This window comes from Pararhizobium antarcticum, from assembly GCF_001885585.1.
Taxonomy (GTDB): Bacteria; Pseudomonadota; Alphaproteobacteria; order Rhizobiales; family Rhizobiaceae; genus Pararhizobium; species Pararhizobium antarcticum.
Genome location: NZ_LSRP01000074.1, coordinates 1 through 55,263, shown reverse-complemented (window position 1 = coordinate 55,263; position 55,263 = coordinate 1). Strand labels below are relative to the sequence as shown.

Genomic DNA, 55,263 nt, shown 5'->3' with positions numbered 1-55,263 from the left:
CTGGGCTGAGGTTCGGAATATTCGCTTAGCGACGGGAATATCTGGTTAAAGCGCGATATCCTAGTCTCTGACTGGATAGAAAAGGCACAATCAGGTAAGTTTCTCTTTTGGATTTGTGGGGGCAATAGGAAACGTGAATAGGGGGATAGGAAATATGCCCCCTGTTCACGTTGGGCCGGTTGAGAGTTGAAACATCACTTCATCCCACAGTTCTACCTTCGACCTTGGCTGGGTTCCGACCATAAGCTGGAAGAGTTTGGGCGTGTCCCACCAACGAATCAAATCCGGTCGCGGCGGAGGGGGACCAAGTCAACGGGCTACGAGGAAGACCTATATGTCATCCCTGACGCTACCGAAGAGACAAAACACAACGTCGAAAAAGTATTTATGGGAGTGGTGGACGCATCTGCGGCAAACGCTCGTGACCTTCTCCTCGAAGGTGTCATACCGCAGGATGAGCTACGTGTTGCTTGGGCTCGTTTTCTGCTTTCCCTGATGATGAGAACACCAGAGCAGATCGCTGAATTCAAGCGCCGCATTTCGGAATTTTGGTTCAACCCGGATGCGGATTTGCTAGCAAGGTATGCCGAAGCACGGCAGTCCGGCTGGCCAGAAACACTTCAAGAGTATCTTGATGGAAACAAAAAAGTACCGGAACGAATTGCCGTGATGCTTGCTACGGACATGATGCAGCGGGAAAAGCTGCTCCGCCTTCTCATGGGTGCGATCTGGCGTGTCATGGGAACGGGTACAAAAATCCGGCCACTTATCACCTCTGATCGCCCGCTGGCTATGACCAACGGATTGATGAGACCGGATGGGCATTTCGGGCTGCCCATCGGTCCGCGGCACTTGTTCGTCGGCTTTATGCAGAAGGATTTTGCCGAAGCTTTCTGCTCCCAGCCCGTGGGAAAGATTATTCGGCTGACTAATGACGCTGTGGTAGGTCAAGCTCGGAAGAATGTATATGCTATCGACGCGACCTATATTGCCGATGTCCGTCGGCGGATGTCTCAGCGAGAGTACATACAACTCGTTCCCACCGAAGAAAATGGTCGAAAACCGAAGCCTTAAAAACGAGATGTTGGGGTGGTGGGTCCTAATTCCGCAACTCGCACGCTGTCGGTAAGCGTCCGTTGCGGCAGATGACGGGGGCTTGATGCAAAAACCCGGTCGCAGGGACGACCGGGCTTCGGGAGGTCATTTCGTTTTGGGGGCGGTTCAGTAGCCGTAGTTGATGACAACCTTGGCCTTGTAGTGTTTCTTGTAGCCGTAAGGCTTGTAGCTGTGGCTTTTGTAGCCGTACTGCTTGTGACCGTAGCTCTTCTTGTAGCCGTAGGACTTGTGGCCGTAGCTCTTGGAATAGCCGTGGCTCTGGTAGCCATAGCCACCGGCCTGCGACGGGGCGGCGAAGGAAACCGCAGCGACAGCGGCGACGAGGGCGGAGATGATGAACTTGCGCATGGGGTCAATCCTTTGATCCGGGTTGCGGATGAGGTTGTCTCATCCAGTGACCCGAGAATGCCATGCGACGGAGGACGGCGCTGTTTCGCGGGGAACAGGCTTCCGTTGTCCGAAAAGGCTCCTGGCCGTCACATGGCCAGCTTCGGGTGATCGATGGCAAACGCGGGCGAGCGTTCGGAAAGGCTCGACCTCGTACCTCTGTCTTGCGCTGGTCATGCGTGAAGTTTAGCAATGTCTTCAATGGTCAAACGGAGACACTCTGCCATGAGGACTGCTCTTTCCCGCCTGTTGCGTCGTTCCGCCCTGCTGCTTCTACTTGTCGCGCAGCCGGCCTTGGCCGAGCCCGTCGAACTCACCGTCATGAGCTACAATGTCTGGGGTGGCGGCGGCAATGAAAGCAAGCCGGTCGATGAAACCGTGGCCGCGATCAAGGCGGCCGGCGCCGATATCATCGGCATCCAGGAAACCCGCCTCGAACCCGATCCCTGCACCGCGGAAGACTGCAAGGCGGCAGGCGAGAGCGTGGCTGCGAAGATTGCTGCGGCGCTTGGCTATTTCCATTACGACCAGACCCGGGAAAGCCCGGCGCTCTGGGCCAATGCGGTGATCAGCCGTTTTCCGATCGGCAAGGCAACCGCAAACGATCTGGGCGTGACGATCGACGTCAAGGGCCGCAAGGTCATGGCCTACAACATCCACCTCACGGACTTTCCCTACCAGCCCTACCAGTTGCTGAACATCGAATATGGCACCGCACCTTACCTCAAGACCGAGGCCGAGGCCGTTGCCGCCGCGCAAGCCGCACGCGGCCCGGCGCTCGATCTGTTGATGTCGGACCTGAAGGAGGCCGACGGCGCGGAGGCGGTGTTCCTGTTCGGCGATTTCAACGAGCCCTCCCACCGCGACTGGACGCAGGCTGCGGTGAAGGCCGGCCACCAGCCGCTCAAGGTCGCCTATCCGACCACACGCCGGATCGAAGCCGCCGGTTTCACCGACCTGTTCCGCAAGGCCTTTCCGGATGAGGTCGCCAAGCCGGGCTTCACCTGGACGCCGACCTCGGCTGCGGACGCGACCGACGACCACCACGACCGGATCGACTTCACGTTCGGCCGCGCCGCCGCGCTTGAAGTGCTTAGCGCCGGTATCGTCGGCGAAAAAGCGCCGCAAGCCGATATCGTCGTCACGCCCTGGCCGTCCGATCATCGCGCGACCATGGCGAAGGTGCGCTTCTAGGCACCGAGACGCCGACGAGGCGTCGACGAGGTGGCGCGCAGCATTCCCCTGACCGCCCCTGTTGAACGTTGCATGCTCTTGCGTTTGGGGGAGCTGGCCGTGCGCCTCTCTCGTTGACGGTCGCCGTGAAAGCCTGAGAGATATCCGCAAGACACACGAAAAAACCCGGTCGCAGGGACGACCGGGTTTCAGGGAGGTCAGTTCGTCGTGATGATGCGGCTCAGTAGCCGTAGCCATAACCGTAGTTGATGATGACCTTGGCCTTGTAGTGCTTCTTGTGGCCGTAGGGCTTGTAATGGCTCTTGTAGCCGTACTGCTTATGGCCGTAGCTCGGCTTGTGGCCATAGCTCTTGTGGCCGTAGCTTTTGGAATAGCCATAGCTCTTGTGGCCATAACCGCCGGCCTGCGAAGGAGCGGCGAAAGAGACGGCGGCGACTGCTGCGACGATGGCGGAGATGATGAACTTGCGCATGGAGTCAATCCTTTGATCCGGGTTGCGGATGAGGTTGTCTCATCCAGTGACCCGAGAATGCCATGCGACGGAGGACGGCGCTGTTTCGCGGGGAACAGGGCTCAGGCCGGTCGGGATTTCTTCACGAAGGCGATGCGATCGAGAATGGCTGGATTCTTTTCCGTGTCGAAAAGAGCGACCAGCGCATCGAGATCATCGACATCGTTGCGGTGGCGCACCAGACCCTGTGCAGCAGCCTTGCGCACGGCAACGGTACGGTCGCGCGCCGCGCGCGAGATCAATGCCTCGGCCGCCGCGGCTTGGTCGATCGGCCTTGTTGCTGTGCCCGCCACCGGGCGCTTGATCCCGAGCGTTCTGCTGATCCAGAACTCGCGAAGGACCGGTATGTCCTCGACGGCGCCAGCCAGAAGGATGCGCAATGCCCGGGCACGGATGGCCGTGTTGCGGGCACTGGCGGCAAGTGCCGGCAATTGCGCATCAAACAGATCCGTCGACATCAGGTCGCGGAAGATCCGGACGATTGCCCCGCCTTCACCGTTCATCAGTCGGTCGGCAATCAGGTCGTGGATATCCGGGCGGCTGACGAGCGCGATCAAGGCCGCGCCGCCATCGCCCATGCGGCTCGCGAGCGGCAGGGCCTGCAGGCAATAGGGGAGCGTATCCACGAATACCTCTGGCGCGATCCCCGCTCCGACGCGATCCAGGCAACGTTGTGCCGCGGCCCGCACCTGCGGCACCCAGTCGTTCAGCCGGATCATCAGCAGGGCCAGTCGGATGGCGCTTGGCGGCGGCATGTTGATGCCTTCCAGCGCCCGTTCTCGCACAAATCCATCGGGATCGCACAGGGAAAACCAGGCAAGATCTTCCGGCGTTGGCAGTGTTGGCTCACGCGCCCGCCATGCGGTTTTCAGTTGCTCGACGAGACCGGTTGGCTTGGGTATCGGCGACCATCGCACCGTGTTGAGAGCTCTGCCGATGACGCGGGCGAGTCCCGTCGCATGGCCGGCTGGCTCTGCGTCCACGCGCACAAGCACGGCGCGCAACCGCTCCCCGTCCAGTTGCTGTCGATGGGCGATGCGTGCGAGAGCGCTTATGGCATCGATCAGCGCCGGCGCAATCTTGCCCGTGCCCCGACTTCTCCAGACATGATTGCGATCGTCCACGAGGTTCCTCCGACAGGAAAATGCCCGCAAAATGATTTGCGGGCAAGGTCGTCACAGGATGTCGTTAAAAGCAGCTCAGAGCTGGTCGAGCATCGCGGCTGCAGCCGAAACGGTGGCCTGGCCGGGGCTGTCCTCGATGTTCAGAGACTTGACGACGCCGTCGTCGACCAGCATCGAATAGCGCTTCGAGCGCAGGCCGAGCGTGCCGGCTGACAGATCAATGTCGAGGCCGAGCTTCTTGGTGAAATCCGCGTCCCAGTCGGAGAGGAAGTGGATCTTGCCCATGCCGCCGGACGCGGTCGCCCAGGCGCCCATCACGTGCAGGTCGTTGACGGAGACGACGGCGATGTCATCGACGCCGCGCGACAGGATGGCGTCGCGATTTTCCAGATAGCCGGGCAGGTGGTTCAGCGAGCAGGTCGGCGTAAACGCGCCGGGCACGGCAAAGAGAACGACCTTCTTGCCGGCAAACAGCTGTTCGGTGGTGAGTTCCACCGGGCCGTCGGCGGTCTTTTCCTTGAAGGTGGCGGACGGCAGTTTGTCTCCGACAGCAATGGTCATGATGGCTCTCCTGAAAGGGGATCGTGAAAGGGGTTTGCGAAACGGCGGAACGGGCGCGGTCTTCCCTTCGGAAATTCCGTCCTGTGGACGTCGGTCTGGAATATAGATTCGCCTCACTCAAAGGCAAGCGACGTTTCCATGCTTCGGCGACCCGAGCGCAGCACGAAAAGCGCGGTCCTGCCCTTCAGCTCGCCGCCCTTTGCCGGCGCGCGGTAGGGTATGTCGGCGACAAAGCCGCCATCCGCAGCAGCGTTGATGCTCGGCTTGCCGAAGGAAAATCCGCTCGGGCCGGCCAGGAAGATTTCGGGCGCCGCCCTGTCGTCATCGGGCACGACGAACGCGATCCGGAGCGAATGCGTCGCCGGGTCGATCGTTGTCGCCGTCACCTTCAGGTCCGCAGTCGGTGGCTCCGGCAAGGCCGCCGTCGCATCGTCGATGCGCGCCTGCTCCAGCGGATTGGCCACCGTGCCGCTGGGCAGCGCCAGCGACAATTCGGCCTGGACCGGAATGCAGATGTCCATGCAGATGCCGAGAAACACCGACGCCTTGAGGTCGACGACGCTGCCGGCAACCGTCTGGCGCAACTGCATCGGCAGGGCGACGGACCGATCGTAGCCGACATAACGCACGACCCCGTCATCGAAGGTTTTCGGTGCCGGAAAGCGCAGGCCGGAAAAGCTGATGCCGCTGGTCGGATCGATCGTCACCTGCGGCGGGATGCCGCTTGCCCCGGGCTCCAGCCAGTAGGTCTTCCAGCCGGGTTTCAGCCGGATCTCGAGGATCGCCGGGATCGTGCCGTCGGCAGTGGGCGGCGCGGCGATGATCCGGACATCGCCGCCTTCCGACTGGGCCCAGTCACTGCTGGCGGCCTGCGCCATCGAGAGAGGCGAAAACCAGCTGGCCGTGGCCGCAAGCAAAACAAAAGCAGCGGCGTGGAAAAAAGGATCGTTGCGACGGTCGGTCATGAAGCGAGATCTAGCCTGTTTGGTGCCGGCCCGCCAGAGTGCCGCATCCTGGTGTTGATCATATCCGCTTGATGGCGCGTGATCGGCGATGGCAACGCACGTGCGAAAAAATCCGAAAAGATCGACCGGGGCGCTTTTCATTTGGCCGTGAATTGGTAGGCTATGCCCATGGTGACCATGGCGACGTTCCAGAAGAAACGTGAGCGCGGATTGCTTGACGGTCAGTTCCTGATCGCCATGCCGGGCATGTTCGACAGCAATTTTTCCCGCACCGTGATCTATGTCTGCGCCCATTCCAGCGATGGCGCGATGGGCTTCGTGCTCAACCGTGCGCAGCCGCTCACCTTTCCCGACGTGCTCCTGCATCTGCGCATCATCGACAAGGAGCAGGCGATCCGGCTTCCCTCGCCAACCCGCGATTTCCAGATCCAGACCGGCGGCCCGGTCGAGACCGGGCGTGGCTTCGTGCTGCATTCGGATGACTACCTCTCCGAATCGAGCATTCCGGTCAGCGACGATATCTGCCTGACGGCCACGCTGGATATCATCCGGGCGATTTCGCGCGGCGATGGCCCGAGCAAGGCGATGATGATGCTGGGTTATGCCGGCTGGAGCGCAGGCCAGCTGGAAAACGAGATTGCCAGCAATGGCTGGCTGAACTGCCCGGCCTCCGAGGACCTGATCTTCGATCGCGGGCTCGGCGACAAATATGATCGCGCATTGTCGCTGATGGGGGTCAGCCCGGCCATGCTGTCGATGGATGCCGGGCACGCCTGAGCGTTTCTCCGGATCCGACGATCGGCAAATTCCTGTTTCTCTCCGGAACCTTTTCCGCCTGCGGCCGTTTTCAGGTGGCAAGGACGCGACGATATCAGATCGGGTCCAAACCTCTCAAGGAGTTTGAACATGGGTAGCACATCGGACAAGATTTCGGGCGCCGCAAACCAGGCTACTGGCAAGGTCAAGCAGACTGCAGGCGAAATGACCGGCAATGACAAGCTGCGCGCCGAAGGCAAGGGCCAGGAAGTCAAGGGCAAGGTTCAGTCCGCGACAGGCAAGGCCAAGGACACCGTCAAGGGTGCCGTCGACAGCATCTAATTTTGCGATTGTCCCGAGGAATTGACTTTCCTTGGGGCCACGCAGTGCGCAGCACTTCGGCTCCGACGGGTTCAACGGAGTAGAGGTTCGCGCCGATGCCCGCTGTGTGCTTCGCACCGGCGGGCATTTCTCCGTTATCAACACAGCGCAATCTGTTATGAACACAACACGGTTTCGCTGTGACCATAGCTTGATCCCCCCTTCGATTTTCACCAACGGCGGCCTTTCATGAAACTCTATCAATGCGAAAATTGCGGCCAGTCCGTCCATTTCGACAACCGGGTGTGCATCAGCTGTGGGTCCCAACTGGGTTTCCTGCCTGCGACGGCGGCCGTCCATGCACTGACGCCGGCGGGTGACATGCACTGGCAAACCTCGTCCTGGACGCTCGGCAAGCTGAGGTTCTGCGCCAATGCGGCGCAGGACATCTGCAACTGGCTGATCACCGAAGACGATGAAAACATCCATTGCCAGGCCTGCCGCTATAACCGGATCGTACCGGTGACGGACAATCCTGAGGGTTTGTCGCGCTGGCAGAATATCGGACGGGCGCAGCGATACCTGTTCTATTCGCTGATCCGCTGGAACCTGCCGCGCCCCGGTCGCGACGTCGATCCGCAGGGCGGCCTGGTGTTCGATTTCCTCGCCGATGAAGTCAAGCCGGACGGCGTGATCGTTCCGGCGATGACCGGACATGAGGACGGGCTCATCAGTCTGCGTGCCGCTGAAGCGAACGATGCGACGCGCGAAAGCGTGCGCGTTTCCATGGGCGAGCCATACCGGACCTTGCTGGGCCACTTCCGCCATGAGATCGGCCATTTCTATTTCGACCAGCTCTGCCGCGACGAAGCGACCCTGTTCGAGGCACGATCCTTCTTTGGCGACGAGCGGGAAGACTACGAGGCGGCGCTGAAGCGCAATTACGAGCAGGGCCCGCCGGCCGACTGGCAGAGCCGGTTCATTTCCACCTATGCCAGCTGCCATCCGTCCGAGGATTTTGCCGAATGCTGGGCCCATTATTTCCATATCGTCGACGTGCTTGAAACGGCGCGTGCCTTTGGTCTGTCGACGGCGCCGTGGCGCCACACATCGATGGCGGCGGGGGTCGATTTCGATCCGTACCGGGTCTGGGATACGCAGATTCTGGCCGATGCCTGGATCCCGCTCAGCGTTGCCATCAACAGCATCCAGCGCAGCATGGGCCAGCCCGACAGTTATCCCTTCATCCTCTCGCCGCCGGTGGTGCAAAAACTCGGCTTCATCAACCGGTTGATCCGCCGCGCCGGCGGCAATTGACCGGCGCTTGAAACGCACGGATTGAACACTGCCACCGGACTGGTTAAAGCTGTCCGGTGGCAGTCGTCGTTTGAAGGGTGAGGCGTGACATCAGCAAAACTCCTATGGCCGGCTTTCGCCTGCCTGGCGTTCCTGGCTCATCCGGCGCAGGCCGAATGGCAGCGCACCGAGGTCGTCAAGACCTATGCCGTGCGCGGCAACTCGGGCGCCGAACTCTACCAGTCGATCGGCGAGAACGGCCCTGAGATCGGTGGCCTTGCCCGCGTCATCGCCTACACCAATTTCAAGCTCACCTGGACACGGAAATACGAGCGCCAGGGCGATGCCTGCGTGCTGGTCTCGGCACGCCCGAAGCTGATCGTCACCTATCACCTGCCGCAAGTGGCAGGCAAACTTCCGAAAACCGTCAAAGCCAACTGGGAGACCTTCATCGAAGGCGTGCGCGCCCATGAGCGCGTGCATGGCGATATCATCGAGGACATGGTGCGCGAGATCGAGGCGGCAACGGTGGGGCTGACCGTTCCCGGCGATCCGAAATGCCAGGCCATCCGGACCGAGATGACAAAACGTCTTGGCGCCCTGTCCATGGCCCAGCGCCAAAAGAGCCGCGATTTCGACCAGATCGAACTCAGCGAGGGCGGCAATGTCAACCGCTTGGTGCTGCAACTGGTCAATGGGCAGTAGGAATTAGGAATTAGGAATTAGGAATTAGGAATTAGGAATTAGGAAATAGGAAATACAATCTGGAATTATAGATAGACAGAGGTTTCGAAAAAAAGCATTTCCTACTGCCTACTGCCTACTGCCTACTGCCTACTGCCTACTGCCTACTGCCTACTGCCTACTGCCTACTGCCTACTGCCTACTGCCTACTGCCTACTGCCTACTGCCTACTGCCTACTGCCTACTGCCTACCCTCACGCCCTTTTCATCAACGGAAACCGTTCCTTCAGCAGGCGCTGGATCGATTCGGTGCCGATCGGTGGGCCGAAGAGGAAGCTCTGGCCGAAATCGCAGCCCATCTGGGCAAGCTGGATGGCGTCCTCTTCCGATTCGATGCCTTCCGCCACCACCTCCATGTCGAGGTCGCGGGCCATGGTGATGACCGAGCGCAACAGGATCGAGCGTTTGTCGCTGGGGTCCTTGACCAGTGCCTTGTCGATCTTGATCGTATCGAAGGGGAAGCGCGTCAGGTAGGCGAGCGACGAGTATCCGGTGCCGAAATCGTCAAGCGCCAGCTTCAGCCCGGCTGCCTTGAGCTTTTCCAGGACCAGGCGGGCCTGTTCCGGGTTCTCCATGACCACGGATTCGGTGATCTCGATCCGGATCTTCTGCGGGTCGCAGCGGCTCTTGGTCAGCACCGCGCGGATGTCGTCGTAGAGTTCGTTGTTGAGCAGTTGCGCACTCGACAGGTTGACCGAAACGAAGATCGGCAGCGCGCCGGTCTGGATCTGCCATTCCGTCAGGTCGCTGGTGGCCTTTTCAAAGGCGAACATGCCCAACTGGTTGATCAGTTCGGAGCTTTCGGCGATCGGGATAAACTCGGTCGGCGAGATATTGCCGCGCTTTGGATGGTCCCAGCGCATCAGCGCTTCGAAACCGGCGATCTCGGCATCGTTCAGCCGCACGATCGGCTGATAGACGAGCGACAGTTCCTTGCGCTCGATCGCCCGGCGCAGATCGCTTTCCAGTTGCAGGCGATCGGTGCCCGAGGCGCGGAAGGCCGGGCGGAAGGGCTCGACGCGGTTGCCGCCGGCCTTCTTGGCGCGGAACATGGCAAGCTCGGCATCGCCGAGCAGGCCGATGGCATTCTCCTGCTGGTCGACCCAGGAGACGAGGCCGATCGAGGCCGTCAGGTTGATTTCGTTCTTGCCGAAATTCAGCGGCACCATGATCGCCTTGGATACGGCATCGGCAAAGTCGGCGACCTTGGCGGGATCCCGCTCTGACATCAGCACCAGCCCGAAATGGTCGCCCCCAAGGCGCGCGAGCGTATCCTGCGGCTTCATCAGCCGGCGCAGGCGACGCGTCAGCGCGATCAGGATGTTGTCGCCGGCAGCGATGCCGAATTTTTCGTTCACCTGCCTGTAGCGGTCGATATCGATGGCGATGACGGTCGGGCGCACGGAGTTGGAGCCCGGGGCCAGCGACAGGATGGATTGCAGCCTGTCGAGGAAGATCTGCCGGTTCGGCAGGCCGGTCAGATTGTCGTGCAGCGCATCGTGCAGCAGCCGGTCGATGGAATTCTTCTGTTCGGTGATGTCGACGATCGTTCCGACGCAGCGGATGATTTCGCCGTTCGAGCCAAGCACCGGGCGGGCGCGAATGGCCAGCCAGTGATAATGCCCGTCTTCGGCGCGAACCCGGAATTCATGGTTGAGCCGCCCGCGGCGATGTTCGAGCAAGACGTCAAGCGTTGCGCGAAACCGGTCGCGGTCATCCGGATGCAGGCGCGGCAACCAGTTGCGCGCAGCGCCGTGCATGGTGCCCGGCGACAGGCCAAGCTGGGCCGAGATGTCGGGAATGGTCACCACCCGGTCGCGCGCCACGTCCCAGTCCCAGACGGTATCGCCGGAGCCGGTCAGCGCCAGCGACTGGCGCTCGAGATCGGAAAACAGGCCCTGGCTATAGGCGCCGCCGGAAAACGCGTGCTGCATCACCGTGAAGCCGATCAGAAGCACGATCAACACGAGGCCGCCACCCAGCGCCGGCTGGACGATGTCGTTGGCGAGTTGGCCGGTGACCGTCAGCCAGGCGCCGAACAGCCAGACGAGAATGAGCAGCCAGGCAGGCACGAGCAGGATGGCGCGGTCATAGCGGTTGAAGCCGAGATAGGCGATGAGCACGATGCCGGCCGTGCCGGTCAGCGCAAAGGACAGGCGCGCAATGCCGGCGGCGATCGCCGGATCGTAGATCGCCACGCCGAACAGGAGCCCGAGCCCAAGAATCCAGGCGAGCGTCGCATAGGACAAATGCTGGTGCCAGCGGTTGAGGTTGAGATAGGTGAACAGGAAGATGACGAGGCCGGCCGCCAGAAACACCTCGGTTCCCGCGCGCCATATGCGCTCGTCGCCGGCGGTGATCGCGATCAGCTTCGACAGAAAGCCGAAATCGACGCAGATATAGGCAAGCACGGCCCAGGCAAGCGCTGCCGTCGCCGGCAGCATCGAGGTGCCCTTGACGACGAAGAGGATGGTCAGGAACACGGCAAGCAGGCCGGCAATTCCAAGCACGATGCCACGATAGAGCGTGAACGCATTGACCGTGTCCTTGTAGGCGTCCGGCTCCCAGAGATAGATCTGCGGCAGTTCGGGCGTCGCCAGCTCGGCAACGAAGGTGATGACGGAGCCGGGGTTGAGCGTGATGCGGAAGACGTCGGCCTCCTCGCTCGGCTGGCGGTCGAGCGCGAACCCTTCGGACGGCGTGATCGACAGGATGCGCTGCGAGCCAAGGTCCGGCCAGAACAGCTTGGAATTCACCAGACGGAAATGCGGAGCGACGATGACGCGCTCGAGCTGCTCTTCCGAAACATTGGCAAGCGCAAACACAGCCCAGTCGCCCTGGTGGTTTTCGGCGCTGGAGCGGACCTCGATGCGCCGCACGATGCCGTCCGTGCCCGGCGCCGTCGAGACCTGGAAGGCCTCGCCGCGGCCGGTATAGATCTCGGTGGTCGCGGTCAGGTCGAGGGCGGTGTCCTCGCGTGAAATCCTGACCGGCTCTGTGGCCAGAACACGACCGGCGCCAAGGGACCAGAAGGCAGCCGTCAAGACAAGCAACAGGACGATGAGCCCTGTGGCTGACGAGTGAAACGACCCGCGGGTGAAAGACATCAGATACTCAAATTCCTGTTTGGCGCCACGTCTCCCGAAAGCAGGGAGAACATCAGGTGATCGCGCCATTGCCCGTTGATTTTAAGGTATTCCCGCAGGTAGCCTTCCCGCTGAAAACCGGCCTTTTCAAGGAGCCTTATGCTTCTTTGGTTCTCGGGAATACAGGCTGCTTCGATACGGTGCAACTGAAGGCTTGAAAAGATATAGGGTACGACCAGCTGCACACCCTGCGCCATGTGTCCCTTTCCGGCATAACGCTCGCCCATCCAGTAGCCGATCATGCAGCATTGGGCAGCGCCGCGGCGGACATAGCCGATGGTGATGCCGCCCAGAAGCGCCGCATCGGCGCGCGAAAACAAAAACAGCGGCACGGCCTGGCCCGAGGCAAATTCCTGCTCGTTGCGGATGACGCGGGCGCGAAACGCGCTTTCGCTCATGTCGCCGCTCTGCCAGGTCGGCTCCCAGGGTTCGAGGAAGGTGCGGCTTTCGCTGCGCAAGGCAAGCCATTGCCGATAGTCCGCCAGGCGGGGCAGGCGCAGCATATGGGTGGCATTGGCAATTTCAACGGGGTCCGGCTGCCGAGACAGGAACCGAAACACCGACCTTGCCATGAAAGCCTCCGAACCGCTGAATTTAGGGATAGGCGGATGACGGCCAGCGCTTGCCCGCGAGCCGGGATCTTCGATGCGCGCCGGCTTTTGTCAGGCCGGCGCGATCAAAGCAGGCGCCGGCTCAGCCATTGGCTGCGCGCGGCTGGATGACCTTGCTGGAAAGCGACGACAGAATATCGCCCATCGGGGCCAGTTTATCGACCGGGCCGATGGCCGAAAGCGTCGGCACCGTGTCGAAGAACAGGCGTCCGGCCAGATCGGTCAGGCGTTCGACGGTAATGCCGGACAGGCGCTCCATCAGTTCCTCGTTGGGGATGGGGCGACCGTAGAGCATCATCTGCCGGGCGATCTGTCCGGCCCGTGCCGCCGGGCTTTCCTGACCCATCAGCAACTGGGCGCGGATCTGGGCGCGGGCCCGGTCGATTTCCTGCTGCTCGATCTTTTCAGACGATTTGCGCAGTTCGTCGATGATCACAGGCATCAGTTCCGGCAGGTTCTCGCCGCCGGTCGCGGCATGAACGCCAAAAATCCCGGTGTCGGAAAAACCCCAGTGGAACGCATAGACGGAATAGCAGAGGCCGCGATGCTCGCGCACTTCCTGGAACAGCCGGGACGACATGCCGCCACCGAGAATATTGGCAAGGATCTGCGAGCAGTAGAAGTCGCGGGCGTGATAGGCCTTGCCCTCGAAGCCGAGCAGGACCTGCGCGTCCATCAGGTCGCGCCCCTCGCGAACGTCGCCGCCCGTGTAATGGGCGGTCTCGGAGACCGGCGCTGCCGCCGGTGTCTGCGGCAGGCTGGAAAATCTGTCTTCGACCTGTCGCACGAAGCTGTCATGATCGAGTGCGCCGGCGCCGACGACGAACATGCGGTCGGTGGTGTAGTTGCGCCCGAGATAGCCGCGAATCTGGTCTGGCGTGAAGGAAAGCACCGTCTCCGGCGTGCCGAGGGTCGGTCGGCCGATCGTCTGGTCGGCAAAGGCGGTTTCGGCAAAGCGGTCGAACACAACGTCGTCAGGCGTGTCGTTTGCGGCGCCGATTTCCTGCAGGATGACGTGTTTCTCGCGCTGCAGTTCTTCCTCGTCGAAGGAGGATTCCGTCAGGATGTCGGCCAGGATGTCGACGGCAAGCGGCACGTCGCCTTCAAGGATCCGCGCGTAGTACGACGTCGTTTCCGTCGATGTCGCGGCATTGACCTCGCCGCCGACATTCTCGATCTGCTCGGCAATGTCGCGGGCACTGCGGCGTGCCGTGCCCTTGAATGCCATATGCTCCAGAAGGTGGGCGATGCCGTGCTCGTTCGCCGTTTCGTTGCGGGAACCGGACTTGATCCACACGCCGAGAGCGACACTCTCGAGATGCGGCATCGTTTCGGTAACCACCGTCAACCCCGACGCGAGCCGGGTGCATTCAACTTTCATCATCCGTCTTTCTGCGGTCTTATTTCCGGATGCGCGCATGTGCGTTGATAAAGGTTTCAACGGCTTCAAGCTCGGGTTCCAGAATGTCGAACCGCTCCTCCCTATCCATAAGATCAGCAAGCCACGTTGGAAGCGCCGGGTCAATACCACTGGCTGATTTTACCGCAGCCGGGAATTTTGCCGGGTGGGCCGTGGCCAGCGTCACCATGGGTGATGTCGGCTTTTCGTGTTTCGCGGCAACAAACACGCCAATTGCCGTGTGCGGGTCGAGCAGATAGCCGGTCTCGTCGAGCGTCCTGCGGATCGTCGCCGCGACGTCCTTCTCGGAAGCACGGCCGGCCCGGAACTCGCGGCGGATCGCCTTCAGCGCGGTTTCGCCCAGTTCGAATGCGCCCGACTGCTTCAGGCTCTCCATGGCAGCGCGCACCTTGGAGGCATCGCGGCCATTGGCCTCGAACAGCAAGCGCTCGAAATTCGACGAGATCTGGATGTCCATCGATGGCGAGGTCGTTGCCTTGACGCCGCGCATTTCATAGCGCCCGGTCTTCAACGCACGCGCCAGAATGTCGTTCTCATTGGTGGCGACCACCAGCCGGTCGATCGGCAGGCCCATTTTCTTGGCGACGTAACCGGCGAAAATATCGCCGAAATTGCCGGTGGGCACTGTAAACGAGACCTTGCGGTCGGGCGCACCCAGCGCCAGGGCCGTCGTGAAATAATAGACGATCTGGGCCATGATCCGCGCCCAGTTGATCGAGTTGACGCCGGAAAGCGCCACGCTGTCGCGGAACGGCACGTCGTTGAACATGGCCTTGACGAGGTTCTGGCAGTCGTCGAAATTGCCGTTCAACGCCACGGCATGCACATTGCTTGCCGTCGACGTGGTCATCTGGTGCTGCTGCACCGGCGAGACCTTGCCATGCGGAAAGAAGATGAAGATGTCGGTGCGGTCGCGCCCGGCAAAGGCGTCGATCGCGGCGCCGCCCGTGTCGCCAGACGTGGCGCCGACGATGGTTGCCCGTTCGCCGCGCTCGGCCAGCACATGGTCCATGAGGCGCGCCAGAAGCTGCATGGCGACGTCCTTGAAGGCGAGCGTCGAGCCGTGGAACAACTCCATGATGAAGGCGTTCGGGCCGCTCTGCACCAAGGGTGCGATGGCCGGATGGCGGAAGGTGGCATAAGCCTCGTCGATCATCGCCCGAAACGTCGATGCCGGGATCTCGTCGCCGACAAAGGGCGAAAGCACCGTGAACGCGATGTCCTGGTAGGATTTTCCGCGCAGGCCACGGATGTCTTTCTTCGAGAGCGTCGGCCATGTCTCCGGCACATAAAGCCCGCCATCGCGGCCGAGACCGGCCAGAAGCGCATCGCAGAAGCCGATAGAGGGGGCCTGGCCCCGCGTCGAGACATACTTCACGTTAAGCATCCTTCGTCATGCGTTCGTTGCCGCCTTCGCGACCCTGATGTCGGCCAGACCCTAGTCCAGCCTGTTTGCGAACATGGTTCTTTTTGCGTCAGTCCTTGGCAAAGCCGAAAAATTCCCTGCCTGTCGCCGTGGCACGGGCTCCGGCAGGGGCCTGCCGCCGTGTGCATCGGACAATGCTGAAATTTTGGTCGCCGCCGCACAGACTCCAATCGATTTTTCAATGCGCCGCTGCTATAGACCATCGCCAAGGGTCTTGAAAGACAAAAGGCACCGGCGCATCGGGCGGAAAAAAGTCGCAGTTTGCGGCTGAGGGTAGGCCAGGTGCAGTCAAGGGCGAAAGCAGAGGGTCACGTCACGTGTTTGGTAAAGTTTCCAGCCGTCTTCTCGGAATTTCACTTCTTGCGCTCGTCGCGGGCTGCAACAAAACGGATACGGGCGGCGCCATCGATGCCGGCGCCAACGCGGTGGCACCGACGCCCGCGGTGATCCAGGGCACCTGCCCGCAGATCTTCCTGCGCGAGGGCACTTCCACCTATCGCACCTATGCGAAGGGCGCCAAGGATGATCCGACGCAGATCATCTACCAGGCCTCGCTTGCCGATACGACGCGACAGTGCGTGCAGAGCGAGACGACGCTGACCGTCAACATCGCCGTGCAGGGCCGGGTGATTTCCGGGCCGGCGGGCGGCTCGGGCACGGTCAACCTGCCGATCCGCGTCGCTGCCAGCGATGGCGAAAAAACGCTCTATTCGGAACTGACGCAGTTTCCGGTCGATATTCCCGCAGAGGGCACGGCGCAATTCGTGTTTAGCAAGAGTGCGGTGCTGCCGGGCGGCTCGGGCGATTTCGCCAAGCTCTATATCGGCTTCGACGAAGGCCCGCCGTCAAAGAAGAAGTAACCGGAGACTGAAGGACCGGACGGTCCGGGTCGGGATGCGGAGCCGCAGCCATGGGCGCTTTCGAACAGGCCGTCGGCAGGCAGATCGCCGCCAAGCTGAAAGCCGACGGGTTTGCGCGGCGCGGGCAGAGCTTTAACCGGCGCCGCGGCTGTGAAATCCAGGTGATCTCCCTGCAGCGGTCGCGCAACAATACCGCGCTTCGGGCGCGCTACACCGTCAATATCGGCGTGACCCCGGACCTTGGTGCGCCTGACGCCTGGGTCGAGGCCAGCGCCTGCCGTTGGCGAATGCGCATCGGCATGCTGCGCCCCGAACGGCAGGACCATTGGTACGATTATCGTCCGGATGATCCGGAAAACCTCGACGCGGCGATCGCTGAAACCCTTGCAGACATAGAGGCCTATGCTCTGCCCTGCCTTTCCGAAACAAGATTTCCGTCGCTGGCGACGCGCACGACCGTTCGCGTCTGGCAGATCGTCAGGGTGCTTCTGCGCCGTCTGGGATATCTGTAGGGAGCGCGCCTGCGCTACCCCGGATCCTTTCGCGTTGCGGACTGCGGCGTGTCGACGTTCACCGATCGAACGGCCAGTGAACGTCCTTCACGCGCACAACGACCTTCAGGCCGTCAGTTCTTCCGACCATTGCGAAAGTGCGGCGATGACGCCGGGAAACGCGCTCATCCGCGAAATCACCGTCTCGGCGCCGGCTTCGGTCAGTTTGTCGGCATGGGACGGATAGCTGTGGGCGCCGCCGGTAAAGCCGACGACGCGCATGCCGGCCGCGCGGGCGGCATGGATGCCGTGGACTGAATCCTCGATCACCAGAACGCGCGAGGGATCGACGCCGAACTGCTTGGCGCCATGCAGGAAGATGTCCGGCTTCGGCTTGACGCGGTCAGGCCCGAGATCGCGGGCGGAATAGATATGCGCGCCGAAATGCGTCTTGATGCCGACCTTGCCGAGCATCATCGACAGCCGTTCCGAGGTGGAGTTGGAGCAGATGCCGTGCGGCAGCTTGATCTGCGCCAGCATCGGCTGCACGCCCTCGACGATCTTCAGGTCGTTTGCCAGACGCTGGTCGAGAATGGTGTCGACCTTGGTCAGCAGCGCGGCCGAAAGCGGAATGTCCGCTTCCTTTTCGATCGCCAGCAGCGTGTGGTGCCATGTCAGGCCGGCAAAGCGTTCACCCATCTCCTCGCTGCTGATCGGATAACCGGATTCCGTCAGCAGGTCCGCCTGAACTTCGGCGGCGATGATTTCGGAATCGACCAGAACGCCGTCGCAGTCGAAGAGAATGAGGTCGATGCTGGTCATGCCTGTGGATTCCTTTGGGACGATTGTTGTTCGAGGATGGCCGCGATGTACACGATGACGGCTGAAACCTCAACCGCCAACACCGGGTGGCTGCCATGCGCTGCGGAGCGATGGGCGCTCGACTTCCGCGCCGGCACCCGGCAAAAGGAGAGCGGCTTTGCCTTTGCTTGGTCTCCGGCGAACAGCCTCAAGAGGATTATCCGATCGTGACCGTTCGCCTGCGCGCCCATCATCTTCTCTGCATGCTGACCTTCATCGGCAAGGGGTATACGCCGGAGTTCACGCAAAACTACCGACGCATCGCCGCGCGGCTTTCGGCCGGGGAACCGATGCACCTGGTCAGCGGACCGGACGATATCTGCGCGCCGCTCGCCGGTCTCGCCGACACTCACTGTCTGCGCGACAGCGTGACGGAGCGCGATGAAAAGGCGGCGAGGGCGGTTTCGCTGCTGTTGAACCGGCCGGTTGTCGACGGCAGCGTGATCCTTCCCGATGCCGATTTTCTCGAGCGCATGCGACAGGCGTTTCAGACCGGCGAGATCCGCACCGGCTGCGCGGGCTGCGAATGGTCGCCGCTCTGCAGCGATATCGCGCAACAGGGTTTTCCGGAGGTTCTGGTGACGTCAGGCGGGCGGACCGAACAGGGCTGAAAACGCCGTCTCGCCGCCGGCCGTGAAATGCACGGCACGGCTGTCGGGAAGCCGCCGGGCCCAGCCCTTTTCGAGGAACATCGACAACAGCGCCTCGCCGAGCGAACCGGCAAGATGCGAGCGCCGTTCGCTCCAGTCGAGGCAGGTGCGGCAGACCGGCCGGCGCTGTCTGGCGAGGGCGGCAAGGTCGATGCCGAGCGCAGCCATCCGCTGATGGGCGGCAGCAGTCAGCATGAGGTCGTCGCCGGTCCCCGCGATCACTTCCTCGGCCACGAAGCTGTCGAGCATGCGCACGCCGTAATCGCCGGCCAGGTGATTGTAGCAGACCCGCGCCTTGCGCAGCGCCGGATCCTTCGGCCCTGTCCGGTGGCGGGTAAAGCCGCGGCTTGCGGCAAAGCCCATCAGGCTTTCCAGCAGGAGCCCGACATCGTCATCCGACAGCGCGAAATAGCGGTGCCGACCCTGCTTGCGCTGGCCGATCAGCCCGCCGGCCTCGAGTTTCGAGAGATGCGAGCTTGCGGTCTGCAGCGTCACGCCCGCCGTCCCCGCAAGTTCGGTCGCCGTCAATGCCTTGCCGCTCATCAGGGCGGTCAGCATGTTAGCGCGGGCGGGGTCGCCGATCAGGGCCCCGATCTGGGCAATGTCAGGTCCTTCTTTCATACTTCGATGCTAACCGAAGCATGGAGCGCATTCAAGATGGCAAAAGCAATCATCGAAACCAAGGAGACCCCGATGATCACCTGCTTCATCCGCTATGAAATCGACCCGTTCGCGCAGGAGGACTTCGCCACCTATGCCCGCAACTGGGGCGAGGCCATTCCGCGCAACGGTGCCGATCTGATCGGCTATTTTGCCCCGCACGAGGGCTCGTCGACCACGGCTTACGGCCTCTACAACATCGAAAACCTGGCAGCCTACGAGGTCTACCGGGCGCGGCTGAAGGCCGATCCGCTCGGCGCGGAAAACTTCCGCTTTGCACGGGAGAAGCGGTTCATCCTCAAGGAAGACCGGATTTTCCTGAAAAACGTCTCGGCGCCGCAGGCAAAGGGAGGGTCGCGATGATCGCCGTGATCTTCGAAGTCACGCCGGTCTATGGCCGGCGCAACACCTATCTGCAGCTGGCGGCCCAGTTGCACGCGCACCTCGAGCGGATCGACGGCTTCCTGTCGATCGAGCGTTTCGAAAGCCTGAAATTGCCGGGCAAGATCCTGTCCCTGTCGTTCTGGCGCGACGAGGCGGCAATCGCCACATGGCGCAACGGTCCCGAACATCGGGCCGCACAGCTTGCCGGCCGCGACGGCACCTTTGCCGATTACCGCCTGCGCATTGCCGGCGTCATCCGCGACTATGGCCTGACGGAGCGCGACGAAGCCCCGCAGGACAGCCGGCAATTCCATGATGCAAGGGACGCAGACGCGCAGTGACAAGGGTTCGGCATCGAGCGTCATTGCGGAGCAGGCCCGGGTCATCTGCGGGAGACGACGTTTGTCTCCCGCAGATGAGAACCCCTACTGCACCGCCACTTCCGTGCGTTCCGCCGCCTTGACGGCTGCCGGCATTTCCTTGGGCGCGAGATCGCTCTTGTAGCTGGCGCGCACGATATAATCGCCCGGCGGCAGGGTCTCGGTGTAGTCGACGGCATAGACGGTGACGATGACGGCCTGGTTGCCCTGGATGTCCTTCTTCGCGGAAAGGATCTCGATCTTGTCGGCGCCGGGCGCGGTGATCGCCAGCACGCCGCCATTCAGGTTGACGGTCACGTCCTTACGTTCGCCGGCCTTGATCGAGAACGGCGTCTCGCCCTGCACCTCGCCGAGCTTGGCGACCAGGATGAAGTCGCCGGTCGGCGTGTCCAGCTTCGTGCCCGTGCCATAGGTGCTGCCAAAACGCTGGCGCTCGCCGTTGATGTTCTTGGTTGCGGAGACGATTTCGAAGAAGACCGAGGAGGATTCCACCGCCAGTCCGCCGTCGGAATAGATCGCCTTGTTGTCGATGACGCCGGATCCGATGACCAGGTCGTGTTCGACGGTTTCGCCAGCCTTGACGGTGACGGCATCCTCTGTTGTCGCCGGACCGATGGTTCCTTTCAGGCTGACGCTGCCGGCCGACGCATAGAATTTTGCCGTTCCGTAAAAGGTCGTGGAATAGTCGCCGAAACCGATCAGGACGGCGGCATTGTCATCGGCGGCCGTGTCCTGCGGGGTGCGCTTGGGCGTGATGATGACATAGCCTGCATCGAAGTTGACGAGCGGCTTGGCAGCCTCGCCATCCTTGATCTCGAAAGGCGCCCGGCGTTCGATCGAACCGTTCAGGATTGCCTCGGCGACGTATTGTCCCGCCGGATAGCTTGCCGAATAGGCGCCCTTGTATTCGAGTGCGATATAGTCACCTTCCGGCTCGCCGCTGGCACCGGCCTTGAAGATCTTCCACTGCACGTCGTTGATGTCGCCGAGCGACGGCCCGCCTTCCGACAGCGTGCTGTCGAAAAGGGCGTTATACTCGAGCTGGACCGGCTCGACGGTCTCGACCATCTCTGTCTGCGGCTTGACGACCGGCGGCGCAGCAACGGTTGCCGCAAGCGCTGCAACCAGCTGGCCGGCATCCGACGCCTGGAAATACTGGCCGCCAGTGCCTTCGGCCAGGCAGGCAACCTGCTTGCCTTCCTCTGCCGTCAGCCCGAAACCGACGACATGCGTGGTAAAGTCGACGCCCTTGCTCTCGAGCTCCCGTGCCAGCGCGCAGGGATCGGCCTCGCAGGTCTCCAGCCCGTCGGTCACCAGCACCACGGTGGCCTTCTCCTCGGTATATTTCAGCGCCTCCGCCGCCTCGCGCACGGCCTGCGTCAGCGGCGTCTTGCCCCGCGGCGTGATCGTGTTGACGAAATCGGCGATCTCTTTTTCGCTGCCGGCTGCAGCCGGCACGACAAGCTCGATATCCGAGCAGGAGCCCTTGTCGCGATGGCCGTAGACCATCAGTCCGAGCTCGGTTTCCTTCGGCACGGATTGCAGCACTGTCCCCAGTGTCTCGCGGGCAATCTCGATCTTCGAGCGCCCGTCGATCTGGCCCCACATCGAGCCGGAGGCGTCGAGCACGACGATGGTGCGCTCCGCAGCCTGGAGGGTGGTTGGAACAAGGATGGCAAGGCAAAGGGCAACAATGCTTGATAGTCGCATGAGAGTCTCCCGATCAAACCGCAGCGACGACAATTTTGCACACGCCGGGGGGCGCCGCAATTGCTACGGCAAACACAGTCGGGTTAACGGCGCAAAAGTCCGTTCTATTCGCCGCAAACCACGCAGACACGAGAATATTTCGATTTTTCGGCGGTGCTTTCAGGGTTTGGTAACCAAGTTCGGTAACCATAAGCGCTGAAATCAGTTCCGAGTAAGCGTGATTGCGAGTTGCCCATGTCATCAGTTCTCTCAACGGTCGAAATCTCTCGTGCCGCCCGTCCTTCCGGCTGGCTCAACACCATCATCAAGGGCGATTGCGTCGCAGCCCTCGAAGCCCTTCCCGATAATTCCGTCGATGTCGTCTTTGCCGACCCGCCCTACAACCTGCAGCTCGGCGGCGCGCTGACCCGTCCCGACCAGTCGCTGGTCGATGCGGTCGATGACGAGTGGGACCAGTTCGTCTCCTTCGAGGCCTATGATGCCTTCACCCGCGCCTGGCTCCTGGCCGTGCGCCGGGTGCTGAAGCCGACGGGCACGCTCTGGGTCATCGGCTCCTACCACAACATCTTCCGCGTCGGCGCGACGCTGCAGGACCTGAATTTCTGGATCCTCAACGACATCATCTGGCGCAAGACCAACCCGATGCCGAATTTCAAGGGCCGCCGCTTCCAGAACGCCCACGAAACACTGATCTGGGCCTCGCCGAGCGCCAAGGGCAAGGGTTACACCTTCAACTATGATGCGCTGAAAGCGTCGAACGACGACGTCCAGATGCGCTCCGACTGGCTGTTCCCGATCTGCTCGGGCGGCGAGCGCCTGAAGGGCGACGACGGCAAGAAGGTGCATCCGACGCAAAAGCCGGAAGCACTTCTCGCCCGCATCATGATGGCCTCCAGCAAGCCGGGCGACGTCATCCTCGATCCGTTCTTCGGCTCCGGCACGACCGGCGCCGTCGCCAAGCGTCTCGGTCGCAATTTCGTCGGGATCGAGCGCGAGCAGGTCTATATCGATGCCGCCCACGAGCGCATTGCCGCCGTCGAGCCGCTTGGCAAGGCGACGCTCTCGGTTCTGAGCGGCAAGAGGGCCGAACCGCGCGTTGCCTTCAACACGCTGGTCGAAAGCGGCATGATCAAGCCCGGTGCGGTTCTGACCGATGCAAAGCGCCGATACAGCGCCATCGTCCGTGCCGACGGCACGGTCGCAAGCGGTGGCGAGGCCGGCTCGATCCATCGTCTCGGCGCCAAGGTGCAGGGCCTCGATGCCTGCAACGGCTGGACATTCTGGCACTATGACGACGGCAAGATGCTGCGCCCGATCGACGATCTGCGCGCCGTCATCCGCAGTGGCATGGCCAAGCTCAACTGACAGCACGATCTGTTTCCTGCTCTGAAACCACCCGCGCGATCGCCGCGCGGGTGGTTTCGTCATACTTCCAGCAAAAAACAACAACTATTCGTGGTTGATAAATTAGACTTTATAATTGCCGCAGATGCGCGATGTTGAGGCCTGCTCTTTCGATTCGCGCGATGGTCCCGAGTAAGCCGAAGTTTCGTCCGGAGCTGAAGCACAACCGCTAAATGATTTAGCAAAAGGGGACGGCGCCATGAACCAGCGCGACGACATCAACACCTGGGCGATCTACCGGGCACAGGAAATTCTCGGCCGCGAGGGCATGGACCTCGCCAAATCCGCCCGCAGTTTCGACCACAAGGCGATCCGGGAAAACGGCATGCTGCTGGCGCGGGCGATTGCCGCTTCGCTGATCGAGGCATCCGCGACGATGCCGAAATAATCGACAGGTCTGCCCGTTGCGGCGGGGATCAGACGCAACGGTCAGGATCCCGAAAGCATCGCTGTGCGCGTCGATGGCGCTGCACGGCACTTTCCGGCTGCGCGGGGGCATCATCGCGGGGCGGTGTCGATGCGCGCCGCTTGCCATTTTAGGTGAAACCGCCAGGCGATAGTCGCTCAAAAATTTTGCTCTGCGCCACCGCTGAAATCGCCATGGGCGCTGTGGTCTTTTAGACCCTCTTAACCATCCTCATCCTAAGATCAGTACAGGTCGGGCAGCCGTGATCAACCACGCAAGCGCTGCTGCAGACCGTCTCTCGGCCAGGAAATAATCCTTGTCCGTTTTCGTACCTTCAGTCCGGACAGGGACATGAGCGCCCGGGGTTTGCAAAAGCCCCGGGCGTCTACGTTTCGGCGCCGGTTTCAAGCGCCGTGCGGCACTGCCACCTCGGCTGGCGGACACTCAACGGGCCACAATCGACAAAAGCCCGACGCTAGGGGCGCCGGGCTTCGGGTTGGTTCCGCTGTTCGCGAGATCTTAGAGAATGAAATCGTCGGCGCGCAGGCTGGAGACGTTGTTGACCTTGATCTGGAAGTCGGCAAATCCGTCGCCATCCATGTCACCGGAGACGATGCCGTTGCGGAAGTTGAGTTCACCTGCTTCGCCGCTGAAGCCACGATTGCCGATATAGTCGAAGCGCTGGTTGCCGCTCGCGGTCCAGTCGGCATCGACGCCGGAGATGTCGATGAGATCGAAGGCGGCGCGGCTGAAGTCGGTGATCACGTCGCGGCTGCTGCCGGGCACCGATTCCTTGTAGCTGTTGAAATCGAATGTGTCGGCGCCGCTGCCACCGGTCAGGTAGTCAAAGCCGGTGCCGCCCCGCAGAACGTCATTGCCCGAGCCGCCGAACAGGTCGTCCGCACCCCTGCCGCCGTCGAGCAGGTCGTTGCCGCCGAGACCGTAGAGGTCGTCATTGCCGCCCAGGCCCTTCAGCACGTTGTTTGTGCTCGAACCGGTGATCTTGTCGCTGGCCGAATCCGTGCCGATGGCGTTCTCGATGCTGACCAGGACTTCCGACCGGCCGCTGCCGGTGCTGGCAAACTTGCCGCCCAGATCGATCGTTACGCCGCGACCCTCAAGCGAGGAATCATCGCGGTTTTCGTAGCTGATCGTGTCGATGCCGGAGCCGCCATTGAAGTAGTTCTTGTAGCCGACGGAATAGAAGGTGTCGTTGCCGGCCTCGCCGAAATAGTCGCTGGCAAAGCTGTCGACATCGAAAACGTCCGATCCGTCGCCACCGAAGACTTCGTCATAGTCGCTGGAATCGCCGGCCTTGATCGCCGCGAAATAGAGGTCGTTGCCGGTGCCGAGCCGGATCTCGTTGCCACCTTCGAAATAATTGTAGACCGTGTCGTTGCCAGAGCCGGCGCTGACATAGTTGTTGCCGCCGTTGACGCCGATATTGTTCAGGTAAATCTTGTCGTTGCCGGCATAAGCGTAGATGTCCACGGCCGTATAACCGTCCTGGTAGATCTTGTCGCTGTAGTTGGTGCCCCGGAGGATTGCCATGGACGCGGCCTTTCGATGTGGTGTTGAACTGTCAGGCCGAGAATGCCTACATCAAGGTGAATGATGGCTGAACCAATTGCGGCGTTTTCGTGATATGTTTCAGGCGCTTTCATAGTCGGTAACATCGACCTTCAGGATCCGGCCTTCGGCATCGAAGGTGACGGTTTCCTCGCCGTCGCGCACCAGTGGTTCGCCGGTGGTGGCGCTGGTCGCCTTCAGGTGCCAGACCGAGCGGGCCACATTGGGCGAAACCGTTTCCACAAGGCTGTTGCGGGCCACCTGGTCGGGATATTCCTCGAAATAGCGCCGGAAACCGGCCATGATGGCCGTCTTTCCCTCGATCGCGCCGATCTTTCCGGAGGAATAGCTGGCCTCATCCGCAAAGAAGGCGTCGATCGTCTCGAAGTCGAGTGCGTTGATGGCTGCGTGAAAGCGGATCAGCCGCTCCCCAGGGTCGTATTGTATCAAGTCAGTCTCCGGCATGGTTCAGTTCGCGATGCCATGGCGGGCAAGGTCCGCCTGCAGGGTCTGCGCATCGGTGAAATGCACCGCCTGCCATCCGGCGGCGCGGGCGCCCTCGACATTGGCCATGCTGTCGTCGATGAACAGCGTCGCACCGGGCTCGAGATCGAAGGTCTGTGTGTGGAGCTTGTAGATCTGCGGGTCTGGCTTGATCAGGCCGACTTCGCCGGAAACCGTAACGCCGCGCGGCAGGGTCAGAAACGGAAACAGCGTCTTTGCGTGGCGAAACGTGTCGGCGGCGAAATTGGTCAGCATGGTCACGTCGCGGCCCTTGGCGATCAGGCCCTCCATGATCGAGACGCTCTCGACATAGGCATGTGGCACCATTTCGTGCCAGTATTTCCGGAAGCCGCGGATCTGCTCTTCGCGTTCCGGGTGCTCGGCAATCAGAAGCGCCTCCGCATCGTTCCAGCTGCGGCCGCGGTCCTGCTCGATGTTCCAGTCATGGGTGCATACATTCGCGAAAAACCAGTCGCGCTCCGCATCATCAGGAATCAGCCGGGTGAAGGGCAGGTTGGGATCGTAATGAATCAGCACCCTGCCGATGTCGAAGACGATATGCCGAATGTTGCTGCTGTTCATGCCCTGGTCTTCCTCATCTGTTTTTTTGGCGCTTCCGGCAGCCCGAAAGCCTGCGGGATCGCCTGTGCGATTGCCTTTTTCATGACCGTCGGCAGCGCCTGTCCGGCCAGGGTTTCAGCGGGCTCCCACCAGCCGTTTTCGCCCGTATTGCGAATGGGCGACGCACGCGCGATAATCGCGCTATAGACGGACAGGCGCAACTCAAAATGCGTGAACACATGGGTGATTGCCCCGCAGGGTTGCCAATCCGCAGCAAACGGACTTGCCTCGATCGACGTGTCGCCGTCGATCCGTGACGTCCACACTGTGCCCGGCACCTCCGTCATGCCGCCGAGAAGCCCGGTTTCGGCGCGCTTGCGCAGGTACACGGCGCCGTCCGTATCCACGGCCACGAAGGCCGCCCCGAGACGCAAGGGCTTGTCCTTTTTTGCGGCCTTGCGCGGGAAGGTTTCGGGATCGGCGGTGTTCAGCGCGAGGCATTGGCCGTTCAGCGGACAGAGCGAACAGGCCGGCCGTTTCGGCGTGCAGATCGTCGCGCCAAGATCCATCATGCCCTGGGCGAAATCGCCGGGCCGATCCTTCGGCGTCATGGCGGCAACCAGCGCCCGCATCTGCGGCTTGGCGCCGGGCAGGGGCGTTTCGATCGCATTCAACCGCGAGATCACCCGCTCGACATTGCCGTCGAGTACGGCGCTCTGGCGGTTGAATGCGATGGCAGCGACAGCCGCCGCCGTATAGTCGCCGATGCCGGGCAGCGCCTTCAAGCCGTCTTCCGTATCGGGAAACACCCCTTGATGATCGCGGGCAACGGCTTCCGCGCATTTTTTCAGGTTGCGCGCCCGGGCGTAGTAGCCAAGCCCGGCCCAGGCCTTCATCACCTCTTCGGTGTCGGCTGTGGCCAGCGCGCCGACCGTCGGCCAGAGCCCGCGGAACTTCTCGAAATAGGCCTTCACCGCCTGCACGGTGGTCTGCTGCAGCATCACTTCAGACAGCCATATATGATAGGGGTCGGGCCGAACGCCACGCGCCGCCATGGCGGGCGATATTCGCCACGGCAGATCGCGATGATGGCGATCGTACCAGGCAATCAGCAGGGCGGCGGCATCCGCCGCTGTCGAAGTCATGGTCATCATTTGCCGGAGGGTTGGTTTTTATCCTATACTTGGCGAAGTGTTCGCTTCCCTTCAAGGCAAAAACCAGTCTTTGGGGCGCGGAGCCGGCCGTCAGCGCCGAAACCGGAACCGGAAGTCTTTCACTTGAAGCAACCCTATACGCGCAGGGGCGTCGTCCAGATCAGCGAAGTCGCCAACCGCCTGATCGATCCGGTTCTCGCCAAGCGTGCCGGCATCAACACTTTGTTGCTCGGCGCGTGGGATGAAATCGCCGGCGAGGAATTTGCCGACTGCACCCGCCCCGAAAAGATCGCCTGGCAGCGGCGGGCGTCCGAAAGCGGGCAGGACGGCGGCTACCTGCCGGGCGTCCTGACGATCGCCTGCGAGGGCGCGCGGGCGCTTTTCCTGACCCATGCGCAGGGCGAACTGATCCAGCGGATCAACGGCTTTTTCGGTTTTGCGGCGATCAACCAGATCCGCATCGTGCAGAAGCCTGTCTCCGCCCCGCCCAAGGCCAACCGCAAGCCAAGGCCCCTGACCGGGGAACCGGCCCGTCGCCTCGATGCCATGATCGGCGATATCGAGAGCGAGGCGTTGAAAGCGGCCCTGACGCGGCTTGGCACGGCGGTGATGTCGAGGCGCAAAAAATGACCGCGATCATCAAGCGGTCACAATTGTTTGACCTGTTTGACCCGACTAACGCTTGTGACAGCCGGTAAGGCAAGTTATCGAAACTGCAAAGCAATACTCATTTCAGCCCTTGACCCAGGTGATACCATGTCCTCTTCCCCATCAAACCTCTTCAAGAATTTTTCGGGCAAGCGCCTTCTGGGCGGTGTTGCGCTGGCCGCGCTCGCCGTGACGCTGGCCGCCTGTAGCGACGACAACAAGGACGCAGCCTCCACGACGCCTGCCACGCAGACAATCGACACCGCGACCAAGACCGAGATGAAGCCGGTTGACGGCATCACCACGTCGTCGACCGTGTCGTCCGCCGCAACAACAACGACAACACCGGCAACGGCACAGACCGGCGAGACGCAGATGGCGCAGGCCGCCGCACCGGCAGCCAAGGTCGAGCTTCCGGTCTCCGAAGGCGATGTCGATGTCGAAAAGCTGATGGCGCCGGGACCGCTGCCGGAAATGGCCATCGGCGAGGCCAATGCGCCCGTAACGATCGTCGAATACATGTCGATGACCTGCCCGCATTGCGCGGCCTTCCACAACAACACCTTCGATGCGATCAAGACGAAATATGTCGATAGCGGCAAGGTTCGCTTCGTCGTCCGCGAATTCCCCTTCGATCCGCGTGCCGCCGCCGCCTTCATGCTGGCGCGCTGCGCCCCGGAAGGCCAGTATTTCCCGATGGTCTCGATGATGATGAAGCAGCAGGAACAGTGGGCCGCGGCGCCGAACGGCCGCGAAGCGCTGCTGCAGATGTCCAAACTCGCCGGTTTTACACAGGAGAGCTTCGAGACCTGCTTGACGAACCAGAAGCTTCTGGATGATGTGAATGCCACGATGCAGAAGGGCGCCAAGGATTACGGTGTCGCCTCGACCCCGACCTTCTTCGTCAATGGCAAGAAATATTCTGGAGACATGTCGGTTGACACCATGTCGGCCCTTATCGACACAATGCTCTGATCCTTCGCGTCCCTTCCGGACAATCGACGGGCGCCTCTGTGCGCCCGTTTGTTTTTCCGTCTTCACCCCGACGGGGAGGCGGACGGGGCGGAGCGCGGCGATGAGGGCGAGCAAGGTGCGCGGAACCACCTCCTCATCCGACCCAGCGGACCACTTCCTCCCGGTTGGAGAGAAGAGGGACCGGCCAACATGAAATTCAACCGCCTTCGCCTGCTCGGCTTCAAGTCCTTCGTTGAGCCCACCGAATTCGTCATCGAGCGCGGACTGACAGGCGTCGTCGGGCCGAACGGCTGCGGAAAGTCGAACCTCGTCGAAGCGCTGCGCTGGGTGATGGGCGAGAATTCCTACAAGAACATGCGCGCGTCCGGCATGGACGATGTGATCTTTTCCGGATCCGGAAACCGTCCGGCGCGCAACACAGCCGAAGTCGGGCTCTATCTCGACAACAGCGATCGCACCGCACCGGCCGCCTTCAACGATAGCGACGAGATCCAGGTGACGCGGCGGATCGAGCGGGAAAACGGCTCGGTCTACCGCATCAACGGCAAGGAAGCCCGCGCCAAGGATGTGCAGCTCTTGTTTGCCGATGCCTCGACCGGCGCCCGTTCGCCTTCCATGGTCGGGCAGGGGCGGATCGGCGAGCTGATCGCGGCCAAACCGCAAGCCAGGCGGCAATTGCTGGAAGAGGCCGCCGGAATATCCGGGCTGCATTCGCGTCGTCACGAGGCCGAGTTGCGTTTGAAGGGCGCCGAGACCAATCTCGAACGGCTGGACGACGTTACCTCGCAGCTCGAGAGTCAGATCGAGAGCCTGAAGCGCCAGGCCCGCCAGGCCAACCGTTTCAAGATGCTCTCGGCCGATATCCGCCGCCACGAGGCAATGCTGCTGCACATCCGCTGGGTCCAGGCCAAAGAGGCCGAAGGCGAGGCCGACAGCCAGCTGAACCAGATCACCTCGCTGGTCGCCGAAAAAGCGCAGGATCAGATGGAAGCGGCGAAGGCGCAGGCCATTGCCAGCCTCAAGCTGCCGGAATTGCGCGAAGAGGAGGCAAGGGTCGCCGCCGCCCTGCAGCGCATGCAGATCGCCAAGGCACAGCTGGAAGAGGATGCCGGGCGCACGCTGCGCCGTCGCGACGAGCTGCAGCGCCGCCTGTCGCAGCTGGGCGAGGACATCCTGCGCGAAGAACGCATGATCGCCGACAATGCCGGGATTCTCGCCCGCCTCGAAGAGGAGGAGGCAGCGCTTCTGGAGACCCTGGCCGAGGCAGACGACCGGGCTGTCGAAGCGCAGGAGCGGCTCGGCGACGTCAGCGAGAAACTCGTCGAAAGCGAGCGCCAGTCGAGCCTTTTGACGGCAGAACGCGCCGAGGCGCAGGCCGGTCGCAACCAGCTGGAAAAGACCATCCGCGATCTCCTCGAACGGCAGGGGCGTCTTGCCCGCCAGCTGGGAGACCAGAGCCGCGACCTCGAAAACCTCGATCGCCAGATCGCCGTGCTGCCGGATCCGGAGGAAAAGCGCGAACAGGTCGAGGCTGCCGAGGCTGCGCAGGAGGATGCGGATACCGCTATCGTTTTGGTCGAGGAGGCGCTTGCTGCGGCACGCCGGATGGAAGCGTCCGCCCGCCCGCCGGTTGAGGCCGCCCGGGCTGAGCTGAACGGGATAGAAACCGAAGCCCGCACCATCCGGCGCATGCTGGACGCAGCCACGGTGGCCGGCGTCTCGCCACCGGTGGTCGACGACATCAAGGTCGATCGCGGTTTTGAGACGGCGCTGGGGGCGGCGCTGGGCGACGATCTCGATTCGCCGCTCGATCCAACAGCGCCCGCCTATTGGCGCATGCCGGGCCCGACAAAGGACGCTGCCCTGCCGGCCGGCACAACGGCGCTTGCCGCTCATGTCCGCGCGCCGGCTGAACTCGCGCGTGCCCTCAATCAGGTCGGCATCGTTGCCGACAATGCCGAAGCCGAGGCCTTGATGCCGCAGCTGCAGGCCGGCCAGCGCCTGGTAACGCGCGACGGCGCCATCTGGCGCTGGGACGGCCATGTCACCGGTGCGGATGCCCCGAGTGCGGCGGCGCTTCGTCTTGCGCAGAGAAACCGGCTGGCCGAGCTCGATCTGCAGGCCGAGGATGCGCAACGCCAGCTGGAACAGTGCGAGACCGCCCTTGCCAAGGCTGCAGCCGGTATCCGGGTCGAGGATGAGCGTCTGCGCCAGGCGCGCGACGCGCAGCGGATGATGGTACGCAAGGTCACGGACGCCCGCGATGCGCTGGCGGCCGCAGAGCGCGCCTCCGGTGATCTGGTGCGCCGCCGCGCGGTGCTGGCCGAAACCCGCAGCCAGCTCGAACTGCAGCTTGAAGAGCTTGCCGAGCAGATGGAGGGCGCCCGCGAAGCGCTCGATGACGCGCCCGATCTCGCCGATCTCGAAACGCGCCTCCGGCATGTCCTGCTGGAGGTGGCGCAGGACCGCGCCGCCGTCGCCGAAGCGCGCGCCGCCCATGACGGCCTTGCCCGCGAAAACGAGGCGCGGCAACGCCGGCTGACGGCAATTGCCGCAGAGCGCCAGACCTGGAATACCCGCGCCGAAAGCGCCGGCGAGCACATCGCCACGCTGCGCGACCGCGAAGCCGAGGCGCGCGACGAGGTGGAGGCGCTGATGGATGCGCCGGACGAATTCGACGAAAAGCGCCGCGCTCTGATGACGGAGCTGACCCTGATGGAAACTGCCCGCCGTGCCGCCGCCGACCGGCTGGCCGAGGCGGAAAATCGCCAGCGCGATGCTGACAGGAACGCCGCAACGGCCCTGTCGCAACTGGCAGAGGTCCGTGAAAAGCGTGGTCGCGCTGAAGAACGTCTTGTGTCAGCGCGCGAAAAACGCGTCGAGATCGAGGCGGCGATCCGCCAGACGCTGAACTGCGCCCCGCACGAGGTGATGCGGCTGACCGGCCTTGCCGTCGATCAGGACCTTCCTGACATACGCGCCATCGAACGCGAGCTTGAGCGGTTGAAGATCGAGCGCGAGCGGCTGGGCGCCGTCAACCTGCGCGCCGAGGAGGAGCAGAAGGAACTGTCGGACAAGCTTGCGGCGCTGATCAAGGAGCGCGAGGACGTGATCGACGCCATCCGCAAGCTGCGCGCCGCGATCCAGAGCCTCAACCGCGAGGGTCGCGAACGGCTGCTGGCCGCCTTCGACATCGTCAATGTCCAGTTCCAGCGGCTGTTCACCCATCTGTTCGGCGGTGGCACGGCCGAACTGCAGCTGATCGAAAGCGAGGACCCGCTCGATGCCGGCCTCGAAATCCTCGCCCGCCCGCCCGGCAAGAAGCCGCAGACGATGACGCTTCTGTCCGGGGGCGAACAGGCGTTGACGGCGATGGCGCTGATCTTTGCGGTCTTCCTCACCAATCCGGCGCCGATCTGCGTGCTCGACGAAGTCGATGCACCGCTCGACGACCACAATGTCGAGCGCTATTGCAACCTGATGGACGAGATGGCGGCTTCGACCGAAACCCGTTTCGTGATCATCACCCATAACCCGATCACCATGGCCCGCATGAACCGCCTGTTCGGCGTCACCATGGGCGAACAGGGTGTCAGCCAGCTGGTCTCTGTCGACCTGCAGACCGCAGAGCGGCTGCGAGAGGCGGTTTGAGGCTTGACGGTCGCTATCTGGCACCCCTGATTTACATGCCTCTATAATTTCTGGCGGCGGCGTCGCGGCCGGTCGATGGCGCAGGGTCCTCCCACGCGCTGGACACGCCCCCTGGCCGGCGGTCAGCGGCATACGGTGCGCGCCACACCGGTAACGCAATCTTGTTGTTCTTGTTGCAGTCTGCGCCGATCACGTCGTGGGCGTGCGGTGCCGGAGATGCGAATTGACGGATTTCACAAGCGCAGATGCACAGGTGTTTCTCGGAGCGGTTCCGTCCGCGTCGCTGTGCGTCAATGCCGGTGGTGTCATCCTTTTTGCCAATGAGGCCGTGCTGGCCATTGCCGGTCCGGGGCCGCTGACGCGCACGCCGGTGTCGCGACTGCTGCCGCAATGGCATGCCCTGTCTGCGACGCAGGCCCAATCGTACCGGCGCGAGACGGTGCTGTTGCGCCACGACGGCAGCGCCATCCCGGTCGAACTGTCCATTGTGCGCTGGGACCGTGAGGGGGCAAGCCTGACCGGTGTCGTGATCCGAGACCTGATCGACGAACAGGCGCTCGACCATATGCGACTGGAACTCGAGCGCCAGAGAGAGCAGGTTCTGGCCGAAGCCGAAGCCGCCCATCGGCGCCTCGGCTTCATCATCGACATGCTGCCGCTGGCGGTCTGCGTCTTCGACGCCGAAGACAAATACGTGCTCTGGAATGCCAGGTATGCCGATCTCTATCCGGAAATCGCCGCGCATCTGCGCCCTGGAATATCCTTCCGGGACATTCTGCGCATCAGTCTCGACAGTGGTGAAATGCCGGAAAAGGTTGAGGATGGCGATCATTGGCTCGAGCAACGCATGGCCAAGCATGCATTGCCGGTGTCGCAAGAGGAGCAGATGTTGCGCGATGGGCGCTGGCTGCGCCATGACGACCGCCGCACCCCTGATGGCGGCGCGATCGGTATGCGCATCGATATCACCGACCTGAAGCGTCGCGAAGACTCCATGCGCCAGCTTTTCGATGCCAATCCCATGCCGATGATGCTCTGCGCCCTGGACACGCTGGATATCATTGACCTCAACCAGGCGGCCATCGCGCTTTATGGCTTCAGTCGTGACGAACTTCTGGGCAAAGCCGTGACCGACCTGCATGTCGCCGACGAGGGCGCGCGTTTTGGCAAGGCGATTGTCGATATCGATGGCGACAGTGAATCGCGCACAGTCTGGCGACATCGCACGGCCGCTGGCGAGGAGCGCCACGTGCTCATCTATGTCCGCTTCCTCAACGAGGGCGCCAATCGGCACCTGCTGCTGACGATCGCCGATGTCAGCGATCGGGTTCAGGCGGAAGCCCATGCGACGCATCTGGCCCATCACGATGCGCTGACCGGACTTCCCAACCGCATGCGGTTTCGCCAGGCGCTGGAAGCTGCGCTCGTTGCGGCCATGCTGAGCGGCGAGGAGGTGGCGGTGCACTACCTTGATCTCGATGGTTTCAAGCCCGTCAACGATACATTTGGCCATGCCACCGGCGACAGCGTGCTGAAGCAGGTTGCAGAGCGGCTGACCGGTGTTCTAGGTGAGGGGGATCTGGTGGCCCGCTTGGGCGGAGACGAATTCGCCATCCTCCAGCATGCGTCTGCAGCCAATGCGGAGGCGGTGGCGAAGCGCTGCATCCAGGCGCTCAGCCAGCCCTTCAGCATCGCCGATGACAGGATCGATATCAGTGCCAGCATCGGCATTGCCGTCTCGCCGGCGAACGGCTCTGACCCTGACGGGCTGATGAGCGCAGCCGATACGGCTCTGTATCAGGCCAAGGCCGAAGGCAAGAACACCTGGCGCCACAGCCGTTCCCAAGTCTGAGGGAACATTTTACCGCCCGTTTGCAGACCGCATCTCACCATCCCCCCCCGGCGAGAGCGGGCCAGACCTGTTGCGCACGCCGACACCGGGATTTATTGCGCAGCGCAGCAATAACAGCTCATTCTGGTGCGATGCAGCATAAACCCGGTGCATTTTCAACCGGCACGGTATACTGTAGCGTCGACGATGAACTGAAGGGGTGGAGACGAGGCATGACCAAGTGGGTTTATACCTTCGGCGGCGGAAAAGCCGAGGGTGCAGCGGTTGATCGCGATCTTCTGGGAGGCAAGGGCGCGAACCTTGCGGAGATGTGCAATCTCGGCCTGCCGGTGCCGCCCGGCCTGACAATCATCACGGAAGCCTGCGCCGGTTATTACAGCCATGGCCGCAGCATCCCCGACGACCTGAAGGCGCAGGTCCGCGCTGGCATCACCCGCATCGAGGAAATCACCGGCCGCGTTTTCGGCGACAACCAGCGTCCGCTTCTGCTCTCTGTCCGCTCCGGCGCGCGCGCCTCGATGCCCGGCATGATGGACACAGTGCTCAATCTCGGTCTCAACGACCACTCCGTGCAGGCGCTCGGCCATGATGCCGGCGACGCACGTTTTGCCTGGGACAGCTATCGCCGCTTCATCCAGATGTATGGCGATGTCGTCATGGGGCTGGACCATGAGATTTTCGAGGAAATCCTCGAGGACGAGAAGGGCCGTCTGGGGCACGGGCAGGATACCGAACTCTCCGCCGTCGAATGGCAGCACGTCATTTCGCTCTACAAGCGCGCCATCGAAGAGGAACTCGGCGAGAGCTTTCCGCAGGATCCGGAAGTCCAGCTCTGGGGGGCGATCGGCGCCGTTTTTGCCAGCTGGATGAATGCCCGTGCCATCACCTATCGCCACCTGCACAATATTCCGGCCGAATGGGGCACTGCGGTCAACGTCCAGGCCATGGTCTTCGGCAATCTCGGCAATTCATCGGCCACCGGCGTCGCCTTCACCCGCAATCCCTCGACCGGTGAAAACGAACTCTACGGCGAATTCCTCGTCAACGCGCAAGGCGAAGATGTCGTGGCCGGCATCCGCACGCCGCAGAACATCACCGAGGCATCGAGGCTTGCCTCCGGCTCCGACAAGCCGTCGCTGGAAAAGCTGATGCCGGAGGCCTTCGAGCAGTTCTGCACGATCTGCGAGACGCTGGAGCGGCACTACAAGGACATGCAGGATCTCGAATTCACCATCGAGCGCGGTACGCTCTGGATGCTGCAGACGCGGTCCGGCAAGCGCACCGCAAAGGCGGCGCTGAAGATCGCCGTCGACATGGCCGAAGCCGGGCTGATCACCCGCCACCAGGCCGTCACCCGCATCGATCCGGCCTCGCTCGACCAGTTGCTGCATCCAACGATCGACCCGCGGGCCCGGCGCGACATCATCGGCTCCGGCCTGCCGGCGTCGCCGGGCGCTGCCACCGGCGAGATCGTCTTCACCTCGGAGGAGGCCGTCCTGGCCGAGAAGGAAGGCCGCAAGGTCATCCTGGTGCGGGTCGAGACCAGCCCGGAGGACATTCACGGCATGCATGCGGCCGAAGGCATTTTGACCTCGCGTGGTGGCATGACCAGCCATGCGGCGGTCGTGGCCCGCGGCATGGGCATCCCCTGCGTTTCCGGTGCCGGCAATATCCGCGTCGACCTGCGCAACGAACTGCTGATCGCCGCCGGCATGACCCTGAAGAAGGGCGACGTGATCACCATCGATGGCTCCTCCGGCCAGGTGCTGAAGGGCGAGATCCCGATGCTGCAGCCGGAACTGTCCGGCGATTTCGGCAGGATCATGGAATGGGCCGACAAGAGCCGGCGCATGACGGTGCGCACCAATGCCGAAACCCCGGCCGACGCGCGCGCTGCCCGTTCCTTCGGCGCCGAAGGCATCGGGCTTTGCCGCACCGAGCACATGTTCTTCGAGGGCGAGCGCATCAACGTCATGCGCGAAATGATCCTGGCCGCGGACGAAGCCGGTCGCCGCATTGCGCTCGACAAGCTCCTGCCGATGCAGCGGTCCGATTTCGCCGAGTTGTTCTCGATCATGCACGGGCTTCCCGTGACCATCCGGCTGCTCGATCCGCCGCTGCATGAATTCCTGCCGAAGACCGACGAGGAGATTGCCGATGTCGCCGGCGTTCTCGGCATGAACCCGGCGGACTTGCGCCAGCGTGTCGATGCGCTGCACGAGTTCAATCCGATGCTGGGCCATCGCGGCTGCCGGCTGGCGATTTCCTACCCGGAAATCTGCGAGATGCAGGCCCGCGCCATCTTCGAAGCGGCCGTCGAGGCGGCGCGCGAAACCGGTGCGCCGGTCGTGCCCGAGATCATGGTGCCGCTGGTCGGGCTGAAATCCGAACTGGATTACGTCAAGGCCTGCATCGACGCCGTTGCGAAAGAGGTGATCGGCGAAGCCGGCATCGAGATCGAATATCTGGTAGGCACGATGATCGAACTGCCGCGCGCAGCCCTTCGCGCCCATGTGATTGCCGAAAGCGCCGATTTTTTCTCCTTCGGCACCAATGACCTGACACAGACGACTTTCGGCATCTCGCGCGATGACGCGGCGCAGTTCCTCAATACCTATATCCAGAAGGGCATCGTCGAGCAGGACCCCTTCGTCTCGCTCGATTTCGATGGTGTCGGAGAGTTGATCCAGATTGCTGCAGAACGCGGCCGTCGCACCAAGAACGGCCTGAAGCTCGGGATCTGCGGCGAACATGGCGGCGATCCCGCCTCGATCCGCTTTTGCGAGCAGACCGGGCTCGACTATGTCTCCTGCTCGCCCTTCCGCGTCCCGATCGCACGGCTGGCGGCCGCACAGGCGGCGATCAATGGTGGGGGATGAGGGGTGATACTGAAAATTGACTCGAACAACGCCATATTTTACGTTTTTTCGACAATCATTGGGAAGGTCCTATGAAACACGGATCCATAACAGTTCGCGCCGCCTGGGATGACGAGGCCAATGTCTGGGTCGCATCAAGTTCGGATATCGGCGGATTGGCGCTTGAAGCGGCTACGATGGAGCAACTTGAGCCGAAGATCTTGGCTGCCATCGCCGATCTGCTCGAACTGAACGAGATTTCATCCGACCTGAAGGAGATTCCGGTTCACATCATGTCGGAACATCTCGCCCGTGTCCCCAATCCGCATTTCTGATCATCGATGGCAAGCTATCTGAGGGAACTCAAGGAGTTGTTGACGAAGGCGGGCTGCTACTATGTCAGATCCGGAAAAGGCGATCACGAGATCTGGTTCAGCCCGATCGCAAAGCGTCACTTCACTGTCGATCACGGCATGAAGTCGCGGCACACCGCCAATGAAACACTCAAACAGGCCGGTCTCCCGAAAGCATTTTAAATGTTCGAGCCGTTTCAGCGACCTATGAATGTTGGATGGCAGGTCAGATAAACCGGGTACCGACCCACGACCATCCCAGCCCGTCAGATCCGTTCCAGCACATCCACGAAGGCATCGGCGAAATTTGCAAGGCCGGCCGTGGCCTCACTGGGCCGTTCGATGCGGATGGTTGCGCCATCGCGTTCGAGGCAGGCAAAGATCGTCGTCATCGCGCTGCCGCCGCCCTCGCGCAGGCGCAACACGGCGATCCGGTCGCAATTGGCGATCAGGCCGGATGCCGGCAGTTCGAACAGGAATGCCCCGCCAATGCCCGCAACGGCAGCGCGCATATGCGCCGAAAAGCCCGCAGCGCCGGCCGTGAAGCCGTCCAGCGACAGTTCGAGTTCGATGAGTTCCATCGGCAGGCCGGGTTCGGCCGTCGTGATGGCGGGCTGCGCGGTGCCTGCCTGAGTGCCTGCCTGAGTGGCTGAAGGGGTGCCAGAGGGGGTGGTCGCGTCGAATGACAGCATGATCGAACTCCTTGCGCGCTGCACGTCGTCTCCGACATGCGCTCCGCGATCCTGACAAGACATGCGCCGGTTGGCCGACAGCATGGGTGATAACCCCCGTTTGTCACACTTGCTGAACGAGAATGGCGAATTTGCGGCGTCGCGCAGCGTCCGAGGATCGGGCGTCGCATGCGTTTGCCTGTTCCCTCGCTCTGTTTTCCGCTTTAAACACAAGACAGCCAGCGCGTGAGAAGGGACTGATTCCGGTTCATGATGATCAAGTACGAGCGCCCGATCTCGCAGACGGCCGTCTGGGCAAGGCACCTTGCCCGTTTCTCCTTCGGCTTTTTGGCCGTGGCCCTGCTCGCCCACCGCTTCGGTCCGTTGACGACGCCGCATTTTCTGGCGCTGTGCGCGGTATCCGCCGGTCTGGCGCTCTTGGCCGTCGCGCTTGCCATTATCGGTTTCGTCCGGCTCTGGCAGGTTGCGGCCGTCGGCGGCATCGCCGCCTTCATGGCGCTGGTCTATGCGGCCGGGCCGCTCGGTTTTGCCGGCGTCGAACTCGCCGCCTATTTTTCCCGTCCCGCCATCTATGACGTCACCACCGACACGCAGGCGCCCCCCTCCTGGATCATCCCGCCGGATGCCGCGCAGGGCTGGCTGCGGCGTGCAGCAGAGGTGACAGTCGAAGATCGCGCCGCGCAGCGGGCCGCCTATCCGGGCCTCACGGGGCGGCGCTATGACGGCGCGCTCGACCGCGTCTATCAGGGCGTGCGCAATGTCATCGATAAGACCGGTGTGGCGATCGCCGCCGAAGAAGGGGTCGAAAACACCAGAGCGGACCTCGAGGACATGGTCGTCAAGCCGGAAACCGGACCCGTCGACAGCGAACCGGACAGCGTCCCCATTCCCCTGTCGCGACCGGATATGATCGTGCCGGGCGACAGGCCGCCGGGCCGGCGTCAAAGCGATGTTCTGCTGCAGGGTGAGTGGCGCACGCTGATCATCGGCCTGCGCTTCGATGTGCTGATCCGGCTGCGGGAAGAGGCGGAAACCACGCTTGTCGACCTGCGCGTCGCCTCCCGCTACGGCCCCCATGATCTCGGCCAGGGTGCCGCCTACGCCGACAGTTTTCTGAAAAGCCTGGACGCCGAACTTCTGGGCATTGCCGGAGGATAGGGCGCAATCGCTCGTCAGGACGCAGACAGTCTCTCGCCCCCGTGCGTCTGCCTTTTGAGACCCGCCAAGTTACGCATGCGGTTGCGCGAGACGCGCCTGGATCCAGACGACAAAGGCACGTGCGGCGGCTGAAAGCTGGTCAAAATCGCGGGCAACGAGCCAATAGGCGCCATTGTCGATCGCCGGACCGGGCGCCTGTTTCAAGCGTCCCGCTTGGATTTCTTCATGCGCAAGGAGCGGATCGGCAAGCATGACGCCATGTCCCCGCAGCGCCGCCTGCAGGACAAGGCCACCATCTGCGAATATTGGCCCGCGTCCCATGCCGGCCTCGACCGCCAGGCCTGCTGCTCCAAACCAGCGTTCCCAGCAATCACGATCGTCTTCATGCAACAGCGTTTGCGATACAAGATCGCGCGGCGAGGTAATCGCCGCTGCCGTTTCGAGCATGGGCGCCAGAACCGGCGCGATCTTGGTCGCAAGGAGGCATTTCGCCTGGGTGCGCGGCCAGGATGTGGCGTTGAGGCTGTAGCGTATTGCCAATTCCGCGTCCTGCGTCCGGAACTCGATCAACCGGGCGTCGGATTCGACAGAGACGTCGATACCCGCGTGCAGCTTTCTGAACTCGGCCAGATGCGGAACGAGCCAACAGGCGGCAAAGCCGGGTTCGGCGTTGACGGTCAGCAGGGGTTCAATCTCCCTGCCACGGATTTCGTCCAGACGGGTGTCGATCCGGTCGAAGGCCTGCGTCAGCGTCTCCAGCAGGTCAATACCATGGGCTGTGAGGGTGACGCGGCGGGCGTGGCGGTTGAAGAGCGGTTTTCCGAGCAGCCTTTCGAGGTCGCGCACCTGTCGGCTGATTGCCGCTTGCGACACGAACAGTTCTTCTGCGGCCAGGGTGAAGCTCAACAGGCGACCGGCGGACTCGAAGCTGCGCAGCGCCGTCAAAGGCAAACGTCCGCGTTTCATGGATAACCTCAACTTATGACGAGACGACGATAAGCTCGTTTGTGCGAAGGCGGCAAGAGGTGCCAACTGTTCTTACGAAAGACCGCACCGAAGGATATGATCACCATGAAGTCGCTCCTCATTCTGATGATGGACGTGATGCTGTTGTTGACCTTTCAGTACCGAAGTGTCGGCAGGCGCGATCCTTGCAGCCGCGGAGACAACCGCATCTGGATGCGTGAACGGCCACCACCCAGATATTGACGCATGGATATGAAGGCGGTCTTCGTTCATCCCAGAAACCGGCTTGTGTGCTCGGCGGTCGGCACGTAGCAGCGGTCGCGTCGCCCTGCGATGCGGTAGCGGTTGCGCGCCACAAGGTCATAGAGCGCATCGCGGAGCCGTCGCGGCAGGATGCGCAGGGCAGGGGACAGTTTGAAGGGATAACCGAGCCCTGCCGCCATGCGGATCGCCCCCTCCGACTTGAAGAAGGCGCAGCCGTGCTCGATCAGGATGTTGGTCTCATAGTTTCGCGTCTCCAGCCCGTAATGGCGATAGAGGGCTTCGCCAAGCGGTGACTGCGCGGTCAGAAACCGGAAGCGCCCGGCACGATCATGGCGCAGCACGACATTCACCCAGCCCGAGCAGACGAGGCATTCGCCGTCGAAGACGAGAATGGCGTGGCTGTCGTCGAAGGGCGGAACGGCGGGGTCGTCGCGGTAGCTGTAGGCGCCGCGCAGGCCCGTCATGTGGCGCCGCCCGGTGCCATCCGGTATTGCCCCATCAGCGCTGGCGGTCCGTCGGTTTCCACCTGCCCGCGCTCGACGAGGTCTTCGAGATGCGCCAGAACCGAAAGGGCGGCTGCGCCATGCAGGCGGATATCCGTCGAGGCATAGATGGTCCGGACCATGTCCGGGATTGCCGTATCGCCGGCCCGCACCCGCTCCAGCACCGCACGCTCGCGCATGCGGCGATGGGTGCGCAGTCCGCGCAGGAAGGCGGCGGGTTCCTTTACCGGCCCGCCATGGCCGGGCAGATAGAGCCGGTCGTCGCGCGACAAAAGTGCCTCCAGCGAAGCCATGTAATCGGCCATCGCCCCATCCGGCGGCGCAACAATGCTGGTTGCCCAGGCCATCACGTGATCGGCGGAAAATACCGTGCCGGTGCCCTCCAGCGCAAAGGCCGCATGGTTGGCGGTGTGGCCGGGCGTCATCAGGGCCGTTAGCGCCCAGCCGTCGCCCTCGATCGTTTCACCGTCTGACAGCCTCCGGTCGGGCACAAAATCCATGTCGGCGCTTTCGGCAAAGGGGTTGATCTCGCCCGCATGCAGCGGCCGCGACGCCCGGTGCGCCCCTTCGGCCACCACCAGCGCGCCCGTTGCCGCCTTCAGCCGGCGCGAAAGCGGCGAGTGGTCGCGATGCGTGTGGCTGACGGCGATATGGGTGACCGTGCGGCCGGCAAGGGCTGCCATCAGCGCCTGGAAATGCGCCTCGTCTTCAGGCCCCGGATCGATCACGCAGACGGAGCGATCGCCGACGATGTAGCTGTTGGTGCCGTGGAAGGTGAAGGGGCCGGGATTGTTGACGGTGATGCGCTGAACATTGGGCGCGACAGCCACCGCCTGCCCGTGTGCCGGCTTGAAATCCACGTCGAAATCCGGACCGTCCATGCGTTTGCGGCGTCCCTTCACTTGTACTCGACTTCAATGAAGGACATGAATTCCGGGCCGGCATTGACGACATTGTGCTCGACGCCGGCCTCGCGCCGATAGGCTGCGCCCGCTGCCATATCGACCCGCCGCTCGCCATCGGGCTCCTCCAGCAGGAACTGGCAATCCGTCATCGGCACGACGACATAGCCCATGCCATGCACGTGATGGCCAGTGTCAGCGCCGGGCTCGAAATCCCAGCGGGTAATGCGCACCACGGCATCGTCCAGGAGAACGGTTGGTTTGGCAGGCGGGCGGGCGCGATACTGGCTCATGGGGCTCTCCGGTTTCCGAAGCGACCGTAACGCAGAAAGCTGCCGACCGGAATGGGGCTCCACGATCGGCCCCGCGTTCTTTCAACACCGTGGGCGAAGAGCGCAAAGCCTCGCGGCGAGCGGCTTCATCAAGCCGCTCCTCTCAGTTTGTGTTCGCGTTGGCGATCCGGCGTGAGGCATTGTCGAGGGCGTTGCTGCTCTGGACGCCGTCCTGCTTCAAACCTCTCGCGGTATTGCCGCAACCGGACAGGGCGAAGAGCGAAAGGCAGGCGGCAGCGACGACGAACATCTTCATGAGAGACTCTCCTTGGCAACAATCCTTCGAACATGTGCCCGGCCGCGACTGTATCAATATCCGCGTCTAAAAAAACCGCTGGTTTGTCGCGCAGACGGTTGCCCCGGTGCTTCGCGAAAACAATTGCCCGTGGAAACCTGCCCGCAGGGCGATGCTAATATGGCGACCGGCACCCCCTGTTTGCCCGGTCTACAAAACATCTGAGGAAATTCGCGCAAGGACCAACTTAACCGTTGTCGCTCGCGGCGAGCTTTGCTAAACCGCTCTTGATTTGGCCCGGTGCTCTGCAGCGCGCCAAGCGTTGGGGCGTAGCCAAGCGGTAAGGCACTGGTTTTTGGTACCGGCACCCCTGGTTCGAATCCAGGCGCCCCAGCCACGCACGCATTTTCAAGCCAGGAATCCAAATTTCCAGCTCTTTCGCTTTCACGATGGAAGGGATGGGCCTTGGTCTTTGTAGGAGAAGTGGTGCAACGTTGCGATCCTCCATCCCCTTGACTTGCGCATTTTTCACCCCGATAGGGTCAAGCCGAAAAATCTGGCAAGCGCCCGTCCAATAACTTCAGGAGTGCAAGAGTGAGCGACCCGACCGTAGAAGATGCAACAAACCGGATTTATGATTCGATTCACGCTGACAATGCCGACATCGACACGCATATCGCGACGCTCAAGGCGGCTTTGGCGCGGGCAGGTTTGAAAGAGGCCGTATTCGATCCGGCGAGGCTGGTGCACAGCAACCGGTCCGGCCGGAAGCTCATGCAGGCCTATTTTCGGCAGCGTGGTGTGACCGTCAAGTTCACGGCCTGAGGTCTGTTGCGGCAGCAAGAGAGGTAGACGTGGTAGATTTCGGCCTCCTGCGGAGGTTTTGCACGGTTACCGTTTGCGCCCCCGGCCGGAACCGGACGCATCCCGTGAGGGCTTGGCCGAGTCGGAAAAGCCGGGATGTTTGCCTTTGACCCAGGCCACGAATGTCTGCATGGCAGGGTCCTCGAGAATGGCCTCGATCGTCGAGAATTTCTTGGCGAGTTGGGCATCCGTAAATGTCGCATGGATCTGGTCGTGGCAGATCCGGTGCAGGCAAACGGTTTTCTTGCCCCCCTTGCTCTTCGGCACCAGATGATGGGCGTCCTGTTGATCATCCGGGATCACGCGTGCGCAGACCGGGCACAGCACGGGCTCAGGGTCCGTTTCCGTATCCCATGAAGACGCGTCGTCTCTGTTCTTGCGGGCCATAGGTCCTCGGTCGATCTTTTCACGCTGTGCCGGACGGGCATGGAAACCATTCGATCAATCCGGTCTTTCCGACTGATACCGGGTCTTTCGACCGGGAGCAATGCGGTCCCCGATCGCACTTTGCCCGGCGCGCCCAAATCCATCCTGCAGGCCGGATGTTTGAGCGCGCGCTAACGCCCGCATGCGATCCCCCGGCCGCCATGGACGTTTGTCGCGCCTGTCCTAGATACCTGGCTTGAGACTGGCCTTGCCATGCGATCCATGCAGAAATAGTTTGCCTCTGCGGCGACGGGTGATCAAACGGCTGGCGCTGCCGGGCGAAAGCGTCGCATCTGCTTGTACCGCACGGCGCTGCATGCCATGAGGACAATTTTCCAGGAGACTGGCTTATGACCAGAGCCAAATTGGCCGGACGATCCCAAAGACCGGGATTAGCAGGACCGGGATTAGCGGGACCGGGATCACAAAGACCGGGATCACCCGGACTGACGCCATCAGTCGGGCTGGGGCTGTTCCTGGCATCCCTTCTTTTCAGTGTGCCTGCCAATGCGACGCCTGTTCTCGTTGTCGATGCCGCAAGTCGCCAGGTGCTCTATCAGGAAGAGGCTGGCGTGCCCTGGTATCCGGCCTCGACGACAAAGCTGATGACGGCGCTCGTGGTGTTCGAAGCGCTGCGCTCCGGTGACGTCACCCTGAATACGCCGGTCATGATGACGCGCAACGCGACGAAACAGGCTTTCCTGGAATCAGGGCTCACCTTCGGGCGGACCATGACCCTTGAAGATGCGCTGTTTGCCGCGCTCACCGCCTCGGCCAATGACGTGGCGGTGGCGCTTGCCGAAGCGGTGGCCTCCGATGAAGCGAGCTTCGTTCAGCGCATGAACACGGCGGCAGCGCGTCTCGGCATGACGGCCACGCATTTTTCCAGTCCGAACGGCCTGTTCGACAAGACCACTGTCTCGACCGCGCGCGACCTCGCCATCCTCGGGCTTGAAGTGGACCGCCTGTTCCCGGAGTATCGCCGCTTCTTCCAGGCATCCGCCGTCACCATCGACGGCAAGCCGATCAAGTCCAACAATGCGTTGCTCACCCGTTTCAGCGGAACGATCGGCATGAAGACCGGTTTCCTCTGTGCCTCCGGGCGCAATTATGTCGGCCTTGCCACGCGCAATGGCAAACGTGTGATGGTCGTGCTTCTCGGCGCCACCACGGAGCGCGAACGCAATGAACGCGCCGCGCAATATCTGACCCAGGCCTTCGACGGCAGGCTGCCTGCAGCAGGTCCTGTGGACGCTGTGCAAAATCGCCCGGATGTGGCACCGCAGGACATGCGCGTCCGCCTCTGCACGGACCAGAGCGCCGCCTATGAGGCGAGCCGCGACGCGCTTTACCCGATGGGCCTGCCGGGCCATGAAACCTACCTGCGCGATACGCTGCCCGAAGCGGTCCACGCCATCCGGACCTGGCCCGATGACAATGCCGTTGACGTGCCCGTCCCCCGCCAGCGTCCCTCCTGATCGAAACAACTGCCGGCTTTCCGGTCACGACAGGCGGTGATCGCCGGGCGCCATGCCTGTATGGTTGCGAAATGATTCTCAGGCTTGATGCGCAATCTCATGGAAACATCCCTTTATCTGCCCGTAAAATCCTTTCTCGAGACGGCAGGCTATGTCGTCAAAGGCGAAGTCGGCGGCTGCGATCTTGTCGGCCTCAGTGACGGCGATCCGCCGGTGGTCGTGATCTGCGAACTGAAACTGAGCTTCAACCTGGAGCTCATCCTGCAGGCCGTCGACAGGGCCGCCCTTGCCGATGAAGTCTGGATCGCCGCGAAAGTCTCGGCCAAGGGCAGGGGACGGGAAGCCGACAAACGCTACCGCGACCTTTGCCGGCGGCTCGGCATCGGCATGCTCGGCATTTCCGATCGCGGCGAGGTGAGCATTCTTGTCGGCTCCGTGACGCCGATGCCGCGGACCAATCCGAAACGACGCTCGCGGATCCTGCGCGAACACCAGAAAAGGCGCGGTGACCCTGCCCTTGGCGGCAGCACGCGCGTGCCGCTGATGACGGCCTATCGCCAGCAGGCGCTGGGCTGTGCGGCAGCGCTCGCCTGTGGTCCGCTGCGGGTGCGCGATGTCAAAACCACCATGCCGGACGCCGGCAAGCTGCTGCTGTCGAATGTCTATGGCTGGTTTGAGCGGCACGAAAGGGGCGTCTACGGACTGACGGATGCCGGTCGCGAGGCGCTGCAGCGCTGGCCGCAGACGGATGGAATGCCGGGCGAGGGGCCGTGATCCGCAAACTCTGACGTGATTTGCGGCGGGCAGAACCACCGGCCGTCGCCGATGGTCAGTTTGTCCGCAGCCGGTTTCCCTGCTGGGTTGCAGGTGTTCTCGCGCGGCCGAAACCCGGTCCTACTTTGCCTTGTCTGATGTCAGGAATTGCGTGCACCAGTCGGAATTGCTGCCGGCCACGCGGATCGAGCGGATCACATAGTCGGCCGAAACCGTCAGCTGGACCGAGCAGCTCAGATATTCCGTGCGGGCATTGGCGATCTTCTTGCCGCGCTTGCCGTCCGATGTCTTGGCATATTCGGCCGGTGTGCGGCGCGTCTTGTAGCCGCCCTTCCAGGCGTAGACCGTGGAGCTGCCGCTTTCGACATCCGATATCGGCGGGCCGAACTTGGCGAAAAAGATGCCGGCCGGCTGGCCGTTCCAGCGGGCTTCGACGGCGTTTGTCGCCGGTCCCACGGTGGTGCATCCGGCAAGTGCCAGCGCAAGGCCGGCTACGGTCATCAGGCGGAAATTCATGTCGTCATCCCCAAGGGTTTTCGTTCTAAAACAGCGCCGGCGCAAAAACGCGCAACGCGCACGTTTTCAGGGCTTCCGGTCCTGCGTCTAGCGCTAAATGCGGCGAAAGAAAATCGGCTGTCTGACTTATAGCGCGATAATTTGGCAAGCGTTGCCGAAAGACCCCGGCAGGGGGCATGCACTGCAACCTTCACGCCACCAACGTTGCCCCGCTTGACGCGCCGGGTGTACAGATCCGAGCCAGTCCCCGCCAGACATCCTCGCCTGTGCCGGGTCTTGCAGCGGCCGGCCTCGGCGAAGCGTCGGTTTACCCTGCGAAAGCGATTTCACCCGCGAAAACAGGGGTTTCCGCAAGCGGATCCAGGCGCTGCGGCAAGTTTTCAAGACAGCCGTCCGGTTTTTGTCGTTTGCCGCTTGTGGAAAGGAAAATGCTGTTCTATAGAGGCGCCGCTGGTCACGGAGTGTAGCGCAGCCTGGTAGCGCACGTCGTTCGGGACGACGGGGTCGGAGGTTCGAATCCTCTCACTCCGACCAGCTTGATCCCCGAAAATTTTCTTAGATCCATCCCCGTGTGGCTGCTTTTTGCAGGCTTTAACACTGCGCCGAAAACATTGCGTGGCGGATACGGCTGGACCGTTTTCAGACCCGTGTGGTCCCGTGTTTCTGTTTCCCGTGAGCCCCAGCCTTATCTTTCATGCTGGCGAGCAGATCGAGCGCCTCCTCGAAGCTGATCTGCGCCCGGCGCGCCGGGTCGAAGTATTTCGGATAGAGGATATAGGCGGCCGTGAAGATCTCGACGACGCTTCGTCTGGCGGTGCGGCGCGGGCAGGGCTGGCGGTCATCGGTGGCGCCCCAGCCGGCATAGAAGGGCATGCCCAGGCAGGTGACCCGGATGCCCCGGATCAGAGCCTCGAAGCCGGCCAGCGATGTGATCGTGTAGACATGATCGACCGTCTCGAAGGCGTCGGACAGCGACAGGTCGCGGTCGAGAACCATGGCGATGGCGCGCACCTTGTCCGGGTCGGACTGGCCGCGACGGGTGCGGTGCAGCACTTCCGGATGCGGCTTGTAGATGATCTGCGCATCGGGGTTCTCCTTGGCGGCGATCGCCACCAGGTCGTTGTTGTCGATCCGCCGGCTGCACCCCTTGATGATCGAGGCATCACCCTCGACCTGCCCGACGACAAGCACGCGCTTGCGGTGTTTCGGGCCGTAGATCGCGGCAATGTCGACAGTGCCGCCCATATTGTACTTCGACAGGCGGGACAGAATGAGCCTGTCCATGCCGGCCTTGCCCCGCGCAAGAAGCGCCGGATCGGCACTGAAATCATGGTTCTCGATGATCTTTTCCATGTCCGAGGCCATGGTCGCGTCAAAATACATCGACGACGTGTCGAAGCAGAGCGACAGCGGCGGCGCCTTTGTCGCGCCGAGCGCCACCGAGCGCAGGAACCCGTCTTCGATCCGCACGATCGGGATGTTCCAGAACCGGCAGAACGGCTCGATCAGGCGCGGATATTTATAGCCCCAGACATAGATTTTCGACGGCCGCGCGGCGAGCGCCTGCGGCGCGACCAGGGTGAAGAACTGCCAGAGGAAAAACCATCTTTCCCGCCGCACGACATCTTCGCCGGAAAGCCAGTAGCCGACGTGGTCCTTCCAGGGCCGCAGACCCATGACATGGGCCCTTGGCCGCGAAAGCAGTGTAGGGCGCACGAAGGCAAGCCGCGCATAGAGATAAAGCGCCTTGAAAACCTGGAGCGGATTTGCTGGATTCATCTTGGTTTCCCCGTGCCTGTAACCCGTGTCCAGTGCCGGTAACGCTGCAATGGTGCATCCGATCTCAAGATGGCTGCCACGCAAGGCCTACCGATAATCGAACGGCACAGGCGAGACAAGGGTGGAACGCGCGACAAGGCTGCGGCTTGCCGGTTGAGGGGCGCTCGGCAAGCCCGAAAAGACGGGCCGTTGGCTCCAAATTGCCCGCGAAGCGCTCGACAAAGCAGCCATTCGCGCCTACCGATGCGTTGAAAAAGGAAGTTCATTTGCAGTTCAGACGCCTCATCCTTATCGTCGTCGCGTGTCTTTCGCTCTGGACATGCACCGGCATCGATAGCGCCTTTGCCTGGGGCACGACCGGGCATCGTGTCGTCGCATTGATTGCCGAGCGGCATCTGACGCCGGTGGCACGGGAGGCTGTGTCGATCCTGCTGGATAGCGAGGGAAAGGCGTCGATGGCCGATGTCGCCATGTGGGCCGACGACGTCCGCAGCCTGAAGATACCGGTCCAGCCGCTGCATACCGTGCGCATCCCGCTTGACCACAAACCCTATGATCCAGCGATGGCATGCCCGAAGGACCGCTGTGTGCTGGCCGCGATAGAGGCATCAACTGTAACGCTGGCGGACCCCGAAGCGCCGACTGCGGCGCGCATGGCGGCGCTGAAATATCTGGTGCATTTCATCGGCGACCTGCATCAGCCGCTGCATGCCAGCGCCGATACGGGTGAGGAACGCGTCGTCTCCGAGGCCAGGAAGCGCAAGCTGCACTGGGTCTGGGATGTCGGCATTATCCGGGCGCAGGACATGAATGCCCATACGCTGGCCGGCCTGATCGACGCCGATCGTCGACTCAAGGTGAGCACTCGAGGCACGCCCGTCGACTGGGCGCTGGAAGGCCGGAACATTGCGCGCGATCAGGTCTTCCCGCCGTTGCGCGGTTGGCGTGTCGATGGCACGGTTCAGTTGCCGGCAACCTACGCCCTGGACAACTGGCCTGTCGTCCGGTTGCGCCTGAAACAGGCTGGCCTGAGACTGGCGCGGCTTCTGAATGAAAATTTCCGATAAATGCGAGCGTGCGGCAAAAGCCGGGATGTTGCCGCTGGCAATCGGGCAGCATTTGCGGCTAAGACAACGCGCATGTCGCCACGCCACGGCTGAACAGGCATCCCTCTAACGGTTCCAGTCTGAACCGGACAAGTCTGAACGAAAAGGCCGAAGATCATGGACAAACCCTGGAGCAAGAGCGTCACGCTCGCCCTCGAAGGACCGGGAAAATATACGACGATCACCAACACCGTCGAGGCATCCTGGGCGATGATCGAGGACTGGCCGCTCGACGATGCCCCGCTGCTGACCCGGGCGCTGGATCTCTGCGCGGCCGTGGCCGAAGGCAAGAAACCGTCCGAAGACGCACGCAAGGCCTTCCTTGCGGCTGCAGCGGAGGCCGAGATCCATGTCCAGGACTAAGCTGCAGCACCATGGGAACATCGCATGAAAAAGATCGACGACCTGATCGCCTCGGTGCAGAGCATCCATGGCCGCTACGCCGCCGGCCGGATGGAGCGCGAGACGGTGCGCGAATGGGTGCTGGGTCTCGGTGGCTATCCATCGCCCTTCGCCGAGGCGCTTGCCATCGCCATGGACTGGTTTCGCGGCAAACATGACCTTGATGCAGAGGATCTCAAGACCCGCGATCTGGCCGTGCTGAAGGCGATTGCCGAGGCAGCGGAGACGTGATCGGCCGGTCTTTGATGATGTAAGATCGTTGTATGCTGGGCTCGATCTTCGCGATCAGTTGAGGTAGTGGAAAATCAGCCTTCGAACAAAAGTTGTCCTGATGAAATTCGACACGCCGACGATCGTGTCTGCAGCCACAAGGCAAATCGTCATTAATCCGCAAACCTCCGTGGACAAGACGTCGTTAGTGATCTTGGAGGCACCGGTCAGGGTTGCTGGCCGCCTCTTTTTCAAAGGTTCTATCGCTGCTTACAGCTATGTGCGTTTTGTTTGCCGGGTCGCAGACCGGACAGAAAGCATTGGGCGCTATTGATCCATCGTTCCTGGAGTTTGTATTGGCGACGGGCAGCACCCAACCGATTGGCTATCGCCACACCCATTTCAGCGGCGAGCAGATGCCTGGATTTCGCCGGAAGAGCAGAAAAAACAGCGGTTTCCGCCGAACAGCGGTAAACCAAAAGCCCGCATCGACAATGACGTGTGGATCGGCACAAATGCGATTGTCCTGTCTGGAACCACCGCCGGCGATGGGGCTATCATCGCTGCCGGCTCCGTGGTTACGAAGAATGTTCCGGCTTACGCAATTGTCGGTGGCGTGCCAGCGAAGGCCATTCGCTACCGCTTTTCAAGCGAGGTGATCCATCGGCTTCACTCTCTGCGGAGATGAAGGACAAGTGGGAATGTCACAAACATTCCATGCGCTACACGTCGGCTGATGATCGCCCGTTTTCCGCCTCAGAACAACTCCGGCCGCCGCTGCCGCAGGGCTTGAATTGCGACGAAGGTTTTCATGCAGCTGATCTGGAAACTGTCAGCCATCTCGGCGAGTTGTGAAAGCGGCAATTCGTGCACTTCTATGTCTTCGTGCTCGGCTGCCAGTCCGCCGCCTTCGGTGACGCGATCGGCTATGCTGTAGGGTGCAAGGTAAATGCTGGAGCGCTCCGTCGAAATACCAGGGGCAGCCCAAAAACTTCCGAGATATTCAAGCGTGGTAACGGCAACGCCGGCTTCCTCGAGTGCTTCGCGACGTGCGCATTCCTCGGCACCTTCCGTTTCGATTACACCGGCCGGAGCCTCATACAGCCGCTCTGTCTCTCCGGCGAAGATCAGTGGTGGACGGACCTGATAGACTAGGATCGCGACCTTGCGTTCCGGGTCGTAGGGCAGGACACTGGCAACCGCTCCGTGATCTTCGATCTGGTAGGTTCGCCGCCGGCCCTGCCGGTCGAGAAGATGCAGGAGGTAACATTTGCTCCAGCCATCATAGAATTTCTCGGCTTTCTCGATCGTGATCAGCGGCATTCGATACTCCGGCAAGGCTCAAACTCCGCGCAATCTAGCCCTTATTGCCCCATACGCAACAAAAAGGGGCCGCAAGCGACCCCTTTTCCCGTTCGACTTTTTCAAGTCCGGATTTTCCCGGATCAGCCGTCGATGCCATCAAAAATTTCGGCGGCGCGGCCGGCGTTGACGCGGCGCAGTTCGATCTCCTCGCGGCGGCTGGCGAAGAGTTCGCTGGCCAGAAGCTGGTCGGCAAGATCGGCCGGCAGCGAGAGGATGACGCGGCTGTCTTCGGTGTGGATGCCCGATAGCGACGAGCGCCGGCCGGTGATCATGCCGCCGGCCACCGTGTTGTTCGTGTCTGGGTCGATCAGGATGAAGGCGCCCGTCGTGCGGTTCTGCTCGTAGCTGTCAAAGATCGCCTGTTCGTCGAAGGCCAGATGCACCTTGCCGATGGCATTCATCGGCAGCGACTGCGCCGGGTTCCACTTGCCGCTCTTGAGATCCAGCTGGCTTGCCGGCTCGACGGTGACGCGCTGGCGGCGCGAGCCGCTCTTCAGCCAGTAGCGCTTGGAAGGCTGGATGCCGTCGGACTGCAGCGCCACGAGATGCGCGTCGAAGGCAAGGCCGGTCTGCGGCTGGCTGTCGATCGAAACGATCATGTCGCCGCGCGACACGTCCACCTGGCGATCAAGCACCAGCGTGATGGCGTCGCCGGCAACGGCTGCGTTGCGCACCAGATCGAAGGTGACGATCTTGGTGACATTGGCGACCATGCCGGACGGCAGGATGATGACGCTGTCGCCTGGCTTGACCGAGCCGCCGGCAACCGTGCCCTGATAGCCGCGGAAACTTTCGCCCGGACGCGAGACGCGCTGCACCGGCAGGCGGAAGCCGACGGTCTGCGACGAGCGCACTGTGGCCAGTTCCAGCACTTCGACCAGCGTCTGGCCGTCATACCAGGGCATCGAGGCCTTGCCGTCATAGACGACGTTTTCGCCCTTCAGCGCCGACACCGGGATTGCGGTGATCTGGCGCACGCCGAGCGACAGCGCCAGTTCGCGGAATTCATGGCTGATCTGGTCGAAGCGGGCACGGTCATAGCCGGTCAGGTCGATCTTGTTGACGGCCAGAACGAACTGCTTGATCCCCATCAGCGAGGCGATCGTGGCGTGGCGGCGGGTCTGTTCGAGCATGCCGACGCGTGCGTCGACCAGCAGGATGGCGAGATCGGCGGTCGATGCGCCGGTTGCCATGTTGCGGGTGTACTGCTCATGGCCGGGCGTGTCGGCAACGATGAAGGAGCGCTTGTCTGTGGCGAAATAGCGATAGGCGACATCGATGGTGATGCCCTGTTCGCGTTCGGCCTGCAGACCATCGAGCAGAAGCGCGAAATCGGGCAGGCCGAGATCGTTCTGCTTGCCACTGTCGCGGTGAAGCGTCGCTGCCTGGTCTTCCTTGACGGCCTTGGTGTCCCAGAGCAGGCGGCCGATCAGCGTCGACTTGCCGTCATCGACGCTGCCGCAGGTGATCAGGCGCAGCGGACGCGTATCGCGTCCGGCATGAACGGGCTCTGCATGCGGCGCTGCGGCGTGGGCGGCCGAGAGAGGGGCTGGCGCGGCGGCAACTGCGGAAACGGTCATCAGAAATATCCTTCGCGTTTTTTCTTTTCCATCGATCCGGACTGGTCGCGGTCGATAGCGCGGCCCTGGCGTTCGGAGACGGTGGCGATTTCAAGCTCGGCGATCACCTCGTCGAGCGTCGTGGCTGTGGAGCGGATACCGCCGGTCAGCGGCCAGCAGCCGAGCGTGCGGAAGCGCAGCATGCCTTCCTGCACCTGTTCGCCGGGCAGCGGTTCGAAGCGCGGATCCTCGGCCCAGACCAGCATGCCGTCGCGATCGACGAACTTGCGCGGCTTGGCGTAATAGAGTGGCACCAGCGGGATATCTTCCGCCTGGATGTAGCGCCAGATATCGACTTCGGTCCAGTTCGACAGCGGGAAGGCGCGCACGCTCTCCCCCTTTCTAATCATGCCGTTATACACGTTCCAGAGTTCCGGGCGCTGGTTGCGCGGGTCCCATTTGTGGTCGGGCGTGCGGAACGAATAGATGCGCTCCTTGGCGCGGCTGGCTTCCTCGTCGCGGCGCGCGCCGCCGAAGGCGGCATCATAGCCGCCTGCATCCAGGGCCTGGCGCAGCGCCTCGGTCTTCATGATGTCGGTGTAAAGCGCCGAGCCATGCGTGAACGGCGTGATGGTTTCGGCCGCACCGCGTGGATTTTTATGCTCGATCAGGTCGAGATCATATTCCTTCATCAGCGCATCGCGAAAGTCGATCATCTCCGGGAATTTCCAGCCCGTATTGACGTGCAAAAGCGGAAACGGCACGCGGCCCGGATAGAAGGCCTTGCGCGCCAGATGCAGGAGGACGGACGAATCCTTGCCGATCGAATAGAGCATGACCGGATTGTCGAACTCGGCTGCGACTTCGCGGAAAATGTGGATCGCTTCGTTTTCCAGCGCCTTTAGATGCGGGTCGAGCGGAATTTTCGTGCTCTGCGGATTGTGCAGTTCCGTTTCCGGATGGATGGGGGACATTTCAGTGCTCCGGGAAAATCAGTGTCAGGGGCGGCGCTGCGCGGTTATCGCGCGATGCTGCTTGCCAGGGGGGTGGCCAGATCGCTGGCCAGGGTGGTGGATTGCGGAAGGGTGGACGAAGCGGCTTCGGGGACGTGCAGGCCGCATTCGCGTTTTTCGTCGTTTTCCCACCACCAGCGGCCGGCGCGTTCCGGTTCGCCGGGCTTGATGGCGCGGGTGCAGGGTTCGCAGCCGATCGAGGGATAGCCGCGCTGGTGCAGTGGATTGACCGGGATCGCTTCCGAGGCGACATGCGCCTGGATCGTCTCGATGCTCCAGTCGGCCAGCGGATTGATCTTGATCAGGTTGCGGTCGGCATCGAATTCCGCAAACGGCGTCTCAGCGCGCGCGCCCGACTGTCCACGGCGAAGACCGGTGATCCAGTAGGTTGCGCCTTCGAGTGCTTTCGCAAGCGGCTTCAGCTTGCGAAAGCCACAACAGGCATGCCGGGCTTCGACGCTGTCGTAAAAGCCGTTCAGGCCGTAGGTGGCGGCATAGGCGTCGATGTCGGTCTGCTCGGGATAGAAGCGCTTGATGAGGATGCCGTAGGTTTCCTCGGTCCTGTCGATCAGCGCCACGGTTTCGTTAAACAGCCGGCCGGTTTCGAGCGTCGAGACCTCGATGCCGAACGGGCCTTTGCCGATCGCTGCCGTGATCACCTGGTCCTCGATGCCGAGGCTGGTGGTGAACACCGCCTTGCCCTCGAGATCAGCGACAAGCGCCAGCCGACCGGTCAGGTCGAGGCCGGCGAGTTGCTGGTTCAGCGTTTCGACAGTGCTTTCAAGAGATAGGGACGTCATTGCGGAATCCTGTCTGGTTGTCGCGGAATATCGCAGCCCAGTGTGACAAAAGACAGAAAAACGGATTTCAATTGCTGCGGGATCAGAGCAAATGTCTCTCACTTCATCAAAAATGGCGGAAAAACTAGTAATTTAGTAGATTACTATGGGCTTTCGAGCCGGGTTCGTCTTTGGTCCGAGCCAGACCTTGCATCGCCTGCCTCTGTCTAACCCGCAAACCGCAACCCGTGACCGCGTCGCCCGCCTGCCCAGGCATCGCCATCAGTATCCGGGGCAGGGGTCATCAAGGCAAGTCGGCCGTTTCCGGCGTCCCCCGATCGAATGTGCTGCTGGAAGCGGAGCTGTCGCTGCCGCACGATCGAAATCTCAGCGGGGGAGATGTTTCGAAATAAATATGATAAAGATAATCA

At 62.2% G+C, this 55,263-nt stretch carries 59 protein-coding genes and 2 tRNA genes; 32 read left to right on the top strand and 29 right to left on the bottom strand.

Annotated elements, in window-relative coordinates:
• Positions 1–186 precede the first annotated feature (186 nt).
• The gene (locus AX760_RS07670) at positions 187–1,074 is read left to right on the top strand and encodes a DUF4238 domain-containing protein (protein WP_071832396.1); all 888 of its coding nucleotides are present in this window, start codon (positions 187–189) and stop codon (positions 1,072–1,074) included.
• A gap of 147 nt (positions 1,075–1,221) precedes the next feature.
• On the opposite strand, the gene AX760_RS07665 is transcribed toward AX760_RS07670, so the two are convergent.
• Positions 1,222–1,464: a hypothetical protein gene (locus AX760_RS07665; protein ID WP_071832395.1), complete on the bottom strand. Its 243-nt coding sequence runs from the start codon at positions 1,462–1,464 to the stop codon at positions 1,222–1,224.
• A 264-nt stretch (positions 1,465–1,728) separates the two neighbouring features.
• Here AX760_RS07665 and AX760_RS07660 point away from each other — a divergent pair, with 264 nt between their 5' ends.
• On the top strand, positions 1,729–2,697 hold the full coding sequence (locus AX760_RS07660) for an endonuclease/exonuclease/phosphatase family protein (RefSeq protein WP_071832394.1): 969 nt from the start codon (positions 1,729–1,731) through the stop codon (positions 2,695–2,697).
• A 220-nt stretch (positions 2,698–2,917) separates the two neighbouring features.
• On the opposite strand, the gene AX760_RS27405 is transcribed toward AX760_RS07660, so the two are convergent.
• From AX760_RS27405 to AX760_RS07640, 4 genes are all read right to left on the bottom strand, one after another.
• Complete coding sequence (locus tag AX760_RS27405; protein ID WP_071832393.1) at positions 2,918–3,169, bottom strand: hypothetical protein; 252 nt, start codon at positions 3,167–3,169, stop codon at positions 2,918–2,920.
• 101 nt (positions 3,170–3,270) lie between these two features.
• Entirely contained in the window at positions 3,271–4,332 is a 1,062-nt protein-coding gene (locus tag AX760_RS07650; RefSeq protein ID WP_071832392.1) for a hypothetical protein, read from the bottom strand.
• A gap of 75 nt (positions 4,333–4,407) precedes the next feature.
• On the bottom strand, positions 4,408–4,893 hold the full coding sequence (locus AX760_RS07645; RefSeq protein WP_071832391.1) for a peroxiredoxin: 486 nt from the start codon (positions 4,891–4,893) through the stop codon (positions 4,408–4,410).
• A gap of 113 nt (positions 4,894–5,006) precedes the next feature.
• Positions 5,007–5,858: a protein-disulfide reductase DsbD domain-containing protein gene (locus AX760_RS07640; protein ID WP_071832458.1), complete on the bottom strand. Its 852-nt coding sequence runs from the start codon at positions 5,856–5,858 to the stop codon at positions 5,007–5,009.
• Positions 5,859–6,035: 177 nt separating this feature from the next.
• Between AX760_RS07640 and AX760_RS07635 the strand changes: the two genes are divergently transcribed.
• The 4 genes from AX760_RS07635 to AX760_RS07620 all read left to right on the top strand — a co-directional run bounded on the left by AX760_RS07635 (position 6,036) and on the right by AX760_RS07620 (position 8,936).
• The gene (locus AX760_RS07635) at positions 6,036–6,635 is read left to right on the top strand and encodes a YqgE/AlgH family protein (protein ID WP_071832457.1); all 600 of its coding nucleotides are present in this window, start codon (positions 6,036–6,038) and stop codon (positions 6,633–6,635) included.
• Between the two features lie 129 nt (positions 6,636–6,764).
• Positions 6,765–6,956, top strand: coding sequence for a CsbD family protein (locus AX760_RS07630; RefSeq protein ID WP_071832390.1), 192 nt, complete (start codon positions 6,765–6,767; stop codon positions 6,954–6,956).
• A 228-nt stretch (positions 6,957–7,184) separates the two neighbouring features.
• Positions 7,185–8,252 carry a zinc-binding metallopeptidase family protein gene (locus AX760_RS07625; RefSeq protein WP_071832389.1) on the top strand — a complete coding sequence of 356 codons (1,068 nt, stop codon included), beginning with the start codon at positions 7,185–7,187 and terminating at the stop codon, positions 8,250–8,252.
• 84 nt (positions 8,253–8,336) lie between these two features.
• The gene (locus AX760_RS07620) at positions 8,337–8,936 is read left to right on the top strand and encodes a DUF922 domain-containing Zn-dependent protease (protein ID WP_071832388.1); all 600 of its coding nucleotides are present in this window, start codon (positions 8,337–8,339) and stop codon (positions 8,934–8,936) included.
• Positions 8,937–9,169: 233 nt separating this feature from the next.
• On the opposite strand, the gene AX760_RS07615 is transcribed toward AX760_RS07620, so the two are convergent.
• From AX760_RS07615 to thrC, 4 genes are all read right to left on the bottom strand, one after another.
• Positions 9,170–12,082, bottom strand: a complete 2,913-nt coding sequence (locus tag AX760_RS07615) for a sensor domain-containing phosphodiesterase (protein WP_071832387.1) — start codon at positions 12,080–12,082, stop codon at positions 9,170–9,172.
• The gene (locus AX760_RS07610) at positions 12,082–12,693 is read right to left on the bottom strand and encodes a GNAT family N-acetyltransferase (RefSeq protein ID WP_071832386.1); all 612 of its coding nucleotides are present in this window, start codon (positions 12,691–12,693) and stop codon (positions 12,082–12,084) included. Before AX760_RS07610 ends, AX760_RS07615 begins: the two co-directional genes overlap by 1 nt.
• Positions 12,694–12,814: 121 nt before the next feature.
• Complete coding sequence (locus tag AX760_RS07605) at positions 12,815–14,116, bottom strand: M16 family metallopeptidase (protein WP_087149188.1); 1,302 nt, start codon at positions 14,114–14,116, stop codon at positions 12,815–12,817.
• A 16-nt stretch (positions 14,117–14,132) separates the two neighbouring features.
• Positions 14,133–15,539: a threonine synthase gene (gene thrC / locus AX760_RS07600; RefSeq protein ID WP_071832385.1), complete on the bottom strand. Its 1,407-nt coding sequence runs from the start codon at positions 15,537–15,539 to the stop codon at positions 14,133–14,135.
• Between the two features lie 356 nt (positions 15,540–15,895).
• On the opposite strand from thrC, the gene AX760_RS07595 reads away from it, so the two are divergent.
• Both AX760_RS07595 and AX760_RS07590 read left to right on the top strand, forming a co-directional pair.
• A complete protein-coding gene (locus tag AX760_RS07595; RefSeq protein ID WP_071832384.1) occupies positions 15,896–16,438 on the top strand; it encodes a hypothetical protein in 543 nt (180 codons plus the stop codon).
• 50 nt (positions 16,439–16,488) lie between these two features.
• Positions 16,489–16,950 (top strand): DUF4304 domain-containing protein, encoded by a 462-nt coding sequence (locus AX760_RS07590; RefSeq protein ID WP_071832383.1) that lies wholly within the window; start codon positions 16,489–16,491, stop codon positions 16,948–16,950.
• A 105-nt stretch (positions 16,951–17,055) separates the two neighbouring features.
• On the opposite strand, the gene AX760_RS07585 is transcribed toward AX760_RS07590, so the two are convergent.
• Positions 17,056–17,751, bottom strand: a complete 696-nt coding sequence (locus AX760_RS07585) for an HAD family hydrolase (protein WP_071832382.1) — start codon at positions 17,749–17,751, stop codon at positions 17,056–17,058.
• A 45-nt stretch (positions 17,752–17,796) separates the two neighbouring features.
• Between AX760_RS07585 and AX760_RS27120 the strand changes: the two genes are divergently transcribed.
• Both AX760_RS27120 and AX760_RS07580 read left to right on the top strand, forming a co-directional pair.
• Complete coding sequence (locus AX760_RS27120) at positions 17,797–17,961, top strand: hypothetical protein (protein ID WP_175552033.1); 165 nt, start codon at positions 17,797–17,799, stop codon at positions 17,959–17,961.
• Complete coding sequence (locus tag AX760_RS07580) at positions 17,958–18,401, top strand: DUF1284 domain-containing protein (protein WP_071832455.1); 444 nt, start codon at positions 17,958–17,960, stop codon at positions 18,399–18,401. Before AX760_RS27120 ends, AX760_RS07580 begins: the two co-directional genes overlap by 4 nt.
• Here AX760_RS07580 and AX760_RS07575 read toward each other — a convergent pair.
• Positions 18,375–19,061, bottom strand: a complete 687-nt coding sequence (locus AX760_RS07575) for an ArsR/SmtB family transcription factor (protein WP_071832381.1) — start codon at positions 19,059–19,061, stop codon at positions 18,375–18,377. The genes AX760_RS07580 and AX760_RS07575 overlap by 27 nt on opposite strands.
• A gap of 72 nt (positions 19,062–19,133) precedes the next feature.
• On the opposite strand from AX760_RS07575, the gene AX760_RS07570 reads away from it, so the two are divergent.
• Both AX760_RS07570 and AX760_RS07565 read left to right on the top strand, forming a co-directional pair.
• Positions 19,134–19,463, top strand: a complete 330-nt coding sequence (locus tag AX760_RS07570) for an NIPSNAP family protein (RefSeq protein WP_071832454.1) — start codon at positions 19,134–19,136, stop codon at positions 19,461–19,463.
• Positions 19,460–19,825 (top strand): antibiotic biosynthesis monooxygenase family protein, encoded by a 366-nt coding sequence (locus AX760_RS07565; RefSeq protein WP_071832380.1) that lies wholly within the window; start codon positions 19,460–19,462, stop codon positions 19,823–19,825. Before AX760_RS07570 ends, AX760_RS07565 begins: the two co-directional genes overlap by 4 nt.
• A gap of 84 nt (positions 19,826–19,909) precedes the next feature.
• Here the strand turns inward: AX760_RS07565 and AX760_RS07560 are convergent, their stop codons facing one another.
• Positions 19,910–21,574 carry a vWA domain-containing protein gene (locus tag AX760_RS07560; protein ID WP_071832379.1) on the bottom strand — a complete coding sequence of 555 codons (1,665 nt, stop codon included), beginning with the start codon at positions 21,572–21,574 and terminating at the stop codon, positions 19,910–19,912.
• Positions 21,575–21,808: 234 nt separating this feature from the next.
• On the opposite strand from AX760_RS07560, the gene AX760_RS07555 reads away from it, so the two are divergent.
• Both AX760_RS07555 and AX760_RS07550 read left to right on the top strand, forming a co-directional pair.
• The gene (locus tag AX760_RS07555; RefSeq protein ID WP_071832378.1) at positions 21,809–22,939 is read left to right on the top strand and encodes a site-specific DNA-methyltransferase; all 1,131 of its coding nucleotides are present in this window, start codon (positions 21,809–21,811) and stop codon (positions 22,937–22,939) included.
• A 238-nt stretch (positions 22,940–23,177) separates the two neighbouring features.
• Positions 23,178–23,366: a hypothetical protein gene (locus AX760_RS07550; RefSeq protein WP_071832377.1), complete on the top strand. Its 189-nt coding sequence runs from the start codon at positions 23,178–23,180 to the stop codon at positions 23,364–23,366.
• A 537-nt stretch (positions 23,367–23,903) separates the two neighbouring features.
• Here the strand turns inward: AX760_RS07550 and AX760_RS07545 are convergent.
• The 4 genes from AX760_RS07545 to mutY all read right to left on the bottom strand — a co-directional run bounded on the left by AX760_RS07545 (position 23,904) and on the right by mutY (position 27,169).
• Positions 23,904–24,935, bottom strand: coding sequence for a calcium-binding protein (locus tag AX760_RS07545; protein ID WP_071832376.1), 1,032 nt, complete (start codon positions 24,933–24,935; stop codon positions 23,904–23,906).
• Positions 24,936–25,034: 99 nt separating this feature from the next.
• A complete protein-coding gene (locus AX760_RS07540) occupies positions 25,035–25,400 on the bottom strand; it encodes a nuclear transport factor 2 family protein (protein WP_071832453.1) in 366 nt (121 codons plus the stop codon).
• Positions 25,401–25,421: 21 nt separating this feature from the next.
• Complete coding sequence (locus tag AX760_RS07535) at positions 25,422–26,039, bottom strand: HAD family hydrolase (RefSeq protein ID WP_071832375.1); 618 nt, start codon at positions 26,037–26,039, stop codon at positions 25,422–25,424.
• The gene (gene mutY, locus AX760_RS07530) at positions 26,036–27,169 is read right to left on the bottom strand and encodes an A/G-specific adenine glycosylase (protein ID WP_087149195.1); all 1,134 of its coding nucleotides are present in this window, start codon (positions 27,167–27,169) and stop codon (positions 26,036–26,038) included. The genes AX760_RS07535 and mutY overlap by 4 nt, the downstream gene beginning before the upstream one ends.
• 126 nt (positions 27,170–27,295) lie before the next feature.
• Between mutY and AX760_RS07525 the strand changes: the two genes are divergently transcribed.
• The 7 genes from AX760_RS07525 to AX760_RS07495 all read left to right on the top strand — a co-directional run bounded on the left by AX760_RS07525 (position 27,296) and on the right by AX760_RS07495 (position 37,692).
• Positions 27,296–27,802 (top strand): DUF721 domain-containing protein, encoded by a 507-nt coding sequence (locus tag AX760_RS07525; RefSeq protein WP_071832373.1) that lies wholly within the window; start codon positions 27,296–27,298, stop codon positions 27,800–27,802.
• A gap of 126 nt (positions 27,803–27,928) precedes the next feature.
• Positions 27,929–28,795: a DsbA family protein gene (locus AX760_RS07520; protein WP_083531123.1), complete on the top strand. Its 867-nt coding sequence runs from the start codon at positions 27,929–27,931 to the stop codon at positions 28,793–28,795.
• A 189-nt stretch (positions 28,796–28,984) separates the two neighbouring features.
• Positions 28,985–32,446, top strand: coding sequence for a chromosome segregation protein SMC (gene smc, locus AX760_RS07515; RefSeq protein WP_071832372.1), 3,462 nt, complete (start codon positions 28,985–28,987; stop codon positions 32,444–32,446).
• 223 nt (positions 32,447–32,669) lie between these two features.
• On the top strand, positions 32,670–34,298 hold the full coding sequence (locus tag AX760_RS07510; RefSeq protein ID WP_087149187.1) for a diguanylate cyclase domain-containing protein: 1,629 nt from the start codon (positions 32,670–32,672) through the stop codon (positions 34,296–34,298).
• 212 nt (positions 34,299–34,510) lie between these two features.
• Positions 34,511–37,177 carry a pyruvate, phosphate dikinase gene (ppdK, locus tag AX760_RS07505; protein ID WP_071832370.1) on the top strand — a complete coding sequence of 889 codons (2,667 nt, stop codon included), beginning with the start codon at positions 34,511–34,513 and terminating at the stop codon, positions 37,175–37,177.
• Between the two features lie 71 nt (positions 37,178–37,248).
• Entirely contained in the window at positions 37,249–37,491 is a 243-nt protein-coding gene (locus AX760_RS07500) for a DUF1902 domain-containing protein (RefSeq protein ID WP_071832369.1), read from the top strand.
• Between the two features lie 6 nt (positions 37,492–37,497).
• Positions 37,498–37,692 (top strand): type II toxin-antitoxin system HicA family toxin, encoded by a 195-nt coding sequence (locus AX760_RS07495; protein ID WP_071832368.1) that lies wholly within the window; start codon positions 37,498–37,500, stop codon positions 37,690–37,692.
• Between the two features lie 83 nt (positions 37,693–37,775).
• Here the strand turns inward: AX760_RS07495 and AX760_RS07490 are convergent, their stop codons facing one another.
• A complete protein-coding gene (locus AX760_RS07490; RefSeq protein WP_071832451.1) occupies positions 37,776–38,201 on the bottom strand; it encodes a hypothetical protein in 426 nt (141 codons plus the stop codon).
• A gap of 249 nt (positions 38,202–38,450) precedes the next feature.
• Between AX760_RS07490 and AX760_RS07485 the strand changes: the two genes are divergently transcribed.
• On the top strand, positions 38,451–39,359 hold the full coding sequence (locus tag AX760_RS07485) for a DUF1499 domain-containing protein (RefSeq protein ID WP_071832367.1): 909 nt from the start codon (positions 38,451–38,453) through the stop codon (positions 39,357–39,359).
• Positions 39,360–39,428: 69 nt separating this feature from the next.
• Here the strand turns inward: AX760_RS07485 and AX760_RS07480 are convergent, their stop codons facing one another.
• The 5 genes from AX760_RS07480 to AX760_RS07455 form a co-directional block, all read right to left on the bottom strand.
• Positions 39,429–40,325 carry a LysR substrate-binding domain-containing protein gene (locus AX760_RS07480; protein WP_071832366.1) on the bottom strand — a complete coding sequence of 299 codons (897 nt, stop codon included), beginning with the start codon at positions 40,323–40,325 and terminating at the stop codon, positions 39,429–39,431.
• A gap of 269 nt (positions 40,326–40,594) precedes the next feature.
• On the bottom strand, positions 40,595–41,053 hold the full coding sequence (locus AX760_RS07470; protein ID WP_071832364.1) for a thiol-disulfide oxidoreductase DCC family protein: 459 nt from the start codon (positions 41,051–41,053) through the stop codon (positions 40,595–40,597).
• The gene (locus AX760_RS07465) at positions 41,050–41,973 is read right to left on the bottom strand and encodes an MBL fold metallo-hydrolase (protein WP_071832363.1); all 924 of its coding nucleotides are present in this window, start codon (positions 41,971–41,973) and stop codon (positions 41,050–41,052) included. Before AX760_RS07465 ends, AX760_RS07470 begins: the two co-directional genes overlap by 4 nt.
• A gap of 17 nt (positions 41,974–41,990) precedes the next feature.
• Positions 41,991–42,287, bottom strand: coding sequence for a cupin domain-containing protein (locus AX760_RS07460; RefSeq protein WP_071832362.1), 297 nt, complete (start codon positions 42,285–42,287; stop codon positions 41,991–41,993).
• A gap of 142 nt (positions 42,288–42,429) precedes the next feature.
• Positions 42,430–42,582, bottom strand: coding sequence for an entericidin (locus AX760_RS07455; protein ID WP_071832361.1), 153 nt, complete (start codon positions 42,580–42,582; stop codon positions 42,430–42,432).
• 302 nt (positions 42,583–42,884) lie between these two features.
• Between AX760_RS07455 and AX760_RS07450 the strand changes: the two genes are divergently transcribed.
• Both AX760_RS07450 and AX760_RS07445 read left to right on the top strand, forming a co-directional pair.
• Positions 42,885–42,958, top strand: a tRNA-Gln gene (locus AX760_RS07450).
• Positions 42,959–43,155: 197 nt separating this feature from the next.
• Positions 43,156–43,386, top strand: coding sequence for a hypothetical protein (locus AX760_RS07445; RefSeq protein ID WP_071832360.1), 231 nt, complete (start codon positions 43,156–43,158; stop codon positions 43,384–43,386).
• A gap of 66 nt (positions 43,387–43,452) precedes the next feature.
• Here the strand turns inward: AX760_RS07445 and AX760_RS07440 are convergent, their stop codons facing one another.
• Positions 43,453–43,812, bottom strand: a complete 360-nt coding sequence (locus AX760_RS07440; protein WP_071832359.1) for an HNH endonuclease — start codon at positions 43,810–43,812, stop codon at positions 43,453–43,455.
• Between the two features lie 536 nt (positions 43,813–44,348).
• On the opposite strand from AX760_RS07440, the gene AX760_RS07435 reads away from it, so the two are divergent.
• Together AX760_RS07435 and AX760_RS07430 are read left to right on the top strand one after the other, a co-directional pair.
• Positions 44,349–45,329, top strand: coding sequence for a D-alanyl-D-alanine carboxypeptidase family protein (locus AX760_RS07435; protein ID WP_245294963.1), 981 nt, complete (start codon positions 44,349–44,351; stop codon positions 45,327–45,329).
• A gap of 99 nt (positions 45,330–45,428) precedes the next feature.
• Entirely contained in the window at positions 45,429–46,103 is a 675-nt protein-coding gene (locus AX760_RS07430; RefSeq protein WP_071832449.1) for a DUF2161 domain-containing phosphodiesterase, read from the top strand.
• A 120-nt stretch (positions 46,104–46,223) separates the two neighbouring features.
• Here AX760_RS07430 and AX760_RS07425 read toward each other — a convergent pair whose 3' ends face one another.
• Positions 46,224–46,619, bottom strand: coding sequence for a hypothetical protein (locus tag AX760_RS07425; protein ID WP_071832358.1), 396 nt, complete (start codon positions 46,617–46,619; stop codon positions 46,224–46,226).
• Positions 46,620–47,076: 457 nt separating this feature from the next.
• On the opposite strand from AX760_RS07425, the gene AX760_RS07420 reads away from it, so the two are divergent.
• Positions 47,077–47,153: transfer RNA gene (locus AX760_RS07420), tRNA-Pro, on the top strand.
• A gap of 105 nt (positions 47,154–47,258) precedes the next feature.
• On the opposite strand, the gene AX760_RS07415 is transcribed toward AX760_RS07420, so the two are convergent.
• Positions 47,259–48,296, bottom strand: a complete 1,038-nt coding sequence (locus AX760_RS07415) for a capsular polysaccharide export protein, LipB/KpsS family (RefSeq protein WP_071832448.1) — start codon at positions 48,294–48,296, stop codon at positions 47,259–47,261.
• 368 nt (positions 48,297–48,664) lie between these two features.
• On the opposite strand from AX760_RS07415, the gene AX760_RS07410 reads away from it, so the two are divergent.
• From AX760_RS07410 to AX760_RS28140, 5 genes are all read left to right on the top strand, one after another.
• Positions 48,665–49,465 (top strand): S1/P1 nuclease, encoded by an 801-nt coding sequence (locus AX760_RS07410; protein ID WP_071832357.1) that lies wholly within the window; start codon positions 48,665–48,667, stop codon positions 49,463–49,465.
• Between the two features lie 156 nt (positions 49,466–49,621).
• On the top strand, positions 49,622–49,867 hold the full coding sequence (locus AX760_RS07405; protein WP_071832356.1) for a DUF982 domain-containing protein: 246 nt from the start codon (positions 49,622–49,624) through the stop codon (positions 49,865–49,867).
• 24 nt (positions 49,868–49,891) lie between these two features.
• On the top strand, positions 49,892–50,137 hold the full coding sequence (locus tag AX760_RS07400; protein ID WP_071832355.1) for a hypothetical protein: 246 nt from the start codon (positions 49,892–49,894) through the stop codon (positions 50,135–50,137).
• A 100-nt stretch (positions 50,138–50,237) separates the two neighbouring features.
• Positions 50,238–50,450, top strand: coding sequence for a hypothetical protein (locus AX760_RS07395; RefSeq protein ID WP_071832354.1), 213 nt, complete (start codon positions 50,238–50,240; stop codon positions 50,448–50,450).
• Positions 50,451–50,453: 3 nt separating this feature from the next.
• A complete protein-coding gene (locus AX760_RS28140) occupies positions 50,454–50,804 on the top strand; it encodes a CatB-related O-acetyltransferase (protein ID WP_083531119.1) in 351 nt (116 codons plus the stop codon).
• Between the two features lie 68 nt (positions 50,805–50,872).
• Here AX760_RS28140 and AX760_RS07385 read toward each other — a convergent pair whose 3' ends face one another.
• The 4 genes from AX760_RS07385 to AX760_RS07370 all read right to left on the bottom strand — a co-directional run bounded on the left by AX760_RS07385 (position 50,873) and on the right by AX760_RS07370 (position 54,853).
• The gene (locus AX760_RS07385) at positions 50,873–51,439 is read right to left on the bottom strand and encodes an NUDIX domain-containing protein (protein ID WP_071832352.1); all 567 of its coding nucleotides are present in this window, start codon (positions 51,437–51,439) and stop codon (positions 50,873–50,875) included.
• A 122-nt stretch (positions 51,440–51,561) separates the two neighbouring features.
• A complete protein-coding gene (cysN, locus tag AX760_RS07380) occupies positions 51,562–53,061 on the bottom strand; it encodes a sulfate adenylyltransferase subunit CysN (RefSeq protein WP_071832351.1) in 1,500 nt (499 codons plus the stop codon).
• A complete protein-coding gene (gene cysD / locus AX760_RS07375) occupies positions 53,061–54,014 on the bottom strand; it encodes a sulfate adenylyltransferase subunit CysD (RefSeq protein WP_071832350.1) in 954 nt (317 codons plus the stop codon). Before cysD ends, cysN begins: the two co-directional genes overlap by 1 nt.
• A 44-nt stretch (positions 54,015–54,058) precedes the next feature.
• The gene (locus tag AX760_RS07370; protein WP_071832349.1) at positions 54,059–54,853 is read right to left on the bottom strand and encodes a phosphoadenylyl-sulfate reductase; all 795 of its coding nucleotides are present in this window, start codon (positions 54,851–54,853) and stop codon (positions 54,059–54,061) included.
• Between the last annotated feature and the right edge of the window lie 410 nt (positions 54,854–55,263).

Bases quoted from the DNA above. Each gene is read 5' to 3' on its own strand.
- AX760_RS07485 (WP_071832367.1), top strand. From the start codon at position 38,451: ATGATGATCAAGTACGAGCGCCCGATCTCGCAGACGGCCGTCTGGGCA.
- AX760_RS07545 (WP_071832376.1), bottom strand. From the start codon at position 24,935: ATGGCAATCCTCCGGGGCACCAACTACAGCGACAAGATCTACCAGGAC.
- AX760_RS07400 (WP_071832355.1), top strand. From the start codon at position 49,892: ATGAAAAAGATCGACGACCTGATCGCCTCGGTGCAGAGCATCCATGGC.
- AX760_RS07625 (WP_071832389.1), top strand. From the start codon at position 7,185: ATGAAACTCTATCAATGCGAAAATTGCGGCCAGTCCGTCCATTTCGAC.
- AX760_RS27120 (WP_175552033.1), top strand. From the start codon at position 17,797: ATGTACACGATGACGGCTGAAACCTCAACCGCCAACACCGGGTGGCTG.
- AX760_RS07605 (WP_087149188.1), bottom strand. From the start codon at position 14,116: ATGATGAAAGTTGAATGCACCCGGCTCGCGTCGGGGTTGACGGTGGTT.
- AX760_RS07370 (WP_071832349.1), bottom strand. From the start codon at position 54,853: ATGACGTCCCTATCTCTTGAAAGCACTGTCGAAACGCTGAACCAGCAA.
- AX760_RS07665 (WP_071832395.1), bottom strand. From the start codon at position 1,464: ATGCGCAAGTTCATCATCTCCGCCCTCGTCGCCGCTGTCGCTGCGGTT.
- AX760_RS07575 (WP_071832381.1), bottom strand. From the start codon at position 19,061: ATGAAAGAAGGACCTGACATTGCCCAGATCGGGGCCCTGATCGGCGAC.
- AX760_RS07555 (WP_071832378.1), top strand. From the start codon at position 21,809: ATGTCATCAGTTCTCTCAACGGTCGAAATCTCTCGTGCCGCCCGTCCT.
- AX760_RS27405 (WP_071832393.1), bottom strand. From the start codon at position 3,169: ATGCGCAAGTTCATCATCTCCGCCATCGTCGCAGCAGTCGCCGCCGTC.
- thrC (WP_071832385.1), bottom strand. From the start codon at position 15,539: ATGCTTAACGTGAAGTATGTCTCGACGCGGGGCCAGGCCCCCTCTATC.
- cysD (WP_071832350.1), bottom strand. From the start codon at position 54,014: ATGTCCCCCATCCATCCGGAAACGGAACTGCACAATCCGCAGAGCACG.
- AX760_RS07500 (WP_071832369.1), top strand. From the start codon at position 37,249: ATGAAACACGGATCCATAACAGTTCGCGCCGCCTGGGATGACGAGGCC.
- AX760_RS07440 (WP_071832359.1), bottom strand. From the start codon at position 43,812: ATGGCCCGCAAGAACAGAGACGACGCGTCTTCATGGGATACGGAAACG.
- AX760_RS07640 (WP_071832458.1), bottom strand. From the start codon at position 5,858: ATGACCGACCGTCGCAACGATCCTTTTTTCCACGCCGCTGCTTTTGTT.
- AX760_RS07415 (WP_071832448.1), bottom strand. From the start codon at position 48,296: ATGGGTCTGCGGCCCTGGAAGGACCACGTCGGCTACTGGCTTTCCGGC.
- AX760_RS07610 (WP_071832386.1), bottom strand. From the start codon at position 12,693: ATGGCAAGGTCGGTGTTTCGGTTCCTGTCTCGGCAGCCGGACCCCGTT.
- AX760_RS07480 (WP_071832366.1), bottom strand. From the start codon at position 40,325: ATGAAACGCGGACGTTTGCCTTTGACGGCGCTGCGCAGCTTCGAGTCC.
- AX760_RS07660 (WP_071832394.1), top strand. From the start codon at position 1,729: ATGAGGACTGCTCTTTCCCGCCTGTTGCGTCGTTCCGCCCTGCTGCTT.
- AX760_RS07490 (WP_071832451.1), bottom strand. From the start codon at position 38,201: ATGCTGTCATTCGACGCGACCACCCCCTCTGGCACCCCTTCAGCCACT.
- ppdK (WP_071832370.1), top strand. From the start codon at position 34,511: ATGACCAAGTGGGTTTATACCTTCGGCGGCGGAAAAGCCGAGGGTGCA.
- AX760_RS07430 (WP_071832449.1), top strand. From the start codon at position 45,429: ATGGAAACATCCCTTTATCTGCCCGTAAAATCCTTTCTCGAGACGGCA.
- AX760_RS07465 (WP_071832363.1), bottom strand. From the start codon at position 41,973: ATGGACGGTCCGGATTTCGACGTGGATTTCAAGCCGGCACACGGGCAG.
- AX760_RS07425 (WP_071832358.1), bottom strand. From the start codon at position 46,619: ATGAATTTCCGCCTGATGACCGTAGCCGGCCTTGCGCTGGCACTTGCC.
- AX760_RS07565 (WP_071832380.1), top strand. From the start codon at position 19,460: ATGATCGCCGTGATCTTCGAAGTCACGCCGGTCTATGGCCGGCGCAAC.
- AX760_RS07495 (WP_071832368.1), top strand. From the start codon at position 37,498: ATGGCAAGCTATCTGAGGGAACTCAAGGAGTTGTTGACGAAGGCGGGC.
- AX760_RS07385 (WP_071832352.1), bottom strand. From the start codon at position 51,439: ATGCCGCTGATCACGATCGAGAAAGCCGAGAAATTCTATGATGGCTGG.
- AX760_RS07455 (WP_071832361.1), bottom strand. From the start codon at position 42,582: ATGAAGATGTTCGTCGTCGCTGCCGCCTGCCTTTCGCTCTTCGCCCTG.
- AX760_RS07460 (WP_071832362.1), bottom strand. From the start codon at position 42,287: ATGAGCCAGTATCGCGCCCGCCCGCCTGCCAAACCAACCGTTCTCCTG.
- smc (WP_071832372.1), top strand. From the start codon at position 28,985: ATGAAATTCAACCGCCTTCGCCTGCTCGGCTTCAAGTCCTTCGTTGAG.
- AX760_RS07615 (WP_071832387.1), bottom strand. From the start codon at position 12,082: ATGTCTTTCACCCGCGGGTCGTTTCACTCGTCAGCCACAGGGCTCATC.
- cysN (WP_071832351.1), bottom strand. From the start codon at position 53,061: ATGACCGTTTCCGCAGTTGCCGCCGCGCCAGCCCCTCTCTCGGCCGCC.
- AX760_RS07470 (WP_071832364.1), bottom strand. From the start codon at position 41,053: ATGACGGGCCTGCGCGGCGCCTACAGCTACCGCGACGACCCCGCCGTT.
- mutY (WP_087149195.1), bottom strand. From the start codon at position 27,169: ATGACCATGACTTCGACAGCGGCGGATGCCGCCGCCCTGCTGATTGCC.
- AX760_RS07560 (WP_071832379.1), bottom strand. From the start codon at position 21,574: ATGCGACTATCAAGCATTGTTGCCCTTTGCCTTGCCATCCTTGTTCCA.
- AX760_RS07550 (WP_071832377.1), top strand. From the start codon at position 23,178: ATGAACCAGCGCGACGACATCAACACCTGGGCGATCTACCGGGCACAG.
- AX760_RS07645 (WP_071832391.1), bottom strand. From the start codon at position 4,893: ATGACCATTGCTGTCGGAGACAAACTGCCGTCCGCCACCTTCAAGGAA.
- AX760_RS07570 (WP_071832454.1), top strand. From the start codon at position 19,134: ATGATCACCTGCTTCATCCGCTATGAAATCGACCCGTTCGCGCAGGAG.
- AX760_RS07585 (WP_071832382.1), bottom strand. From the start codon at position 17,751: ATGACCAGCATCGACCTCATTCTCTTCGACTGCGACGGCGTTCTGGTC.
- AX760_RS07635 (WP_071832457.1), top strand. From the start codon at position 6,036: ATGGCGACGTTCCAGAAGAAACGTGAGCGCGGATTGCTTGACGGTCAG.
- AX760_RS07630 (WP_071832390.1), top strand. From the start codon at position 6,765: ATGGGTAGCACATCGGACAAGATTTCGGGCGCCGCAAACCAGGCTACT.
- AX760_RS07395 (WP_071832354.1), top strand. From the start codon at position 50,238: ATGAAATTCGACACGCCGACGATCGTGTCTGCAGCCACAAGGCAAATC.
- AX760_RS07590 (WP_071832383.1), top strand. From the start codon at position 16,489: ATGGGCGCTTTCGAACAGGCCGTCGGCAGGCAGATCGCCGCCAAGCTG.
- AX760_RS07405 (WP_071832356.1), top strand. From the start codon at position 49,622: ATGGACAAACCCTGGAGCAAGAGCGTCACGCTCGCCCTCGAAGGACCG.
- AX760_RS07535 (WP_071832375.1), bottom strand. From the start codon at position 26,039: ATGAACAGCAGCAACATTCGGCATATCGTCTTCGACATCGGCAGGGTG.
- AX760_RS07520 (WP_083531123.1), top strand. From the start codon at position 27,929: ATGTCCTCTTCCCCATCAAACCTCTTCAAGAATTTTTCGGGCAAGCGC.